Origin of the sequence: Allorhodopirellula solitaria (assembly GCF_007859855.1) — a bacterium.
Taxonomy (GTDB): Bacteria; Planctomycetota; Planctomycetia; order Pirellulales; family Pirellulaceae; genus Rhodopirellula; species Rhodopirellula solitaria.
In genome coordinates, this window is sequence record NZ_SJPK01000006.1 from 149,634 (window position 1) to 207,304 (window position 57,671).

At 58.6% G+C, this 57,671-nt stretch carries 42 protein-coding genes and 2 tRNA genes (1 of these 44 only partly in view); 21 read left to right on the plus strand and 23 right to left on the minus strand.

From position 1 onward, the window contains the following. Window positions 1-681: 681 nt before the first annotated feature. Window positions 682-867 carry a hypothetical protein gene (locus CA85_RS13620; protein ID WP_146391886.1) on the plus strand — a complete coding sequence of 62 codons (186 nt, stop codon included), beginning with the start codon at window positions 682-684 and terminating at the stop codon, window positions 865-867. An 819-nt stretch (window positions 868-1,686) separates the two neighbouring features. On the opposite strand, the gene CA85_RS24935 is transcribed toward CA85_RS13620, so the two are convergent. The 3 genes from CA85_RS24935 to CA85_RS13630 are packed head-to-tail and all read right to left on the minus strand — an operon-like array spanning window position 1,687 to window position 3,605. After that, window positions 1,687-1,857: a hypothetical protein gene (locus tag CA85_RS24935; protein ID WP_186774928.1), complete on the minus strand. Its 171-nt coding sequence runs from the start codon at window positions 1,855-1,857 to the stop codon at window positions 1,687-1,689. Window positions 1,858-1,895: 38 nt separating this feature from the next. After that, window positions 1,896-3,065, minus strand: coding sequence for a DUF1559 domain-containing protein (locus CA85_RS13625; RefSeq protein ID WP_146391887.1), 1,170 nt, complete (start codon window positions 3,063-3,065; stop codon window positions 1,896-1,898). Between the two features lie 60 nt (window positions 3,066-3,125). Further along, window positions 3,126-3,605 (minus strand): hypothetical protein, encoded by a 480-nt coding sequence (locus tag CA85_RS13630; RefSeq protein ID WP_146391888.1) that lies wholly within the window; start codon window positions 3,603-3,605, stop codon window positions 3,126-3,128. Window positions 3,606-4,287: 682 nt separating this feature from the next. Between CA85_RS13630 and CA85_RS13635 the strand changes: the two genes are divergently transcribed. Continuing rightward, the gene (locus CA85_RS13635; RefSeq protein WP_146391889.1) at window positions 4,288-4,770 is read left to right on the plus strand and encodes a four helix bundle protein; all 483 of its coding nucleotides are present in this window, start codon (window positions 4,288-4,290) and stop codon (window positions 4,768-4,770) included. A gap of 62 nt (window positions 4,771-4,832) precedes the next feature. Here the strand turns inward: CA85_RS13635 and CA85_RS13640 are convergent, their stop codons facing one another. After that, window positions 4,833-5,219, minus strand: a complete 387-nt coding sequence (locus tag CA85_RS13640) for a hypothetical protein (RefSeq protein ID WP_186774929.1) — start codon at window positions 5,217-5,219, stop codon at window positions 4,833-4,835. Between the two features lie 695 nt (window positions 5,220-5,914). On the opposite strand from CA85_RS13640, the gene CA85_RS13645 reads away from it, so the two are divergent. Next, window positions 5,915-6,895 (plus strand): Gfo/Idh/MocA family protein, encoded by a 981-nt coding sequence (locus tag CA85_RS13645; protein WP_146391891.1) that lies wholly within the window; start codon window positions 5,915-5,917, stop codon window positions 6,893-6,895. Here CA85_RS13645 and CA85_RS13650 read toward each other — a convergent pair. The 6 genes from CA85_RS13650 to CA85_RS13675 all read right to left on the minus strand — a co-directional run bounded on the left by CA85_RS13650 (window position 6,872) and on the right by CA85_RS13675 (window position 13,080). Beyond that, on the minus strand, window positions 6,872-8,203 hold the full coding sequence (locus CA85_RS13650) for a hypothetical protein (RefSeq protein ID WP_186774930.1): 1,332 nt from the start codon (window positions 8,201-8,203) through the stop codon (window positions 6,872-6,874). The two genes, CA85_RS13645 and CA85_RS13650, sit on opposite strands and share 24 nt — an antisense overlap. Before the next feature lie 336 nt (window positions 8,204-8,539). Then, window positions 8,540-9,529: a hypothetical protein gene (locus CA85_RS13655; RefSeq protein WP_146391892.1), complete on the minus strand. Its 990-nt coding sequence runs from the start codon at window positions 9,527-9,529 to the stop codon at window positions 8,540-8,542. Further along, the gene (locus CA85_RS13660; RefSeq protein ID WP_146391893.1) at window positions 9,526-10,464 is read right to left on the minus strand and encodes a hypothetical protein; all 939 of its coding nucleotides are present in this window, start codon (window positions 10,462-10,464) and stop codon (window positions 9,526-9,528) included. Before CA85_RS13660 ends, CA85_RS13655 begins: the two co-directional genes overlap by 4 nt. Window positions 10,465-10,489: 25 nt before the next feature. Continuing rightward, window positions 10,490-10,792, minus strand: coding sequence for a P-II family nitrogen regulator (locus CA85_RS13665; RefSeq protein WP_146391894.1), 303 nt, complete (start codon window positions 10,790-10,792; stop codon window positions 10,490-10,492). A 3-nt stretch (window positions 10,793-10,795) separates the two neighbouring features. Beyond that, complete coding sequence (locus CA85_RS13670; protein ID WP_146391895.1) at window positions 10,796-11,812, minus strand: aspartate-semialdehyde dehydrogenase; 1,017 nt, start codon at window positions 11,810-11,812, stop codon at window positions 10,796-10,798. Window positions 11,813-11,928: 116 nt separating this feature from the next. After that, window positions 11,929-13,080, minus strand: coding sequence for a helix-turn-helix domain-containing protein (locus CA85_RS13675; RefSeq protein ID WP_146391896.1), 1,152 nt, complete (start codon window positions 13,078-13,080; stop codon window positions 11,929-11,931). Between the two features lie 459 nt (window positions 13,081-13,539). Here CA85_RS13675 and CA85_RS13680 point away from each other — a divergent pair, with 459 nt between their 5' ends. Beyond that, window positions 13,540-17,157: a circumsporozoite protein-membrane associated protein gene (locus CA85_RS13680; protein ID WP_246112778.1), complete on the plus strand. Its 3,618-nt coding sequence runs from the start codon at window positions 13,540-13,542 to the stop codon at window positions 17,155-17,157. A 156-nt stretch (window positions 17,158-17,313) separates the two neighbouring features. Then, a complete protein-coding gene (locus tag CA85_RS13685; RefSeq protein WP_246112779.1) occupies window positions 17,314-18,501 on the plus strand; it encodes a hypothetical protein in 1,188 nt (395 codons plus the stop codon). A 169-nt stretch (window positions 18,502-18,670) separates the two neighbouring features. Here the strand turns inward: CA85_RS13685 and CA85_RS13690 are convergent, their stop codons facing one another. Both CA85_RS13690 and CA85_RS13695 read right to left on the minus strand, forming a co-directional pair. Then, window positions 18,671-19,003, minus strand: coding sequence for a HesB/IscA family protein (locus CA85_RS13690; protein ID WP_146391898.1), 333 nt, complete (start codon window positions 19,001-19,003; stop codon window positions 18,671-18,673). A gap of 258 nt (window positions 19,004-19,261) precedes the next feature. Further along, complete coding sequence (locus CA85_RS13695) at window positions 19,262-22,855, minus strand: serine/threonine-protein kinase (protein ID WP_146391899.1); 3,594 nt, start codon at window positions 22,853-22,855, stop codon at window positions 19,262-19,264. 157 nt (window positions 22,856-23,012) lie between these two features. Here CA85_RS13695 and glgA point away from each other — a divergent pair, with 157 nt between their 5' ends. The 4 genes from glgA to queA all read left to right on the plus strand — a co-directional run bounded on the left by glgA (window position 23,013) and on the right by queA (window position 28,274). Beyond that, on the plus strand, window positions 23,013-24,542 hold the full coding sequence (gene glgA / locus CA85_RS13700; protein WP_146392026.1) for a glycogen synthase GlgA: 1,530 nt from the start codon (window positions 23,013-23,015) through the stop codon (window positions 24,540-24,542). Between the two features lie 134 nt (window positions 24,543-24,676). Beyond that, a complete protein-coding gene (locus CA85_RS13705) occupies window positions 24,677-26,386 on the plus strand; it encodes a galactose-1-phosphate uridylyltransferase (protein WP_146391900.1) in 1,710 nt (569 codons plus the stop codon). A 237-nt stretch (window positions 26,387-26,623) separates the two neighbouring features. Continuing rightward, window positions 26,624-26,812, plus strand: a complete 189-nt coding sequence (locus CA85_RS13710; RefSeq protein ID WP_146391901.1) for a hypothetical protein — start codon at window positions 26,624-26,626, stop codon at window positions 26,810-26,812. A gap of 358 nt (window positions 26,813-27,170) precedes the next feature. Then, a complete protein-coding gene (queA, locus tag CA85_RS13715) occupies window positions 27,171-28,274 on the plus strand; it encodes a tRNA preQ1(34) S-adenosylmethionine ribosyltransferase-isomerase QueA (RefSeq protein WP_146391902.1) in 1,104 nt (367 codons plus the stop codon). Between the two features lie 202 nt (window positions 28,275-28,476). On the opposite strand, the gene CA85_RS13720 is transcribed toward queA, so the two are convergent. The 5 genes from CA85_RS13720 to CA85_RS13740 form a co-directional block, all read right to left on the minus strand. Then, window positions 28,477-28,695: a hypothetical protein gene (locus CA85_RS13720; RefSeq protein WP_146391903.1), complete on the minus strand. Its 219-nt coding sequence runs from the start codon at window positions 28,693-28,695 to the stop codon at window positions 28,477-28,479. Next, window positions 28,673-29,509: a hypothetical protein gene (locus tag CA85_RS13725; RefSeq protein WP_146391904.1), complete on the minus strand. Its 837-nt coding sequence runs from the start codon at window positions 29,507-29,509 to the stop codon at window positions 28,673-28,675. The genes CA85_RS13720 and CA85_RS13725 overlap by 23 nt, the downstream gene beginning before the upstream one ends. 160 nt (window positions 29,510-29,669) lie before the next feature. Beyond that, the gene (locus CA85_RS13730) at window positions 29,670-30,899 is read right to left on the minus strand and encodes a glycosyltransferase (RefSeq protein ID WP_186774931.1); all 1,230 of its coding nucleotides are present in this window, start codon (window positions 30,897-30,899) and stop codon (window positions 29,670-29,672) included. A gap of 20 nt (window positions 30,900-30,919) precedes the next feature. Continuing rightward, window positions 30,920-32,074, minus strand: coding sequence for a (E)-4-hydroxy-3-methylbut-2-enyl-diphosphate synthase (ispG, locus tag CA85_RS13735; protein WP_146391906.1), 1,155 nt, complete (start codon window positions 32,072-32,074; stop codon window positions 30,920-30,922). A gap of 103 nt (window positions 32,075-32,177) precedes the next feature. Continuing rightward, window positions 32,178-33,008: a polyphosphate kinase 2 family protein gene (locus tag CA85_RS13740; protein ID WP_246112780.1), complete on the minus strand. Its 831-nt coding sequence runs from the start codon at window positions 33,006-33,008 to the stop codon at window positions 32,178-32,180. A gap of 264 nt (window positions 33,009-33,272) precedes the next feature. Between CA85_RS13740 and CA85_RS13745 the strand changes: the two genes are divergently transcribed. From CA85_RS13745 to CA85_RS13780, 8 genes are all read left to right on the plus strand, one after another. Continuing rightward, window positions 33,273-33,361 (plus strand) — tRNA-Ser (locus tag CA85_RS13745). Window positions 33,362-33,446: 85 nt separating this feature from the next. Then, window positions 33,447-33,520 (plus strand) — tRNA-Lys (locus tag CA85_RS13750). Window positions 33,521-34,641: 1,121 nt separating this feature from the next. Continuing rightward, the gene (locus tag CA85_RS25710; RefSeq protein ID WP_246112781.1) at window positions 34,642-34,884 is read left to right on the plus strand and encodes a hypothetical protein; all 243 of its coding nucleotides are present in this window, start codon (window positions 34,642-34,644) and stop codon (window positions 34,882-34,884) included. A 562-nt stretch (window positions 34,885-35,446) separates the two neighbouring features. Beyond that, window positions 35,447-36,115, plus strand: a complete 669-nt coding sequence (locus CA85_RS13760) for a DUF4864 domain-containing protein (RefSeq protein ID WP_146391908.1) — start codon at window positions 35,447-35,449, stop codon at window positions 36,113-36,115. Further along, window positions 36,112-36,741, plus strand: a complete 630-nt coding sequence (locus tag CA85_RS13765) for a sigma-70 family RNA polymerase sigma factor (RefSeq protein WP_146391909.1) — start codon at window positions 36,112-36,114, stop codon at window positions 36,739-36,741. Before CA85_RS13760 ends, CA85_RS13765 begins: the two co-directional genes overlap by 4 nt. A 116-nt stretch (window positions 36,742-36,857) precedes the next feature. After that, entirely contained in the window at window positions 36,858-37,565 is a 708-nt protein-coding gene (locus CA85_RS13770) for a hypothetical protein (protein WP_186774933.1), read from the plus strand. 503 nt (window positions 37,566-38,068) lie between these two features. After that, a complete protein-coding gene (locus CA85_RS13775) occupies window positions 38,069-45,418 on the plus strand; it encodes a choice-of-anchor Q domain-containing protein (protein ID WP_186774934.1) in 7,350 nt (2,449 codons plus the stop codon). Window positions 45,419-45,492: 74 nt separating this feature from the next. Then, on the plus strand, window positions 45,493-46,257 hold the full coding sequence (locus tag CA85_RS13780; RefSeq protein WP_186774935.1) for a PEP-CTERM sorting domain-containing protein: 765 nt from the start codon (window positions 45,493-45,495) through the stop codon (window positions 46,255-46,257). A 535-nt stretch (window positions 46,258-46,792) separates the two neighbouring features. Here CA85_RS13780 and CA85_RS13785 read toward each other — a convergent pair. From CA85_RS13785 to CA85_RS25715, 3 genes are all read right to left on the minus strand, one after another. After that, window positions 46,793-47,119: an ISAzo13-like element transposase-related protein gene (locus CA85_RS13785; RefSeq protein ID WP_261344713.1), complete on the minus strand. Its 327-nt coding sequence runs from the start codon at window positions 47,117-47,119 to the stop codon at window positions 46,793-46,795. After that, window positions 47,005-47,589, minus strand: coding sequence for an IS4/Tn5 family transposase DNA-binding protein (locus tag CA85_RS26140; protein ID WP_146391914.1), 585 nt, complete (start codon window positions 47,587-47,589; stop codon window positions 47,005-47,007). The genes CA85_RS13785 and CA85_RS26140 overlap by 115 nt, the downstream gene beginning before the upstream one ends. A gap of 242 nt (window positions 47,590-47,831) precedes the next feature. Further along, complete coding sequence (locus CA85_RS25715; protein WP_246112782.1) at window positions 47,832-48,128, minus strand: hypothetical protein; 297 nt, start codon at window positions 48,126-48,128, stop codon at window positions 47,832-47,834. A 317-nt stretch (window positions 48,129-48,445) separates the two neighbouring features. On the opposite strand from CA85_RS25715, the gene CA85_RS13800 reads away from it, so the two are divergent. Next, the gene (locus tag CA85_RS13800) at window positions 48,446-49,159 is read left to right on the plus strand and encodes a hypothetical protein (RefSeq protein WP_146391915.1); all 714 of its coding nucleotides are present in this window, start codon (window positions 48,446-48,448) and stop codon (window positions 49,157-49,159) included. A gap of 74 nt (window positions 49,160-49,233) precedes the next feature. Here the strand turns inward: CA85_RS13800 and CA85_RS13805 are convergent, their stop codons facing one another. After that, window positions 49,234-49,692 carry a cytidine deaminase gene (locus CA85_RS13805; protein ID WP_246112783.1) on the minus strand — a complete coding sequence of 153 codons (459 nt, stop codon included), beginning with the start codon at window positions 49,690-49,692 and terminating at the stop codon, window positions 49,234-49,236. Between the two features lie 316 nt (window positions 49,693-50,008). Between CA85_RS13805 and CA85_RS13810 the strand changes: the two genes are divergently transcribed. Then, window positions 50,009-51,331 (plus strand): S1C family serine protease, encoded by a 1,323-nt coding sequence (locus CA85_RS13810; protein ID WP_246112784.1) that lies wholly within the window; start codon window positions 50,009-50,011, stop codon window positions 51,329-51,331. A 434-nt stretch (window positions 51,332-51,765) separates the two neighbouring features. Here CA85_RS13810 and CA85_RS13815 read toward each other — a convergent pair whose 3' ends face one another. Beyond that, window positions 51,766-53,547 carry an ABC-F family ATP-binding cassette domain-containing protein gene (locus CA85_RS13815; protein ID WP_146391917.1) on the minus strand — a complete coding sequence of 594 codons (1,782 nt, stop codon included), beginning with the start codon at window positions 53,545-53,547 and terminating at the stop codon, window positions 51,766-51,768. Between the two features lie 258 nt (window positions 53,548-53,805). Here CA85_RS13815 and CA85_RS13820 point away from each other — a divergent pair, with 258 nt between their 5' ends. Together CA85_RS13820 and CA85_RS13825 are read left to right on the plus strand one after the other, a co-directional pair. Next, a complete protein-coding gene (locus tag CA85_RS13820) occupies window positions 53,806-56,673 on the plus strand; it encodes a 2-oxoglutarate dehydrogenase E1 component (protein WP_146391918.1) in 2,868 nt (955 codons plus the stop codon). 154 nt (window positions 56,674-56,827) lie between these two features. Beyond that, entirely contained in the window at window positions 56,828-57,442 is a 615-nt protein-coding gene (locus CA85_RS13825; protein WP_246112785.1) for a superoxide dismutase family protein, read from the plus strand. A gap of 29 nt (window positions 57,443-57,471) precedes the next feature. Here CA85_RS13825 and CA85_RS13830 read toward each other — a convergent pair whose 3' ends face one another. After that, window positions 57,472-57,671, minus strand: partial view of a Trm112 family protein gene (locus CA85_RS13830; RefSeq protein WP_246112786.1) — the 3' portion only. It continues 55 nt past the right edge of the window; only the last 200 of its 255 coding nucleotides appear in the window; its start codon lies off the right edge, out of view; it ends in the stop codon at window positions 57,472-57,474.

Consider the following 57,671-nt stretch of genomic DNA (forward strand, 5'->3'; position numbering starts at 1 on the left):
GGGTGCACATGGTTCTATGCGTGGTCAACCGGTCAAATCCCATCCTCAGACACAACGCACTCAAGCAGCGGACCTTGGAACCACAACGCAGTCATGACCACGTTCGTTGACTGCATTTGTCTCGCTGGCGCTCTTTCCGCCGTTTTTGCCGTGATATGCGCTGTCGTTGCTCGCACCACCACGCACCGTGTGTTTGCGATCGCATCGTTTCTGGTTTCACTCGCTGCCGTCGGGTATCATGTCGTTCTCATCGACTGAAATACTTTTGGTGCTGCCGAAACATGCGATAACCAAGCGATGATGACGGAGCGGCGGTGGTCGTCGTTTGTGCAGTGGAGAGTCGCTTGTCACCGCCCGCAGATCGCTACCGTCCGACTGAAACAAATGGCCCTGACGTTTACAAAGCTCGATCACGAATGGCTTCTTCGCGAGGGGTGTCCGCCTATGGGAAGCACGGAAGCTCGCAGCCCTACCTTTTGTGAGGCACTCCGCAACGCCAGTGGTAGCCTCCATAGGCTTTCTGACCATCAGCTCGCCTCATGGATCGTTGCACGCCTCAGTTTTCTGACCGCTTCATCGTTATTGCGTGAGGGCGACACGTTCGCACACGACACGAACGAATTCGGCTACAAGATCAAGATTCTGACTGCAGATGGAAGCATCGTGTCAATGGGAGCGCTGATGATTCATCAAGACCGCACGTACTACAAGGCGAACGATGTTGCCATCGAAGACTCTCAATCGCTGCTCGTCGAACTCCTGACAGAATTCTCTGACGATTTGGACCGCTGTGAGATCAGAGTCCGAATCCCAGGAACCCGTCGCTTCCGTTCGTACGGATGGGATGGCATGACGCTACTGTCGTGAGCAGACAACCACGCCGCGTACCGGAGGTCGGCTCGTAAGGTTTTATAAATGGGAAGTCAACTGCCCGTTCCCGGTTACGGCAACTGTTAACCGACTCAGGATCTTCTGGAGATGGCACAATTCGCAACGACAGCTGACATTCGATCTGTCGATGATTCGTCGACATTAAGCTACACGCTGCGCTACGCGACGTTTTTCGCTGCCGCAATCGCCATTGACTTGATGCTCCACGCATCGAGGGTTAACTCGGTGGACCCAACTTTATTGGCAGTGATGGTTGCGTACCTCTGCACTAGACCGACTACTAAGGGCCCATCCGACGGAAGCGTGCGCCCGAGGTTTTCAAGGCATGGCTCCCGTATCGAAGGATTTATTTGTGGGATGTGATTATCAATGTTAGACTGGCACTGGCGGGAGAAACGGAGCCGAGCTCTGCAGAGGTGCTGGCTTGGCAAGGGATATCTCGGTCGCCAGCGTTTCCCTGCAAAAGCGGTACGCCAATGGTGTTGTCGGTCCCTGGCGAGCGTTTGTTCGTCAGGGACGCATTTTTGAACGATCATTGGATACGAGAGCCATGCCTCAAAAAAACTTCCGCTGTGCTCTGCGCACGCTTCCGTCGGATGAACCAACTTTTAACCGTGACAGACCACTAGGCCGACGTGGTGAATCCCGCGTTCCTAAGCCGATTTCAGCCAGTTTGACGCGACACCCTGCGACCGACTTGATTTCCGGTTCGCTCGGTGGCACCGGAGAGCTATCCGATTGGCGACGGCGTGGAGCCGTGTTTCATCCGTTGGATCAGCGATCTTGCCAGCTTGGTTAGATCGAGCCCTGGGTAGGGGATTCCTCCATTGCGGCTTTTTTTTCTTGAGCTTCGATATACTCTTGGTCTTCGTTTTGCGGAACGAGCGATGTCGAAGAGTCATCGCCGCATCCAACGAGCGGAGAGCAGAAACAGATCGCCAGCAGCATCCATTTAGCGTGGTGCATGATTTCACCTTCATTTCATTTTAAAAGAGTAGTGTTGATTATTCGAGACTTGTGGTTTCTCGGCTCGCGCGTGTGCCCGCAGCACCCCAGATTCCATATGGGCTTTTCTGACCAGTATTCCCATAGTCTTTTGAGATGCTTTGCGCGGAGGAGTTGCCGGCGTCAATACTTTCGGTAACGAATTTAACCGCGCCATCGGCAAACAGGACGTGGCAACCACCTTGGTGTCGACTCGCCGCACTGTAAACGCCATGCTCCCAGTAGGTTCCGTAGCTGTTGAACCCCATCACAGAGGGCGAGTTTGGGGGCAGGGTCATCGTGACTGCACCGAGCACCGGCAAGGAATCATGCCAGCGTCCGCCCCGCGACTGGCCAAATGTTGTAAATATCGTCGACTCGGGAACGTTATAGAACTGTGGTCGCTCTGCTGCCCTTTTGGTATCGAGGACCGATGGGCTCTTGCCAATTGTGTCGGCGCCACCGGTGCTCGTCCAGTGCGATCCGTCAAGAGAGCCACCGATCACACCAAGATCCCCCAGGTAAGTAGCGATCTCAGCCATCGCAATCGTGTTGGAAGAGCCATCGAGAATGTCACGAAATCCTTGGAACTTCTGGCGTTCAAAGACGCCACGAGTCGCACCTGGGTCGCGGTACGCATTGTCCTGTCGGTAGAAAATACGTTTGATCGAATCGCCCAAGGAATAGGCGTAGTTGGTGACGGCAGCACCACCGGAAGGCTTGCCGGGATCCGACGGGCAGCGGTAGCCCTTGACCTGAGTTCGCCATGGTCGGTAGTCGTTAAGGTCTTGGTGCGTGCTGGGGCCAAACGGGGGCCAAGCCGCTTGCCCTCCGAGGGTGAGCGATGGTGCGCTCGGCGTCTCACCAGCTTGGGCGACCAGCGGATTGCTGATCATGTCCCACAACGCCTGCTGCTCAATAAACGGAAGCAATCCCACCAGCGGTGAGAGGCGGCAGTTACTTCGGCTCGGACCGTATCCGCCACTCGGGAAACTATTGTACGCCGCGTGATAGTTATGCAACCCTAGCCCAATCTGCTTGAAATTATTACTGCAGGACATCCTCCGTGCCGCTTCGCGTGCCGCCTGAACTGCTGGCAGCAGCAACCCCACTAACACGCCAATGATAGCTATCACAACGAGCAGCTCCACCAGCGTGAATGCGGGCCGCTTCGTATCGATCGTTCTCATAACTTCACCTATATACTTCGAGAGAAAAGAAAAGCGGGGCTCTCGTGAACCGATGAGCGTTTATGGTGCGGAGTCCCACTTAATACCCTTTTTAGCAGGGTGGGTTGTCACATTGCAAGCGATTTTTTGAGAGCAAAGGCGAGAGCGACAGGATCGCGGCAATTTCCGACCGCGGAGACATGCTGGCCAGTCGAGCATTATCGCGTCGCCCAGGCGTGCGTCGATTGCGGCTAAACTCGCCGTCGCCCGCTTCCCGAGTACATCCGCCACGCCGGACTGGTTGGACCCAAGATGGACCGCCCTGGTCGGATAGCTCAAGGTCGCTTGCCAAGTGTCAATCTGCGTTAGCCTGCAACTGGCGAGCACTTCTGGACAGTTCCGAATCATGTCGAGTTCCGGGATCGTTGGCTCGGCGGGACCTCCGTCTTGGTTGCGGCGTTTGGGGAGCAGCCGCAGCCAGCGACGGGCCACCTCGTCATCGGACCAGGCAGCCACAACGTCGGGCCGACTGCGAAGCACCAGGTGAGCGTGCGAACTCATGATTGAGAAGGTCAAACAGTCGATACCAAAGACGGACGCGAGAAACTCCATACGGTCGCGGATCCAGCCCCTGCGATGCTCATAGCACCGTCCAGTGGCCGCGTCTTTCCCGAAAAGCCATGCCTGTCTGACACAGCGTTCCACACAATGAACTACCTGAATTTGATTCGGATCGATCACTTCCCCACGAGCTTGCCCGGGCATGGTCTTCTCCCTACTGAGCGTGACGCTGTATTGTGGTTGACGGTATTAGGAATCCTACGAAAAAGGCCAGGCAAGAAAATTGAGCTGTGTCTGTCCCTGTTTGGGATTGCCATTGTTGACCGACGGCTCCGCCCGTCGCGAGCCCGCAGGTACATGCTTCGATGTTAAGAAGCATCCAACCCGGTCTCGAAGCCCTCTCCGCAGAACCAGATCACCGGCCGATAACAACCCGGCGTTCAGGGGGGAACACCAGCGATAACAATCGCCGCCACAAAGATCGAACCAGCCATAACGCCCTCTCCAGCAGTTGGTTGACCGGCGATAACAAGCGACCTGTTATAGTCGGAAAACCATGCTTGATATGGTAGATTCACCCATTCCGACCCGGTCCGACCAGTGATCAATAAGTTCTGGCACGAAGTGACATCGTACTCGTACTCAGGCGTCAGCCGGTACTCCTACTCGACTCGGGGCACCAATGAGCGAACCGATTTTCGACCACGATAGACTCGACGTTTATCGCCTCTCGATCGAGTATGTCGCTTCCTCATTCGCCGTTGCAAAGGATTTGAACGGTTGCCATCGTCATGCTCGTGACCAATGGCTCCGTGCGGCCCAATCGATTCCGTTGAATATCGCCGAGGGAAACGGCAAACGCAGTCTGAAAGATCGTAGTCGCTTTCTCGACATCGCTCGCGGTTCAGCATTGGAATGCGTCGCGATCCAAGACATTCTTGCAGCGACCGACGGACTGAACGACGAACGCCATCGCCAACTCAAACAAATGTTGTATCGGATCGTTTCGATGTTGACGCGATTGGTCGCACGATCCGACGTCGCCCGTGAGACCGCGGCGGACTACAATGCTGGAGTCGAGTACAAGTACGAGTACCGCGAGGCTGAGTACGAGTGCGATCGAAAAGAGCCAGAACAATGCGTTGGACCGAAGACGTCGAGCTAGCTCCTCTCAAATTGAAAAACATTCGCGGCGTCTCGGTGACGCCGGACGTTATCGGACTGAAATCAATCCGCGACGCTGCCATCGAAGTTCAGGACGGGCTCGCCGTTCTTGATGCGTTCATTGTTCGGATTGTTAAACCCGTATCCCTGCCGCCACAACGGGTCCGGATCGTAGCCCTCCTCATCCTCATCGTCGTCGAGCCATATCTTGGCGACGAAAAAGCCAACCAGCAGGACTCCCACGCCAATTGCCTTGCCCGTCGTGGCAATCGCCGACTTGGTCTTGCCAAGAATTCCATCCGATTTTGCTTGCCCCGGAACATCAGAGCGATATGCCACTGGCTGCGTCTGCGAAGAAACGGCATCCTGTTTCTTGATTGACATGCAGCCCTGGTTGCACGCCAAAGCCGTGCAAAGGACCACAGCGATCGCTTTTTCTCGATACTTCATTTTCTTGTTGCTTCCACAGATTTCCTTGCTTATTCGCTCGTACCACCCGTGGCTCCAAGCTGTCAACTTCATTTCGTAGCTTCGGTGCAGTAGGGTGTGCCAGCGGGATCGTGCGGTCCGATGCATCCGTTTTTCGCTCACTGGACGCAGGAGCCTATGCCTCAAATATCCAACATTCTGGATGCCTGCCACTAAATTCCGAGAAGAACCCACCGATCAAATCGAGGGCTTGCATAGATTCTTTATCCGAGGGAGATTGAAACATTGACCGGTTGGCAGCATCTAGCGCAACAGCGGCGAAGAATCGATCGCATGGGGATCGCGGCATTGTTCGCGTCTCTCGCGCTGCTGATCTTCGCGATATATTCATCGCGATTGTTCCTCGCCCCGATCGCCTTGCTCTTTGGGCCGATGGTTGCCACGATTTGCCGACCTCGGTGTCCATTTTGCAAGCGAACGCTAGCATTGCTTTGGAGTCCGCCACGAGGCGACTTTTGCCACCGATGCGGCGAGTGCTTCGCATCTGACATCGATTTTAAATCAACAGATCAAACACGCAGTTCCTGACTGCGAAAACATCCTGCATTCGAACAAGATTACGCCCATACTGGGCGTACCGCACGCTCAGGCTCTGGCCTTGTTAGATGCCCCAAGCGTGAATTGGCTTACGACACAACGAACACCAAGGAAGCACGATGACGATACGCTGGGGACTGATCGGGGTCGGCGACATCGCCAATAAACGGGTCGCCGCCGCGATCCAGAATGATCCCAATTCGGAGTTGGTGGCGGTTTGTCGCCGCAGTGAGGCTCCCCTTCAAGAGTTTGCCGATCAGTTCAAAGTCCCGCTGCGGTTTACCGACGCGGAGAGCTTGATTGCTGCGCCGGAAGTCAACGCTGTCTACATCGCTACGCCCGTGGACTGTCACCTGCCCCAAACGCTCGCGGCGGCCCGGGCCGAGAAACATGTCTTGGTGGAGAAGCCGATGGCGCTCAATCCGGCCCAGTGTGAGCAGATGATCGCCGCTTGCGATCAAGCCAACGTTCAACTCGGAGTCGCCTATTATCGCCGGTTTTATCCTGTCGTGCTGCGGATTCACGAACTGATCGAATCCGGGCAACTGGGACGAATCCTGTCCGTTGCCTGCGTCACTGGGAATCCGAACCGCTTTCCCGCTGACGACTGGCGTGTGATCCGAGCCCGTGGTGGTGGCGGGCCGCTGATGGATATCGGTAGTCATCGCCTCGATGTGTTTCGCCAACTTCTCGGCGAGGTCGAGAGCGTGCAAGCGAGCACGGTAAAGTCGCCGGACTTCGAAGCCGAAGAGATGGCCACCGTGCTGCTCGTCTTCGCCAATGGCGTCCATGGCGTACTGCAGTGTTACTTCGGGACCGTAGACGCTCCGGACCGACTGGAGGTAATTGGTACTGACGGACGCGTCACCGTGGAGGATCTCAATCAGGGTGATCTCGTACTCGCCACCGAGGCGGGACGGTCTCTCGAATCCCATCCACCGGCGGACAACCTGCACGCACCCTTGATCGAAGATTTCTCCGCCGCCTTGCTGCAGAACGGCAATCCTGCGATCAGCGGCCGGGTCGGCAAAACGACCAACGACTGGATCCAGATGGCCTACGATGACTCACGGCGATCAGTCTCCAGAGATGGCCGGTAGCTCAGCAGGTTGCTCGACGGATCGCTCAGCGGGCCCGCGACTGAAGTCGGAATGCGTCTCGGAAAGTATCTCAAGGATGCTGGCTCGATCGCGGGCGCTGAGGTGGTCATCCGCATCCGGCTCGGCCGTCAGGGCCGATTGGAGCTGTCGCACGATCTCCAACCGCAGCTCTAGATCGAGCGACGAGAAGGCGTCAGAGTAAATCAAGTAGCTGCACGGAAACTGGAACAAACGCGTCTTGAGATCGAAATTGCGGAGCGACCTTCCCTGTGAATCGAATGGCCCGCGTGATTGAAAGTCATGAGCAAAGACCACCGAGCCGCGGACTTGATCGGTCAGCTTTGCTTCCTCTCGGAAGAGCAATCGATCGACAACTTCACTGGCGATCATCTGCAGCTGAGCGTTCGACTCCGCATCATCCTGCTCATCGGCATCGAGCTGCTCGGCGTCATATTTTCGCTGGCGGTTGAAAAAATTGGCCCGCACCAGGGTATTGTGCATCTGCGTTTGATGTTCGAGCACCATCAATGCCACGATGTCACTCGATGGTGACAAGTAATTCGACGTGTCAAAATCATCGCGAAGATTCATGCGGTTCCCATTATCGCTGATGTCGAGCTTGCCGCCTCGGACGTAGGTATTGCCCATGTGCTGCATCTCGCCGTGGATACCGGTCACGTACCAACCACCCCAGCGTTGCGGAAACGGACTGGCGTCGCTGGTGATAAACGTCTCTGACTGAGCATCAAAGCTGCCGTCGTAGCTCGGCATCACACTGCGCACCGTATGGCCCGGCAGACCCTGCGTGAGAGACGTCGCATGGCAGGCTAAACAGTCGTAATTCTGACGCTCGAGGTTCGCCCGCCAAGGAACCATATCCACTGTGTAAAAAGCGGCGCCAAGAAGCGGATCCGCCGTAGAAATCTCAACTAGACTGCTGCCGTTGATCCACGCCAAGTAAGTGTCGTCGTTAAAATAGACCGCGCGAGGATTGCGTCGTGAGATGTGGCGAACCTGCATACTCGTCTTCGAAAAAACGAGTGTCTGCGAGGAAGGTGGTATGTCCAGTGCTGCGAGCAGCGATTCCAAATAGCCACGCTCGCGAGTGTACTCCAATTCCACCTCTTTGCTCTTGAGCTTTTCCATCAGCCGCGTGACGCGGTTCTCGCCCACCGTCTCGCTGTACTGGAAGGGCGGCTCTTCGATATCGATATCCACGGTGAACTGCGCCTCAACCGGGCTCGTCATTACTAGCGTGCTGAGTGGTACCCACAGCCCCCAAAACACAATTGCGCGAACAGGGTTCATGACGGTTGCTCCAAAAAGATTGGGAGCCGATCGACTCGGATGACCGGGCGGGGAGTTCATCCATCGATGACAGCAGGCGGGGAGTGTGGCGGCGGCACCGAATCTGCAGCCGGCTGCGTCACAGCCTTAAAGCCCGCGTCATGGATCGATCACGCCTGCCATAATACATGCACCAAAACGTATAGGTTGAGGCTCTTTCTGTCAAGCGACGTCACCGCAGGGGGGGCACGGAGCTGACCTACGGCTATGTTCTGAAATCCCGGGCGGGATACGCGTGGGTTATCAACAGGACGGACGCCGCCGGCTCACTCCACCGAGGCATTGCATCCGACACGTTTAGAGCGATGACAGCACCAGCATCAACACCAGAAACCCGACCACGACGACAGCGATCAAACCGAATAGTTTGGCGTAGGAAAACGGCGAGGTACCGACCAGATAGCGGGTGTCCTGGCCACAGATAACAACGCGGTAAAGTTGCTTTCGATAGCGATAAGCGAGCACGTAGGCGGGCAGCGAATAGCGTTCGGTGACCAGTCGCCTGAGCACAATGCTCGTGTGCACGTTTCGGAAGCGGGTTCCGGGAATCGCTTCCTGCTGCATCCGCTCGGCTGCGGAGGTATCGATCGCATTGGCCACCTGTTGTCGAGCCTGGCTACGGGGCAGATCGAAGCGTTCCAGAATCGGATGCTCACCGCCGCCTTGAGGAGCGTCCATCCCCGTCGTCAGATCCATTCCCGGCGTGATTGCCGAGGCTTCGGCATCGGACAAGCCCCGTGACCCGGAAACCAAGATATTGTCAAATCGAATTTGGTTTTGCCCGGCATGAGGAGCCCACGCTGATCTGCCCGATCCCGCGTTGGAGTCCGCTGTCCAACTCACGAACGCCTCAGCATCGAACACCCACGCGACCCACCACAGCGGTTTGATCTCAGTCAACTGAGACGCCGACGAGAGATCCGAGGGTGTGAACCAGCCTCGAGTGCCCATCCACTGCTGCAGGGCGTCGCGGGCTTGATCGAGCGTAACCGTCATAGGCAGATACCATTGGGTTTGCTCCTCCGGGTCAAGAATCGTTTGCACTTCGAGCACGTCTCCACAAAACGAACACGCCGGTGCTTGCAAATCCGGGTCGTACGTGACCGCAGCACCGCAACCCTGGCAGCGTAGCAGCGTCGTGGCTGTTTCGACGCGGCCGGCCCCGTCCGACTGCGGGGCAGCGGCGCCGCAGATGGCGCAGCGTAGATCGCCCGCTTCGAGCGGTGAATCGCAGCGGGAGCAGCACCGCAGGGGTTCCGGTTGAGTCGATTTCAGATCGCGTGTCATTGCAATGCAGAGATTAAGACAAACAGGAGCAAACACACGATCACGACCGCTATGACCGTCACAGCAATTTTGGTCGTCGAAACAGGAACGTTTCCGCCCACGCGACCGGTTTGTCCGTTAACGAGTATCTGCACCGGGGGCTGGTCTTCGGAATAGCGAAGCGCATAGGACCACACCGGTAGCAGCACGAGATCGATTACCTCATGGGACACATCGGTATGAGATTGCAGATTTGTAAAGCTGTCGCCAGGCATGAATTGATTCAGCTTTTGGTCGACCAGAGTGAGCGTTTCACGCTGCGCCATTTCAAGGCATTCCTGTTGGCTCCGCGAGGGTTCTTCGGCCAGCCACCCTGAGACGAATGCATCGGTGTATGCCCGCAGCGATCGCAGGTCAAACGGTTCGATTGCCTCCAGCGCTGGGTTGTCGACACCATGCGATGCCGTCACGAGGACGTCAACAATGTAGCTGTCGTGGTGGCCCTGCAGGGAACGCCATTCTGTCTTCGTCACCGTCCGCGTCCGCGTCACGGTTCGCCCATTGGAATCGGTGGTCGTGTAGGTCTCGGTCTCGGTGTAGTTCTCACCGATGCGAGCGGAATACTGCGAACGCGCCACAGCGCCATACAGGTAGGCGGGCAGGTAGATTCCGTGAGTCAGTTTCGGCACAGCGCGTTTGAAATCAGAGCGGGCGAAGAAACCGCTGCGTGAGATCCAGCGCCGGACCTGAGCGGAGGCGCGTTGATGATTAACGGTGAAACCGACTAAAAACACTGGCTCGGGGCGGTCGGGGCGCGACGGCCGATGAATGATCGAAGGCGAGGCGCAGTAGGGGCACGTGGTCGACAGGACTTTCGTGTCGACATGCAAAACGGCACCACAGGACTGGCAAGCGATCTCCTGCTCAGCGGGCCGAACCGAGGGTGCGAGAGGCATGCTTCAGGGTGACTCGTGGAGAGAGTTACAGCAAACTGTCGACGGGCATCACCATGATCTTACCATCACCGATCCGTCCCGTTCGTGTCACTTCGACGATCTTCTCTATCACGCCATCGAGGCGGGAATCGTCGACCCAAAGCGTGATCTGAACCTTGGGCAAAAACACCTTCGAATACTCGGTGTCTTGATATTGATCGAGATAGCTTTTCTGACGCCCGTAGCCTTTGACCTCGTGCACGCAGAGGCCTTCCAGGGGAGCTCGTTGCAGAGCCATCAGGACCTTCTCGGCTAAGTGCGGTGCGACCACGGTAACGAGCTGCTTCATCGCCTAGGGACTCGCAATCGATTTGCGGGCGAGCAACTCACCGATCTGAACGGCGTTGGTCGCGGCGCCTTTGCGCAGGTTATCGCTCACGCACCAGAACGCGATGCCATCGTCCGAGCTGATGTCTTGGCGAATCCGTCCTACAAACACGTCATCGCTTCCGTCACAATCCCGCGGCATGGGATAGGATTGGTTGTCGAGGTCATCGACAACCGTGACGCCTTCCGCGGCCGCCCACAACTCGCGGGCTTGTTCGACCGAGAGCGGTTGTTTCGTCTCCACTAGAATCGACTCGCTATGTCCGATTGCCACCGGAACTCGGACGGCTGTCGGGCAGACCGCAATCGACTCATCACCGAGGATCTTGCGGGTTTCATCAACCATTTTCATCTCTTCGCTGGTGTAGCCGCAGTATTTTTGCGAACCAATTTGCGGGATAAGATTGAATCCAATGGGATGCTGGAAAGTGGAGGGCGTGTGAGTCTGACCTTTGAGGGAAGCCTCGACGCTGGCTTGCAATTCGACGTTCCCGGCGAGCCCCGCACCGCTGGTCGCTTGGTAGGTACTGACGATGACGCGGCGGATTCCGACTGCCGCGTGCAGCGGCGCCAGCGCCACGACCATTTGCGTCGTGCTGCAGTTCGGGCTGGCGATGATGCCTTGGTGGTTGTCGACCGCGTCGGGATTGACCTCGGGGATGACCAGAGGAACCTTGGGGTCCATTCGCCAATAGGCGCTCTCGTCGACGACGATCGCACCGGCCTGAACGGCCCAGGGAGCGAACTCAGCAGACACCTCGTCGGGCGTGCTCGCGATCACCAAATCCACGCCTTCGAATGCGGATGGCTCGAGCAATTCTACCGTGATTTCTTCGTCGCCGAACCGAACCTTCGTCCCCGCACTGCGAGCCGATGCGAGTAACCGCAGCCGACGCATCGGGAAATTCCGAGCATGGAGCTGATCCAGAACGATCCGGCCCACTGCACCAGTAGCACCGACGAGGGCAACGCAATCAAACATTCTTCAAAGAGGGTATCGGGGTAGAAATGGGTTCGGGGGAGCACAGAAAACAGAAGCCGTGCAACTCAGGCATCGATCGAAGGCACCTGCACACCGTCGGCTTCTCAAGTCGTGTTCTATCGTCTCGCGAATCGACGTGCGATCGCCTCACGTGGCAGCGGCATGATCTTGGCCGCTCCGCCGGTGTTGTGTAGTAGGTCGGAGCGATCCGGTTTGCCTTCGGCATCTTCATACTGCACCAGGTAGGCTCCCACCTGGATTCCATTTTCCTCATACACTGGTGGCCAGAACTCTTCGCCCCGGATCGCGAGCGTCTTGGCGAGCAATCGCGTCGCCCGGCCTGAGAAGCCGCTGAGCACCATGTCGAGTCGTCCCAGGGCTTCGCGGAAGAGATAAAACACCAAGGCGACGTCTTTGCCATTACCGCCTGCGTATTCCCAGGTCCCATCATCCTTCTCGTAGTAGAAACCCGGGTTGGGTGCATCTTCATTCTTGCTCAACCGCATCCCCGCGGACGCCCCATCGGGTTTGGGGTCGTTGTCGCGGTAACGCAGAAAGAACGGACAGGATCGTGCGGACACATCATCGACGTCATCCTCCGTCACGAAGGGGGTGCAACCGAAGGCTTCGGAGAAGAGCAGTTCCACGGTTGGGTTACTCTTGACACTCCCGATGCAAATGATGCCGCGATCACCCGCACCATTTTGAAAGCCGTCAAACACCTCGCTCGCTCGCTCCCGCGCGTCCTCCAAAGAGACTTGGCCGGGACTCCAAACCAGCGATTGTTGAATCCGATCCGGGCTGGGCACATCGGTCGAACGAGTCGTCGCTTCGCCACTCGCTCGGTCCCCCAAGTGCTTAGCGACACCGCCGAGTGTGGAGATGCCATTGAGCATCTCGCCGACGAGCACCGAATCGCTGGCGACAACCATCGCATTCTCAGGCGACGCTTCGCCTTCTCCCTGGCGAACACCGACGACGATTTCAATATCGCTGCGCCGGGCCAACATCTCCCAGAAATTTTCCGCGTTGATCGCGAACAACGCCCCCGGCAGCTCCTCCGCGGTGGCGTGCCCCTGATCGATCAAGTAGTCGCACAGACGAGAGAGTGCGTCCAGCGGAATGTATTTCGCTTCGTTCTTGAGCAGTGAAGCAACCTGATGTCGGTCGAGTCCAGTGTGCTCGACGATCGCTTTGATCGTCCCCGGTCGCTTGCGACGATCAGGGGTATGGCCGAGGAGTTCAGCAAGCCGAAAAGCGTATCTCATGGGGGCTCTTTTACAGCAGGTGGAGAAGAGAAAAGAATCCGGTACTGCGCGGGGGAGATTCCCCACCGACCGAACACAAATCGATCAACTTTATGTGAAAAGCATACCCATTCACCCAAGTCGCGCACCCACCTATCTTGCACCAACGATCAGGTAAGGGCAAGTAGCCTCACCCTACTCAGCGGTTCGCTCAGTGCGAATCCGGACGCCATCGGTCGCGATTGCCTCCCCGCTTCCCGAAAAACCGGAGTGGATGCGGTAAAATCCAGCCAATTGCCTGGCGAGAAGAATCGCAGCGTTCGCCAATCGCGGTAGAATAGTGAGCGAGGCCCCTGTATCGGAGCCGCTTCGTGACGATACGGCCAATTCGGTTACGTTATGCGAGAGGACTCGTCGCCTCGTGCAATACGATACTGCAGGGGACTCGTCGCCTCGTCCACTACGATACTGAGAGTTATCTTGTCGCAGCCACGCACTCCCCCGCCACAGTCGTCCCAGCCGCTGGCAAACCGCGGTCCAGACCAGGCAAACGCCGCTTCGAGCGACGCGATGGATGGTTTTGTGCGCGGTCGTATCGAGGCGGCTCAACGAGCGCTTTGGCGAGCAGAACTGACGCGGCGAATCCTAGCCCTGGTCATTGCCACCATGGCGGTGGGACTGATGTGGATCGTCATCGATCAATGGATCTATTCGCCGGGACCAATCGGCCGCAGTCTGATCGCCGGTGCGATTGTCCTGGGTGTCGCGGGCTACGCGTTTGGACGTTTGTGGCCGCTGGTGAACCTGCGGATCAGCGAAGACTACGCAGCCCGTGCTCTCGAAAAAGACCACCCCGAACTGGGGCACTCCCTGTCGAGCTATGTCAGCTTGCGGCGGCAACGAGAACAGCATCCCCGAGGCCAGTTGGCCCAGCGAGTCGTGAACTCCGTCGGTGCCAACGTGGCCGCCAAGCTCCGGCATCTGGACGCTCCCCCGAGAGAAGCGACAGGTCTGATGCTGTGGTGGGCGGTCACGATTGCGTTGATCGCGATGCTGGCGATCTATGCGCTCGCATCGCCCAAGAACTCTATTCAATCAGTCGCTCGGTTGGTCCGTCCGACGGCTTCGCTCGACGCCCCGCGACGCGTTCAGATCAGCGACGTTTCGCCGGGAGACACCGAAACACTGGCCGGACGCACCCTTGAAGTGGCCGCCACCGTGGTCCACCTTCGCCAGGACGAACCGGTCTCATTCGTCTGGGAATCCGATGCCGAGGCCCAGGAACCCGTCGCCCTGCTGCCCCGTGATGCCGCGGACACCCCCAATCGATTCCATGCCAGCATTCCGATTTCGCACATCGCTCACGGGAAGCAGCGGTACCGTATCCTTGCCGGCGACGCCACCGCAGGCCCCTTTGAAGTAGCCATTCGCGACACACCTGTCGTGCAAATTCACGAGGTCGTCTATCAGCCGCCTGCGTACACCAACCAACCTGGCCGCACCAGTCGCACGGGAGCCCTGCGCGGGATCGATGGGACGCAGGTCCGCTTGGTCGCCAACGTCAATCGGCCGATCACTCGCGCCGCTATCGAGTTCACCCCGCGCCAAGTCGGTCAGAATATCCAGGCGACGGCGGGGTCACGCGAAATGCAAATCGCACCCGACGGACAACAAATGCAATGCGAGTTCCCGCTGCGACTGCGAAAAGGTGCCGGCATCGCACTTCAAGATTACCGCCTGCGGGTGTGGGACGATGCTGGCCAATCCAACACCGATCCGATCGTCTATCCGATTGAGGTTGTCGAAGATTTGCCGCCCGAAATCACCATCGTCGTGCCGCAGCAGTCGGCTGTGGACGTCCCCATCAACGGACACCAAATCCTGGAAGTCCACGCAGCCGATGTCGACTTTGGGCTGACCGAAATTGAAATCGAAATCCGTCGCGGCATCGATCTGATCGCGCGATCGAGCCAGTGGAAACAGCCACAGGGAAAACTGGGCAATCACGTGATCGAATACCGCTTCCAACCGTCGCGGTTGATCGTCGCCGGACGCGCCGCCGGACGACGGGGCAGCGGATTGAACGTGGGTGACGAATTGGAAGTCGTCGCCATCGCAACCGACAATCGGGCCGACCCGAATGATGACTCCATTGTTCCCGGAATCACCCGAACCCCGCCCAAACGATTGCGGATTACCGCCGCTGTGGAGCAGTCGGGTGAAGAAGGGCAACAGGGAGAAGGACAGCAGGGAGAGGGACAACAGGGAGAGGGACAACAAGGAGAAGGACAACAAGGAGAAGGACAACAAGGAGAAGGACAGCAAGGAGAAGGACAGCAGGGAGAAGGACAGCAGGGAGAAGGACAGCAAGGAGAAGGACAACAAGGAGAAGGACAGCAGGGAGAAGGACAGCAGGGAGAAGGACAGCAGGGAGAAGGGCAACAGGGAGAAGGACAACAGGGAGAAGGACAACAAGGAGAAGGACAGCAAGGAGAGGGACAACAGGGAGAGGGACAGCCTGGCGCGAACGCTGAGAACGAAGCGGGAATGGAACCCACTGACGATAACGCAGGCCAGTCTCAGCAGGGCGACTCCCCATCGGATGCCGGGAGCGAAGAATCGCGTGGGCAGTCGACGGAACCACCGCAGGACGATGCAGAGGCCTTTGAACGAATCCAGGAGTACCTCGAAGAGAATCAACAAGATCGGGGTGACGGAAGCGGGCCAAGTGAGCCAGACAACAGTGCGTCGAGTCCTCCAGAATCGAGCGGCGAATCGAATAATTCATCGGCAAACGGCAATGAATCGCCTGACGACCAAGCGGCGTCCGATTCCGGGCAAAGCAGCGATAGCGGTCGCGGGAACGAACAAGAAGGCGTCACCCCGCCAGACGATAACCAGGAACGCGAGGACGCAGCGACTGACGACCCAGCGAGTGAAGGCGGCGCGGGTGGCGACCGCTCGGAACGCAGTAGCGATCCTGGATCATCCATGGGTGACGCGGGCCAACCCGACGAAGGGCAACCCGACGAAGGGCAACCTGATGGACGACGCGGAGACAGGCAAGACCAGCAATCCGGAAGCGAAGGTGAGGGCGACGGCGACGGCAGCCAAGACAACGCCGGCGATGACCCCAGCGCGACGGGCAGCGAGGGTGACAGCGGCAGCGAGAGGCCGCAGGAAGAGAACGGAACGAGCGATCCGGAATCGACACAGAGCGATGATGAGATGCGCGGCGACGAAGGAATGAACGGAGCCGAGGGCGCGGGCCGTGATCCGAGCGGAGAGGGAGAGCAAGGTGGTCCACAAGGCGCCGACGATTCCCAGAACGCGTCCCAGGGCGATGGTAGCCCTGAAGGAGAATCGGCGAATACCGATCGCGGTGAGGGAACCGAGGATGCGAACCGTGGTGACGACGGCCCGTCGGAAGAGTCTCGCTCAAGCGATCAGAACCAGGCTGGAGAATCGGCAGGCGAACGCAGCGAATCTGGCCAACCCAGCGGCGGGGCCGAGAATAGCGACCCGTCATCCGACACGTCGAATCAAGATGCCTCGGAAAACCAATCCGAGTCCGCTGGATCGGCGGGCCAGTCCGACCGCGAGGGCGATTCATCCAACTCGCCAACCGAGGATACCAACGCGTCTCCTCAGGGTGGTGGTGGTGGCCAATCGGGCGGTGGCCAGGACACCGACGCCGGGTTGGAAAACGAACTTCCCGATCCGGTCGACCTGGAGTACACCAAAGCTGCCACGGACTTGGTCCTCGACTACCTCGATGAAACACGCACCGATCCTGACCCCGAGTTACTACAGCGTTTGAAATGGACCGAAAAAGATCTCGAGCGTTTCCGCAACCGTTGGCAGAATGTCAAACCGATCGACGGAGAACCTCGCCCCGATGCGACCGCCAGTGAGATCGACGAAGCCCTCCGGAGCCTGGGTATGCGGCCGCGCGCGACCACCGAGTCCACACGTCGAGACGCCGCCGACAACGTCCGCAGCCTGCGGGATGCTGGCAACCGCCGTTCCGCCCCCGCCGATGTTCGCGATGCGTTCGAAGCATTCCGGCGCGGGCTCGGACAACCGCGTTCCGATTGACGCGCGATACCTCCTCGTCGCCAAACCCACCGCGATGCTGCCGCGGCCCTGAAGCTTCCTCATTCTGACATTCTCATTTTTACTTCTCTCTTCCCCGCCACCGATCCACCGCCCCCCATCGGCGAGCGATTTGCTCGGTACTGGGCGGTTGCCTTCGTGCTCTTGATCGTCGCTACCTACCCGCTGTGGTTGCCAGCGGCATGGACGCAGACGGCGTTCTACCCCGCCATTCCGCTGGTCGCGCTACCGCACGGATTGCAGACTGCGATATCGATTTTGCTCGCCCCGGTCATCATCGCTGCGACCGCTGTGATCCTGCTACGCCCGGATCGCCAACGATGCCAGCAAGCGGCGTGGGCGAGCATCGCGGTGGTACTGGCGACTGGATTCTTGACCGATCAGCATCGTCTGCAACCCTGGGCGTACCAAACATTCCTCTATGCCTGCCTGTTCGTGTTGTTGCCGATGCGGTGGCAGACGAATGCCTTTCGCGTCCTGACGATCAGCATTTATTTCTTCAGTTCGGTGGGCAAGTTCGACTATCAGTTCCTGCACACCGTGGGGCAGGAATTCCTCGTCACCGCCGCGAGATTCGCCCATCTCGATATCGCCCAATGGGATGCTCGCACGCGACTTATCGCTGCGGCAGGATTCCCTGCGGCAGAACTATCGATCGCGATCCTATTGACGATCCCCCGCACGCGATTCCTCGCAGGTTGCCTGGCAATCTTCATGCACGCCAGCCTGATCGCGTTGCTATCGCCATGGGGGCTTCATCATAGCCTGGGCGTGTTGCTATGGAACGCCGTCTTGGCCGGTCAAGCCTATTGGCTGTTTGTGTATCGCCCGAAACCGGGAATCGCTCCGAGCGGAGCCACCTCCACCGGGCCACTTCGTCTTAGCGCGGCCGCATTGATGATATTGCTGGCTCTCATCCTCCCACTCACCGAGCGGCGAGGTCGTTATGACGACCAGGCTTGGCACTGGGACCACTGGCTCTCGTGGGCTCTCTATTCGCCTCACAACAGCCGCCTTGATGTCGAAGTCTACTCCGGTGCAGTATCCGGTTTACCTGCTGGGATTGCGTCAGCGGTCGACGAAGACCGCGACGGTGACTCTTGGTGCAAACTGGATCTGGGCAAGCTATCACTGCAAACCCGCGGGGTGCCCATCCTCCCGCAGGGCCGATATCAACTGCGGCTCGCCACCGCGATCGCGGAACCCCAAGGGTGGACCCACGAAATTCGCGGGGTACTGCGATCGGCATCAGATCGACAAGATGGCAGTCGCACCGAGGTCTGGCTGCCCAATTTAGAGGCGATGCAAAGGGCGGCTAAGCGGTAAGGGCGCCGCCCCATCAAATATCCGCGCAATCGGCCCGGTTGGGGAAAAGCGTTGCAGCGTTGCCCGCAGGGGCAGATAACAGCTCAGCGAAAAACATCCGATATAGCAGACCAACGTCCCCGGCGACGGGGACGCTTCGGATCGGATCGTCCGCTCGGTCGGCTGCAAGTTAGGCTTGGAAAGAGCTTCCGCAGCCACAGCTCTTGACCGCGTTGGGATTATTGAACGTGAATCCTTGCTTTTCGAGGCTGTCGAACCAATCGACTTCGGTGCCATCGAGATACAGGGCACTTTTCTTGTCGACAACGACGCTAACGCCATGATGGTCGTATTTGCTGTCAGCCTTCTCGTCGAAGCTGTCGTCGAAGTTCAATGTGTAGTTGAATCCGCTGCAACCGCCACCGGCAACACCGATTCGCAGAAGCATCGTGTCGTCAAAATTGTGTTCTTTGCGAAAGCGAAGGACTTCTTCGGCGGCGCGTTCTGTCAGTTTAATGGCCATCGTGAGATGAACTCCAATCAAGGAGGGAAGCGAAAATGGGAGACGGGGTCATATCGACGGTAATAGTGTGGTTGGTAACCACGACCGAGATCAACACCAAACGCAGAAAACCTAGCAAATCGCTTGCCAAACCAGCATCTCTGCCAAATTGGCAGAAAAAGGCGCCAGCAGCGCGGCTCTGCTATAGCTGCCCATCCTATCCCACCGGTCACCCGCTGTCGATCGACACTCCCCCTGCGCTGGCGATCCCTGCCCCGTTCACTCGGCGGTTTGAAACTCCTTCGGCAGATCGTAGGTGCCTGCAGCGGCCTCGCGGGTGGTGATTTTAATCTCCGCCGCATCCCCCTCGCCGACGACGACCCAAATCAAGGCTTGCTTCGGATCGGACGGGCCTGTGGCAGTGCGATCGGGGTTGGCCCCGAGCATCAGATCGGTCAGCACGGTTCGCAGCGGCAGATCGGTTTTGGCAAAATCCCGCACCTGCTGATTCTGGGTAATCCCCATTTTCTGGAGATCGCCGCCGATAATCTCCACTTTCGGCGCTTGATTGCCCTCGGGCAACTCCGCGGCGAACTCGTTGATAATCGTATCGATGGCAAACTGCAGTGACTCCTGCCCGAAACTCACCGACATCGGCCTCTCAAGCATCTCATCGATCGTAAGCTTGGTCGCCATCGGGCCAGCGTTCGCGGTCGCTGGAGTCGCCGTTGTATTGGCAGCGAGCAGCGTTCCCAGCGTGATCTGCGGGAGAGCGAGCGGCGGCAAATAGGCGTTGAAGATCACCTCTCGCTTGATCGCCGCCGAGCGAACCTGTTCGCTCGTGAACATCCACATATTCGGCAGCCGCGCCGCCAGCATTTGCCATGAGGGATCCACCTCGCGGCTGGCCAAGAAGTCTTCCGCAGCCAGCGACGCGTCGTCGATCTGATTGAGTACTTTGGATTTCAATGCATTGGGATTTTTACCCGGGGCGGCTGCCAAACGAAGTTCGACGTAGCTGCCACTCCGTGGAGGCCTTTCGCCCCCCGCAGGAGCAGCGGGAGGAGACGAGGAATCGGGCGACGAAGCAACGACTCGAACTAAGAACCCGCCGCACTCGGGCGTCAACGTGGATCGAATCCAATCCAACAGCGGCGGTGCCGTGCGTTTGACCCAGGCCCGGGAGTCGGCGATCAGAAAATACGGCGTGCTCAATGTGGAAACCGCGTCGGTGGGACGCGCCGACCGCCACAACTCCTCGAGCTGTCGCGGCAACAGCACAGGGGCCCCTTCGACCTCAGCCACCTGCGTCACGCGGGCGATCGAACCGACTGCAAATGCGTCGACTCGCTGCGTTTCGCTGCCGGTCGCCCCGCTCGCAGCGGTTGGATTCCCCGCAGCCTCAGCATCCGCAGCGCCGCCGGTTTGCGAAACGTCGCTGGCGTCCGGCCCGGCATCCTCGCTGCTATCCTCCGCCGAAATATCGGAAACGAAATGCGGATAGTACGCGTCGCTGGCGGGGTCATCCCCCGCATACAGTCGTGCACCGCCGGGTACGACGGCCATGGACGCTTCCCACGCCTGCGTCAACTCGTCGAGCGGACGAGGCGATTTCAAATGCACGGCGATGGCAATCTCAGGGACGCCGTCACTGCCCGGGAACCACGCCAACGCGAGCAGTTTTACATCTTCGATCGGCACTGCGATACGCCCTTGCAGCTGCTGCCAGAGAGCAGCCATATCGGGCTCGAAGGTCTCACGAAGCCCCGTCGCGTTCAGGCTCGGCAAATGAATTGTCGTCAGCGCCGCCGGCCCCGGGGGCAGCAACATCGTGGTGGATCTGCGGTCGGCCTCGGAAAACTCCGACCCCTGCACCGCGGCGGGAGGAGCCCACAGCATTTGACCGTCGGCAACAATCTCGATCGCCTCTTCATCCGCTGAGGAAGCACCCGATCCCTGCCGCGGAGCAGTTGGGGTCGGACGGGAAGTCGGCCGACGTCCCGTCACCGAGGGAATCACGGCGGGAACCGGCCGACGGATGCGTTTGGCGACCGGGCGAGGAGCGTTGGGATCCTGCATCGCCAGAGCAACAACCAGCGCGATGATCGGGATCCACAGGCCGCCGAGAACCAACCATGCCGCCCGCCTCCGACTCGGTCGACGCGGCCGGCGTTCGGGCGCACTTGGTGGATCCTCCTCACTGAGGGTTGCCGTCGCTGCGGCGGCCTCGCTTGCCATGACAGGGTCGCGCGGGGACTCCGCGGCCGACTCGGAAGACGAATTCGGCACCGCATCGTCCCGGTCGCTGGCGGCTACCGCTCTGGCAGGCGTTTCATTCCCCGGGACTTTCTTCGCGGGCGATCCCTCGCCCACCTCCGCCGTGGCGGCCAAAGACCGCTTCCGGGCCGGTCGCGACTCTTCCGACTGCTTCTCGGCCTTTTCATCGCCCGCCGCCTCAGCCGTCACCTCAGGCTTCTTGCTATTGTCGGTCTCCGTCAGACCCACTGACTCGTCAGCCGACTTTGCCGGGGCAGCGTCCCGCCTTCCGGGCAACGACTGACTCGATGATTCTCTCGATTGCGGACCGGAGGCCTCCGCCGACGTTCGCTCCGCCGCCGGAGCCGGCTCATTCGCATCGGGCCCGACGGCTGGCTCAGCCTTCGCTTCTGCGGCGGCTTCGCTAGCAGCCGATGCGACCGGTGCAGGCGTGGAGGTGGCCGGGCCGACGGTAGCAGCGAGCGCCCGGGAAAAAGTCTCGAAACTCGCGAACCGCGAATCGGGATCTTTGGCCAACGCATAAGCGAGCACCCTCAGGAGCGGGTCGCCCGAGGCGCCCTGAGCGACGGCCTCACTCAAAGCCGGGGGCATGAAATTCAATTGCCGCGAGTGAATCTGTTCCTTTTGAGCTGCAGCGAACGCGTGTTCGCCAAAGCGGAGTCGATACCCGAGACAGCCCAGTGCATAGATCGACCGGCTGGCCCAGGAACTCGGGTTCGAACCGGGCTCTGCGATGGTCTCGGGGGCGGAGTAAAGCCATGGGGACTCAGTACCAGCCTTGGCCTCGGTGCCAGCCATTGTCGCGAGGTCCCCCGGCTCACCCGAGGAGAGATACTCCGAGGGATCGATCCATAGGGTCGCAGCTGTCCCCGACGCGGGATCGGACGAAACCCAGATTCGATCGGGCGACGGCATCGGTGGAACCGAGAGCTGCCCAGCTTCCAATTGAGACATCGATTCGGCCAGCGATTGGAGCAGCGGCGCGATCTGCTCCGCTGCCCAGTGCGATGAGGACTCACGGCCGCATCGCACTGCCAAGGACTCTCCCGGCGGCAGCGGGGCGTACAGCCCAACGGCATCCAGAGAGCTATCCAATGGAATCGTTGTGAAGTAGTTGCCCAGCGGCGCCCCCGGCAGAGCCATCAACTCGAAGCGGGGCAACCCGCCGTGTTGCAACGCAGCGAACCAACGAAGGCGATCACCGTCGAGCGGTGTCAAGTCTGCGGGCGCGAACTGCATCAGGACCCCGGCGGCGTCCGGGGAGGCATCGTGAGTGACCGGCAACCACCGCGAGAAGGGCGGTCGGGTTTGCTCAGCCGCCTGCGTCAGCGGTGCAATCCGCATGACCGGGAAACGAAAACCTTTCTTTTCCGTGCCGCCGGCGTCCATCGCCGGCGCTGGCCGCGTCAGACAGGCCGCCTGAAAGGGCTTCAATCGCCCGGTTTTGACCAACCATTTCGCGAGCGTTAAGGGGTCCGATGGTGGCGTTGCCCCATGTTCATCGGCAAAATCTGCCGCCCATTGTCTCGGTGTGGACGAATCCGCCAATCCGCTCTGTACTAAGCGTTTCCAAAAATCGACAAGGGGCAGCGGCATGGAACGAAATCGAAGGACGGCAGGAATAAGGGAGACGGGAAAAATCGTCGCGAAGAATTATCCCATCGTATGATTGCTTTAGTTTATTGTAAGCAGTGCCGCTATGTGGCACCCAAATGAAAACGAGACTTGATTGGCCGACTCGCAGGTATTGAAATTGAACATCGTCTATCTCACGACTGAAGCGGTCCCGTTTGCAAAAACGGGTGGGTTGGCGGACGTCTGTGGAAAACTCCCGTCCGTGGTTGCCCAGAGCGGCCATGACTGCGCGGTCATTATGCCCGCGTTTGACTCCATTGTCCGCTCGGGGATGCCGCTCGAGCAAACCGACATGAGCTTTGCGATCGAGATGCCAGGCGACCGGATCGTCGGCGGCCGCGTGCTCCGCAGCCACCTGCCTGGCGGAGACGTCCCAGTCTACTTTGTCGATCAGCCCCAGTACTTCTCGCGACCGTCTCTCTACGGTGACAAACACGGCGATTACCGAGACAACGCGGAACGATTTATCTTCTTTTGCCGGGCCGCCATGGAGGTGATGAAGCGAATGGATCAGCCCGTCGATCTGGTTCAATGCAACGACTGGCAAACCGCCCTAATCCCCGCGTTGATTCAAAGCGATACGAACGGTGCTCACGGCGACGAACGATTGCCAGCGGATACCCCCACCGTACTCTCGATCCATAATCTCGCGTACCAGGGATCCTTCCCCGCCGAGGACTTCGAAGCGACAGGATTGCCCTGGGAGCAATTCCGCAGTGAGTCCTTCGAGTACTACGGCGGTCTGAACTTCCTCAAAACCGGGATCGTCACCGCGGATCACGTCTGCACGGTCAGCCCCACCTACGCCGACGAGATCAAGACCCCCCTGCATGGCTGCGGGCTCGATCCAATCCTCCGCAGCATGGGGGATCGGGTCAGTGGCATCATCAATGGGATTGATACCGATATCTGGAACCCGGCGACCGACCCTCACCTCGCACGAAATTACGACGTCCGAACATGGGAGCAAGATAAACAAGAGAATAAGCTGGCGCTGCAGTCGGAACTGGGGCTTCCCAGCAACCCGCATGTTCCGCTGATCGGTTTAGTCGGGAGGCTAGCAGACCAAAAAGGATGGGATTTGATCCTACCGGTGATCCGTGAGCATCTGCGAGAGAAACGCCCGACTCAGTGGGCGATCTTGGGCAGTGGCGACCCTGCGATCGAGAGTGAATTGGCGTGGCTAGCCTCGGAAAATCCCGACCAACTCGCTGCCCACATCGGATTCAGCGACGCCTTGGCCCATCGGATCGAGGCCTCCAGCGACCTGTTTGTGATGCCAAGCCGGTATGAACCCTGCGGATTGAACCAGCTCTATAGCCTGCGCTATGGCACCGTCTGCGTCGTCACCAAAACCGGGGGCTTGGCCGACACGATTGTCGACACCAACGCGGAGAGTATCGCCAACGATACCGCCACCGGCTTTCACCTGCGCGCCTATGACGCGGCGGCTTTGGAACAAGCCATTGGGGAAGCCCTGCGAGTCCGGTTCCACGAAAAAGAAATCTGGAAAAATATTGTCGAACGTGGTATGAGATGCGATTGGTCATGGGGGGCTAGTGCCTCCCAGTACGTGGAGCTCTACGCAAAAACAATCTCCCTTAAACATTCCCCAAGTGAATCAAGCGATGCGTTGGCACGCCAATGACGTTGGTTGCTAGCATTTTACCCCCTATCAGGATAGAAAAAATCCGTAGAATAAGCGGTCAGCATCGAGCTTGATCTGCCGGTGTTTCCCCCAAAAGCTCCCGCCAATCCTGCACTGACTACACGGAAGCCAACATGCCAATCTCGCACGTCGATCTCAATGGCGGACGCACGCGTTTGCGACGCGACAGTCGCCAACTCCGTCTGAAAGATCGGCATTCGCGAAATCAGGATGGGGACACGCTGGCCCAAGCCGCGGGCGAGACCTTGCCTGCCTCCGCGCCGGACCGGGCATTGCCGGGGCAGGAGCAAGGTGAGCCGAATCCCGCGTCCGGTTCTCCCGGCGATCCCACTGGCGGCGACGGGGCTGGCGGCGACGGGGCTGTCGGCGACATCGAAAGCCGATTGTGCGATATCAAAGCAGTCTTCACCGGCCCCTGCTCGTCGGCTGACCCGCCGACTGAATATTCCACAGACGATTCGTCGGGGGACCCCGATGAACACCCTGCCATCATCGCCCGCGCACCGATCGATCCAGCGATGTCCGAGGCGGCAGGAGGACAGGCTTTCGACGGCCAAGCAACCGCTGGTGCTCCCAGCGGTGCAGAGGAAGAAAGGGACTCGCAAGCCGGCCAATCCCGCTTGGACCTGATCACCGGGGAATGGACTTGGTTTGCGACGACCCGCTCGCAGCGTCCCAATCAGTTCAGTGGTCCCCCGCTAAAGAAACCGAGCACCGCGATCGACTGCCCGTTCTGTGCCGGGCAAGAAGGCCGAACCCCCGACCCGGTTTGGGTCGCCAAGCTCGATGATGTCAGCGCATCGCACGCGGTTGCTACCTCCGTGGAAGGCGATCAATCGGACCAGTGGTCGGTGCGAGTCGTCCCTAACCTGTACCCGGCAGTGAAACGTGTCGAGGATGCAGGCATGAAGCCTCCCGCACGCGATGGCGACGCTAAGCGTCCCGAGAACGAAGCGATGCCCGTCTCCGCACGAGTGCACCGCTCCAACACGGCGTTCACCTCCTACCAGCCCGCCCAAGCATTGGACTCGGCTAATCGAACGCACCGCCGCAGTTCAACGGCGAGCCGGCTCTTCCCCAGTGACGCGGCGCAAGGTGGACACGAGGTCATCATCGAGTCACCTCGGCACACTGAGTCTCTCGCCGAACTCAATACCGCCGAGGTATCGCTCGTCTTCGCCGCCTACGCCGAACGCATCCGTTATTGGCGCAGCGTGCCGGGCGTCCAGCACGTCAGCATCTTCAAGAATGTCGGCTGCGACGCCGGTGCGTCACTCGCCCATAGCCACTCGCAATTGATCGCCACGAACCGCGTCCCCGGGCTGGTCCAGCAGGTGACCCGTCGTCTGCAAGCCCACCACGCACGGTACGGCTCGTGCTTGCAATGCGACCTACTGCGAGCTGAGATCGAACACAAACAACGGGTTGTCAGTCAAACGGATTCCTTCGTGGCCTATTGCCCTTTCGCGAGCCGGTTTCCGATGCAGGTGCGTGTTACCTCCAAGGAACACCTGCCGTGCTTCAGCAATCTACGCGCTCGACCACTCGCCGAACTGGCCCGCCTGACCCTGCGAATCGTCCGCTGGCTCGAGGCACTCCAGCCAGGGACAGCCTACAACATGCTCATCCACACCTGCCCGGTCGCCTTCAACGGAGCGACAGAATCGTATCACTGGGCAATGGATATCTTTCCCCGCGTCTCGCGACTCGCTGGATTTGAACTCGCTACCGGTGCGATGATCAACGCGATCTATCCCGAAGCGGCCGCGCAAGCCTACCGAGCACAGGCGAGATTGAGCGATCCCCGCTACGTGTTGGCTTAAGCTCAGAGACTCCCACTACTGATGCAGCGAAGCTCGCCAATCTGGTCGAGACACAGTTGCCGAGCGAGACCATCGCGGCACAACATACCGTTCCCGCCAAGGGCGTGCTCGATCATTACCGCGTGATCGGCTATTGAGGGGACGATCGCTTCAAGAAATGGAACACGATTTGCCCCTTAGATCGCTGTTCAATGCCAATTCAGTGGCCAAACATTCTTGATCCCGAGGAGTCAAACCATGACCAATAACGACAACATTCAAACCGTGCATGGCGTCACCAGTCCGATCGTGACCGACCGAGCAGCGCATGACGAGAACACGGAACCTCCTGAACCCAAACACTACCGTGAGACCTCTGAGCAACGGCTGGAATCGCTGACTGAAAAGGCGACAGACCCACGCTCAGACAAGTCGACAAGGGAGTAGCTGTCCCGGATCGAAGACCATCCGGACGTCATCGATCGCCGACTGGTTGACAGTCGGCTCACGCGGACCGAGGCCCGTATCGCGGTGGTGTCCGCTTGCGCTCAAACCACCGGGTATTTCCCATTATATCTGATGGGATGCTTCTGGATATTGAACAGCTCGTTGCTTCGTCCAATACGACAGAAATTGATCGTGCGTTGCTAAGGACCAAGCCAACTGACCCGCCGACAATCGGTGAGCCGCCTTTTCGGATCGGCTGTCAGACGACTGAGCGAACTGCACTGACGAGTCGCGAACTGCACTGACGGGTCGCGAACTGGGGATTTGGAGGGGATCTCTTTTCAGGTAGACTCTGCCAATGCACTCACTTGAACTCTATGACTACACGTTGCCCCGCGAGCGGATCGCTCAGGAGCCGCTTCGCAACCGAGTTGACGCGCGGTTGATGTTGATCAATCGGGCCCGTGGCACGATTGATCATCACCATGTCCGCGACCTGCCCGAACTACTGCGTGCGGAGGATTCGCTCGTCCTGAATAATTCCCGGGTCGTGCCCGCCCGGCTCGTAGGCTACCGCACACGCACCGAGGGACGCTGGCAAGGGCTCTACCTGCGTAGCGATCCCACCACCGGCGTGTGGGAACTGCTAACGAAAACACGCGGCAGCCTGCAGTCGGGCGAAACGATTACTTTGCAGGACCGCGATGCCCGCGATGGAGGACAACTCGAAGTGATCGGTCGCGATGACGAGGGACATCTATTCGTCCGCCCGATGCTCGAATCGGTCCAGCACGACGACGCACTCGCTGGCGATAAGGTCTCACCGACCCAGTGGCTCGAGCGGTTTGGCCGTGTCCCCATCCCACCCTACATTCGAGACGGCAGGATGGTGGATGCCGATCTGGTGAACTACCAAACCGTCTTCGCTAGCGAGCGGGAAGAGGACAAAGCCAGTGTGGCGGCGCCCACCGCGGGGCTGCACTTCACCGACACACTGCTCAACCAGATCGCCAAGGGCCAGACAGCCATCGACGAAGTCACCCTGCACGTGGGCATCGGCACCTTCCGCCCGATCGAGGTCGACGACATCGACCTCCACGCCATGCATCAGGAATGGGGCCGCATTGACGAAGCGACCTGCCGCAGCATCCAAGAACGCCGGGCCGCTGGCGGTCGCTGCGTGGCCGTGGGGACGACAAGCGTGCGAGTGCTCGAAAGCAGTGCAGCGGCCAACTCGGGAACCTTGCAGGAATGGACCGGAGCGACCGATCTATTCATCAAGCCACCGTATAAATTTGCAGCGGTCGATGCATTGATGACCAATTTTCACCTGCCCAAGAGCTCGTTACTCGTCCTCGTCAGCGCTTTCGCCGGGCGTGACCTGATCATGCGAGCCTATCAAGAAGCGATCCAAGCGGAGTACCGCTTCTTCAGCTACGGCGACGCCATGCTGATCGTCTGACAGGTGTGAAAAGGGAAGGGCCATGGTGAAGCCCTCCCTGCCTCACCATAGCCCTATCAATGATGGAACGATGGCACCGATCGTTCCGCCCTCCCAATCCATGGTACCCGTAGTATCGGACCGGGAGCGACGAAACCTTCAGCAGAATTGACAGAACCGGCAAGAAAATTTTTGGCCGAGAGTCACTCGCCTCTCGTCTTGACTACGCCAGCTGATGACTCGTCACGGGGACGACCATGCTCGTCACGGGCGTGGCGGTGTTGGTCTTGTAGTAATCTGGGTACCAGCGGTTGAGTTCCACGTACATCGCGATCACCGCGATTAGCATGAATAACATCGCCAGGAGCAGCATCACCGTGTAGACACTCGGTGGTCGCTTGGCTGGTCGTCCGCCGGGATTATTCGATGGTAGTGTCGACACGGTCGCCCTCCAGGATGGCAGCTTCACTATAGTCGTTAAGAATTTCAGCCACAGCGCGGTCTGGCTCGGTCTTGCGAACTCGCAAGCGGCTGACGTAACGTCCGCCCCGTGTGACTTCGAGCAGATGGCCTTCTCGCAGACCATCGTCGTATCCGATCGATACCTCGACGAGTTTCCGAGGCCGATTGATGACCAGCACGTTGCCGTTGCGGTCCGGTGGTGATCCATCGAGCGGATCGTTCATGTTCAATCCGGCCGCATCGACGACTTCTTTGTAGCGTGTGACCTGACCGAGCAGTTGATCATTGCGATCCTGCTGCAATTGAACGATGCCTCGCAGGCTGTTCATGTCGTCGGTCAGCTTCAGCGTTTCAGCGAACAGATTGTCTCGGTCCTGTTGCTCCTTGCGAATCTGCGAACGCAGCATCGCCGCTTCCGCAGTCAATTCTTCGAGTTCCTCGGCGCGGCTGCGATCCAGCTGAGCCAACTCAGTGGTCTTGGCTTGGAGGTCCTGCGCGAATTTTTCGCTGTCGCTCAAGACACCTGTCAGCTCACTGAGCTTGGTTTCCAAGGCAGCCAGGGCCGTACGGCGGGCGACGCGTTCGCGATCCAGGTCAGCTTGGGTCCGTGCCCGAGCCTCACGAAGTTGATCGTTGGTGCGTTCGTAGGTTTCGATTTGAGCCTTCAAGCCATTATCGGACATGACGACATCACGCCAATTGCGGTGCGATGCATTGACCGCGAGGGCCAATACCATGAACACCACGCTGAGCAATAGGATCAAAACCGAGAAGGATTTCCCTAGTAAATTCATGGGAAAGTGATTCCAGGAGGGATGGAAGAAAAGAGTACGGAGCTAGGCGAACAGCGAAATTATAGTTGGCAAAAAAAACGTGTGTCAACAAAATTCGCACTTTTGGCGCCCTGAGCCCACAGTGCTTGCTACGCACCAGCGAGTATATCGGTTGTTGGGGTTATCCCAGCAAAAGACCGGAAATTTCTTCCACGGCAGGGCCCAGGGCGTGCCTGGACTGGATCAGCCGAGTGGCCGCATCGACACGTTTGGCTCGCTCAGCGGGGCAGCGAACCATCTCGATCAGCGCCCCTGCCAGCGATTCGGGATCTCCTGGTTCCGCCCAAAAACACGTCGGGTTGCTGGCGTCGGCCTGCATCTCAGCGGTCCCGCCACTGCGGGTCGCGACCACGGGCGTCTGCAACGCGAAGGCTTCCAAGACAACATTGGGCAACCCTTCGAATCGCGAGGGCAGCACCAAGGCATCGGCCTGGTGAATCGATGCGATCGCTGGCGAAATCACGCCCGCGAACTCCACCGCATGACCACCGCAGCGGCCCGCGCCGTCGCTGATCGACAGCCATTGCTGCTCCAACCGCTGGCGGTCGGGGCCGTCACCAATCATCTGCAGCGAGATTCGAGGCAGTGACTCCGGCCAACGCTGGGGCAACCGGGAAATTGCATCGAGCAGGTCAGCCTGCCCCTTTTCACCTGTCATTCGCCCCACGCACACCAATCGCAAGAGACGGGTATCCAGACTGGGCAAGTCGACACCGGGTGAATCACCATCGATCGAATTGCCGCCGCCCTCCCCCCGTTGGTGCGATCGCGAGCTAGACTCGTCCGCCACGCTGCGTACCCGCTGGACGTCGACGGGATTGCGAATCACGGTGACCCGCTCCCGGCGCAGCCCGTAGTATTCTGCCGCGGAGTCGGCCGCCGCTTGGCTGACGGCGATGACATGCTCGCTAGCTCGATAAGCGGTCGCCAAACGCCGGCGTTTCAGTTCCACGAAACGCTTCTCGACCATTGGCAAGGCAGCATGCGGAGGGCTGACGATGGTCGAGACGCGGCGAACATCCAGGCGATCGATGGCGGGATGGCCCGCGATCAGGGTATTGTGGAAAGCCCGGTCATAGACCACGTCAATCTGCTCGCGGCGCACGATCTGCGCAAACTCCTTGGCTTGCCGCCGCAGCAAAGTGCCTGGGACTCGGTCGAGAGCCCCGCGAAGCCGACTCGCCGGCGCCGCCGAAAGACTATGCAGAATCACGTCGCCGGGCAATTCGCCCAGCAGTTCCCCAGTCCGGTGGGTCAGGTACAGATGCACGTCGAATCGGTCGCGGCTCAGATGCCGTGCCAACAAGGCGACCTGGCGTTCGCTGCCCCCACCCCGCATCGAGGTGGCCATCAACAGGACGCGGCACCTGCTCAAACGCTTGCCGCCGTTCCAGTTTTCTCGGCGATCAGGGCGTCCAATTCCGATTTTAACTTGGGCAGGATCTCATCGTATCCAAACGCCCCCAAGGGCTCCTCCCCCTTCTTCAAGTTGACTTTGGCAGGGCCACACCACAAACCGAGATCGGCGTCGTCGGTCTCGCCGGGGCCATTGACCCGGCATCCCATCACCGCAATCGTGATCGCGTATTCTTGCGCGTAGCGGGTCATCTCTTTGACATTGGCCGCCAAATCAACGAACGCTTCGTTCTCCACGCGGGAACAACTCGGGCAACTGATGATGTTGAGCTTCGTGTCGTCAAAGACCACCACGCTGCGCACCCGACCGGCCTGAATGTCGCTGATGATCTCTCGGCCAGCGTCAATTTCCTCCGGTTTGCGAGGGTTGGGCAGGGTCAGGGAGACGCGGACCGTGTCACCGATACCTTTGCCGATGAGCTGTTCAAAGGCGATGCGAGTCTTGATAATGCCCTCGGGGGGCATCCCCGCTTCGGTCACACCGAGATGCAGCGGCACGTCGGGACGAAGCTCGGCGAATCGCCGGTTGACCTCCACCACGTGCGCCGGATCGCTGTCCTTGAGCGACACGACAAAATTGTGAAAACCGAGCGAATCGACGAGCTCGCAGTGCTCTGTTGCCGATTCGAGCATCGGGGTAATCGAATCGTCGGCGGCGTATTTTTCCTTCTTGGCAGGATCGACGCTGCCACAGTTGACGCCGATTCGGACCGCGCAGCCATGCTCTCCAGCAAGATCGACTAGGAAGCGAACCTTGTCCTGCCACGTCATGTCGCGGCCGTGGTGATAGAGGTGGCCGGGGTTGTAGCGGATCTTATCCACGTGAGGGGCAACCAATTCAGCCAGACGAAAGTTCTCTTGCAAGTCGACAGCTAGATTGGCAGTCGTTTGCTTGCGAATTTCCGCTAGCGCCGCTGCGTCCTGCTTGCTATCGACCGCGATTCGAACCACCCCCGCACCTCGTTGACGGAGCGCCTCGGCCTGGGCCACGGTCGCCTCCACGTCCTGGGTTTTGGTCGCGGTCATGCTCTGCACGGCAATCGGATGGCCGGCGCCCACGGTGATCGAGCCGATAGTAACAGGGCGGGTTGGATTTCGCTGAATGGACATACGGGAGAGAAGAACAGGGAGTTGATAGTTTACAAATTTTAGAATTCTGAAATTTTCAGAACGAGGGAATCGCACGCGACCGAGTCTGCGGCGAGCAGACGGGCTAGTCTTTCTGCTCGGCGGATTCCCGCTCGTAGAGTTTACGAATTTCTTCGACATCGACATCGACCGCGGGCAACTGAGGATCCATCTCCTCGAAAGTCTTGCGGATGATCGCCGCGACACTGGCGTCGCGATACCATTTTTTATCAGCCGGGATGAGATACCAGGGGGTGTGTTTGGAATTGCATTTCTCGAACACGTCCTCATAGGCCTCCCGGTAGTCGCCCCATCTCTCCCGCGTGGCGTAATCGCCCGCATTGAGTTTCCAGTGTTTGGCGGGATTGTCTAGCCTCTTCTTGAATCGCTCGAGCTGCTCGCCGGGGCTGATATGCAGGTAGATCTTGACGATTTTGGTGCCCCGTTGGACCAACAGATCTTCAAAATCGTTGATCTGTTTGTAACGATCCTTCCACACCGACTTGGCGACGAGGTCGTTGACCCGGGCGATCAAGACATCCTCGTAGTGGGAGCGATTGAAAATCGAGACCTTGCCGGCAGCGGGCGTGGCGGCGTGGATTCGCCACAAAAAGTCATGTGCGAGCTCTTCGCTCGTGGGAACCTTGAACGGGAACGTGCGGCAACCCTGCGGGTTCATCCGCCCGAGCACTTTCCGGATCAGCCCATCTTTCCCGCCCGCATCGAGCGCCTGCAGGACGACCAGTAGCGACTGCTTCCCTTCCACGAAGGTGCGGTACTGCAGTGCCTGGATGTCGGCGACCGCACGCGCGGTGAACGCACGAGCGTGTTCTTTGCCCTCGAACGGCCCCTCCGTCTCGGTCGGTATGTTTTTCAGCGAGATTTTTTTGTGAGGGTGGGCTCGATGTTCGTCCATGAAATCGAATTTCAAATCGAGATCCCAGGTAGGTGGTTGCATCAAATGGGGCCCGGAAGAGTGGATGAAACGACTTCGAGGTGCCCGAACAGACAGGGAACCAGGAAAAAACCGATGAAGCAGCGGGAGAATTCACTCCCCACGATATTGCAGTGTAGCGTGCGAACCTAAAAAGGTGCAAAGCATCTCTAAACAAGGGCTCAACATGGGTTGCCAAGCTCGCCCGGATCGAGCACAATTCCGCTCTGACAAACGAGACCACCTGGAGCGGTGGCTGAGTGGTCGAAAGCGCCGGTTTGCTAAATCGGTGACCGGTTCACGCCGGTCCGCAGGTTCGAATCCTGTCCGCTCCGCTGCAAATTGATTTTGCATGATCGCCGAATGCAATGCGGCACCGTCATTGAAACGGTGCCGTTTTTGTTTCTCGACGATCGAATTGGAAGTGTAGCTCAGTTGGTTAGAGCATTCGACTTTTAATCGAATGGCCCTGGGTTCGAGTCCCAGCACTTCCACTCTCTTCTTATCGCGTGCCGATGCAGGCAGAACACGATCCCCTCGTCGGCTTGCCCGACAGGAATCGATGTATTCGTTGATTGGCGCGAAGGCTAGTTCACGTCGCTCTCATGCCGATTGTCGATTCAATCGACGCCCCTGGCACCGCCAACATAGGTTTTGAACACTGATCTTCGCTGATCTGACACTAATCTCATTCTTGTTCGTGTGGGGTGAAGGGATGCTGCTTGAACACGGCTGGGAGGATTAGTGTGCGATTAGTGGAGATTAGTGTTGAACGTTCAGGTCATGAGCCGAGTGCCGTCAGGCACCGGGTAGCGTCTCCCACCCGGCCGCTCTCGAGAACGTCCGGCTTCAGCTGATAAGGCTATTCTGAGCCATGACCATCAAGCCGGTCTCAGCGGTGAAGCGTGATGATCCGCTGGCGTGGAAGTCGCGGACGCCTCGATGCTTCTCGGCTGTCGGCGTAGCGATGCTCGACCTGAATCGAACGGCAACGCAGACTTGCTCTGTCCAGCTTCGTCGCCTGATCGTCAAGCAGTGTTTTTAATCTCCAGTCGGCGGGTCGTTCGACGTTGCGAGCCCACTGCCTTGAAAATCCCGCATCCTGGATGACTGCCACTGAAATTCGAGAAGCACCTAAAAATGCCGGCCTCACGTTTGAATCGCAGAGGCGCAGAGAACGCAGAGTCCTGCAACGGCAAACAGGGACAGGCATTGGTTAGTTGTCTTTCCTGGCCTTTTTCGTAGGATTCCTAATACCGTCATCCACAATACAGCGTCACGCTCAGTAGGGAGAAGACCATGCCCAGGCAAGCTCGTGGGGAAGTGATCGATCCGAATCAAATTCAGGTAGTTCATTGTGTAGAACGCTGTGTCAGGCAGGCATGGCTTTGCGGGAAAGACGCGGCCACTGGACGGTGCTATGAGCATCGCAGGGGCTGGATCCGCGACCGTATGGAGTTTCTCGCGTCCGTCTTTGGTATCGACTGTTTGACCTTTTCTATCATGAGTTCGCACGCTCACCTGGTGCTTCGCAGTCGGCCCGAATCTGGACGGCTCGGGGCGGCGAGGTAGCCTGAAGGGATTCCTAAGTGTCTCGTTGGAAAGGTACCTGGAATTGCTTGATTGGACGGGGCGTCAAATTCGCAGCGACAAGGTCGGGTCAATCCCAGAGCATCTGCAGCCCATCCTGACTCGCATCGGCTTGGACACCCATGGTTGGTGCGACATTGTGCTCAAGTTCGGTCGAGTATTCCGCCGCGCCGCCGGCAGTCCAGAGCATCTGGCCGAAGAGGCAGTTCGTCGCGACCAAAACTGGCTTTGCGCCCCCGGCAATCCGCTGGGCTTGTCGTCGGTCTGACGCAAACCGATGACAACTAGCCCGAATTCGATGCCCCCTGGGTTGGCTGCTGCGCGGACGTGGAGCAATTATTTGGAAAACAGTCGGATTGCCAGTGACCAAAGCTGAATTGGGAAGACTGGCGAGATTTGCTGCTACCGAATCCGCGATCTGGTGCACAAACAAAGTGGATGGCCCCCTTCGCTTAGCAAACCCTTGAGTGCGGACGTGATCGCGGAGCCTTTCTCGTCGAGCGTCGGTGGACAAAGCTATCCTTCAGCAAATGATAGATATCGATCAATAAGAGATAGTATTCCTTCAGTCTTGGCATTTTCAAGCACGGAAGGTCAATGTTTTTAGGTTTTAGGGAAAATACGTAGCTTGGAGTGAACACTTGGATCTGATGTGGGCCAGGCCGTAGAGCGACACAGCGAAAATGAGGGTGCAGGGAGGGGGCCTGTTTTCCTCGAGCGGATAGAAAGTTCGGGGAAAAATGAACGGTTCCAAGTGGTCTCGTTGTGTGGACATAACTATCATTAGCTACTGCCTGACCCGCCGGTGTGCGACCTCCCCATGGAATTCAATGAATAGACGCCTGCAGACGCGACGTTTCATGGGAGCTGCGGTGGGACTGATGATCGGTGTGGCGTTGGCGGTATTTTGCTTCTTTGTTTGGCGCCCCTTCACCGGCGCGACGACCAAGGTCGTGGAGCAACAGGCCGAGGGCCGGCAATTCTTGGATGAGGATGGTTTTGACCCCGATGTTGCCGATCCTAGCTACGCCCCCCAGGATGTCGCTGAACTGCAGTTGGCGTCCCTGCAAAAGGCAATCGCCGATCCCGCCCAGTTAAAGGTCTGTTACAGCCTGGCGTCGCCTGAAAATCGTGCGTTGACGGGGCCGTTGAGCCGATTCGTTAACCTCTTTCGACTACCGGCCTATCGCCCGCTGCTCGGACACCAATTGTCGATGATTGGGCGCGTCCGTGTCCGTGGCGATCAAGCCGACATGATGGTGAGTGTCGTTGCCGAAGACGGTCAAGCGTATGCGTTTCAATTCCTGCTTTCGCGACAACGCTCAGACGTTGAGGGGCCGGATACAGTCTACGATGTAGGCGTCGTGAGCGGGGGAGAGACTCCCGAAGATACCGCAGACGTCCGTCCGATCGATGACTCAGAAAAGTGTTGGTTGACGCACAGCGTCTACCCTGTTCCCGTGGCGACGATTGTGCCCACCCGGACGACTGAACCTTGAATTCTTCACGGATGCCCGCAGACGCTTCATTGGTAGTTGCTCAGCAGGATTATTCCGACGAGCAATTGATAGAGAGAATCGAATGCGGAGATCAGGCGAGTTTGCGGTGTTTTCATGATCGATACCGCGATTTGGTGTTCACGGTCGCTTACCGGGTGTGCGGGCAAGAGTGTGATGCCGAGACGGTCTTGGTTACGGTTTTTTGGGAAATCTGGAAAAACCCTTCCAGGTGGAATCCACGGCGTGGTCCGGTACGTACGTATCTCTTGGTGCTCGCACGCAGCCGTGCTCAAGATTTGATGCGTTCGGAGTGGGGTCGTGCCAAGGTGCAGCGAGAAGCGGGCGAAGAACTTTCATTTATTCGTAGTCGACGGAATACCCAGCAGGACCCGTCGGATCAATTCGCCGCGAAAAATCGGGCAGCGCGACTCCGCGAAGCGACCCAGATTTTGCCCGCGGACATGCGTGAAGTATTGGACATGGCGTTTTTTGATGGATTGACGCATGAGGAGATCGCCGATCGCTTGGACATCCCATTAGGTACTGTCAAAACACGTATTCGCCGGGGTTTGGTACAATTGCGAGAGCATTTAGCGACGACGAAAGATGATTGGTTAATTCAGTGAATTGCGACTTCTGCCAAGATCGACTTGAGCTTTACATCCTGGGGGAATTGGATCCGTCAGTCGCTCGGGCAATCAGCGATCATCTCGAGACTGGCTGCGACAAATGCGAAGCGGAAATGCGTGCTCTCAACGAGTCGCTGGAGTGTTTGATCGAGTCGACGGACATGATCTCACCGCATGGTGAGACATGGGAACAGCTTGCTGTTGCGATTGAGTCGGACCAGTCACCTATGATGGGTTTAGCGCCACAGAATGATCGACGACAAGCGACCGGTACTAAGCTCCAGCCCATCAAGCTTGGTTTTTTAGCTACTGCGTGCGGCTTCGTCATCGCTATGTTGACACTTCAGGCGACACTCGGTCGATTCCTTGAACCGTCCGTAGTTCACAATGAACAAACCTCTTCCGGTTTGAGCGGATCCATCCCGAAACGATCCGACTGGGCAGTTGAGTCTGCGTTTGAAGATCAAGACGAGAACTTTCCACAACTGGTTTCATTCCATGAGCCAAATCAATCTCGGCACGTTGCCGGTGGGATGGTCGTGGATATCGACGGAGCGCAGATCCATGTTCATGTGCAAATGAAAGAATCTCGCGGATATACGTTATGGTTCGTCACAAAAGATGATCGATGGGTCGTAGGCGGCCCGCTCAAGCGATTGGTCGGGGATCATTATGGCAACGTCTTGGATATTCCCGCCACTGAGCAACCGATCGTTTACGCGGCGATCACGATCGGGCAAGTCGACGACGCAAACTCAACCGGACGTGACATCGCCTTGGTCAGCGAGTCGGTAGGCGACCTGTCTCACCGAGCGTTGTAGCGAACTGCATTTCGCCCACGCTCTTGCTCATTTTCCTATCGAGCCTATTTGGAAATTGCGCTGCCCCTCTCCGGCGAGGCCGTTGAGAACCAGGTCACATGACCCGCCTCCAAAGGATTACACCCCTTTTCGGATAGGCTCATAGCAAACCCGCTGCCTTTGCGTTGAGGTCGATAATATCGACTTCGCCTTGGCCTTCTCATGCGGTTCCGCAACTTTCTTTTCAATTCCTCTGAAGTTTTGGAATCTGCCGACCGGGCGCTGCTCGTACCTCTCGTGCATTTAACCCAGACCGCTCGCTGAGCCACGGCGATGCGGCGGCACCAGAGATCTTGATTCGAGCAAACATGATATTTTCCGGGCGACGCAGAAATTATTCTACAGGTCAGATTAAAGCACCTCTTTCCCGTGCAGAACGCAAAGGGAACAAGCGGACGCTGTTCTCGCGAGTATCCCGGTCGCGTCATCGGCGGCTACGCTGCGAATCGCTCGAAGCACGTCGTTTGCTGACCACCTATCTGGTTGATACAGTCGCTGACACGATCGCTGAGGATGGATTCGTGAGCCTCCGCGAGGCGATCCAGGCCGCCAATACGAACGCGATCGTCGGTGATGCGCCCGCTGGCCAAGCGGGGGCAACGGCTACAGACACAATTCGATTTTCGAGCACACTTGGTGACGCGACATTCGTCTTGGGGGGTACGGAGCTCGTTGTTTCCGATTCGCTCCGGATATCACGTGGGGACGCTTCGGCGGTCACGCTCGATGGCGACGGACTCAGCCGAGTTTTAAGCGTTACTGCCGGTGCAAACACGTTCAGTGTGAGTGATTTGACGATCACGGGTGGAACTGCCGACGTCGGCGGTGGATTGTCATTGGCCGGTGCAGGCCGGGTGACCTTGGACGGTGTCAACGTTGTTGGCAATGAAGCGACGGGCGCTGCGGCCGACGAGGGCGGCGGCGGTATTTTCAACGTGGACACGACGCTAACGATTCTGAACGGGTCGATCGTCGGGAACGTTGCCAACGGCACAAGTGGTTCGGGCGGCGGACTATTCAGCGCATCGGGCGACGTTGTGATTCGCGACACCCGGATCGAGAGCAACGTCGCCAATCGCGCGGGCGGAGGGATCGAGCTGGGGGTCGGTTCCTTACTGTTGAGTGATGTGACTTTGGGCGGTCTGTTGCCGAGCCAGGGCAATGTGGCCGGTCCGGCCGGGTCGTCGGCCCCAGGCAACGGCGGCGGGCTTCACGTCACCGGTGACGCGGGCGCGACTGCTACCTCGGTCACAGTGTCCGGCGGTGGCGTGCTGAACAACCTTGCCGCCCGCGAAGGCGGAGGACTATGGAACCAAAGCGGCGTCACAATGACGATCTCCAGCGACGCGTTGGTGGGCGGCAACGAAGCCGCTGGTGCAGCGTCAAACCAAGGCGGTGGCGGGATATTTAATAACGGCGGTTCACTCGTGCTCACGGACGTACGAGTGCTTAATAACGCTGCCACCGGGGACGCTGGCGGTGGTGGTGGCGTGGCAACCAAAGGCGGCACCGTTTCAATCGATGATTCTTTGATCTCCGGCAATTTCGCCGCTGGCGCATCCGGCTCGGGTGGCGGAATTTTGACGCTCGATACCGCTCAGGTGAACGTCATTGATACGGAGATCAACGGCAACGTGGCGAGCCGCGCCGGCGGCGGGATTGAAGTGGCGACCTCGCCAGCGGTACGCAATGCGTTGACTTTGATCGGTGTCACGTTGAGCGAAAATAATGCCGGAGTGGTCGGTGACGACGCGACCGCCGCAGCACCTGGAAACGGCGGCGGCTTGCACGTCACGGGCTCGGCCAATGTCTTGATCGCAGAGAGCTTCATCAACGAGAACATCGCCGCCAATGAAGGCGGAGGACTATGGAACGGGTCGGGAGTACTAACGATCGACAACAGTCAAATTTTGGCAAATGTCGCCTCGGGTGATGCGGCCGACAACGGCGGCGGAGGTCTTTACAATGAAGGTGGTATCGTCATTGTCAGTGGCTCGGCATTGATGAACAACTTCGCCAACGGAGCTGCGGGCAGCGGTGGTGGAGTCTTGAGTGTCGCCGGGCGAGCGAGTTTTTTCGACAGCGTTATTTCGGCCAATATTGCAAATCGAGCGGGCGGCGGAATTGAGTCCGCCGCGGGGGCTACGATCGAACTCGATGGGACCGAGCTGAATGACAACGTCGCTGGCCCTGCAGGCACCGCCGCGCCTGGCAACGGCGGCGGCTTGCACGTCACGGGACTGGGCAACACCACGATCGTGGGCGGCAGCGTTCGCGGGAACATCGCTGCACGAGAAGGCGGCGGTTTGTGGAACGACAAGGGCACTTTGACCGTTGAGGGCACCCCGATTACCCGCAATGTCGCCCGCGGTCCGGCGGCCGACGATGGTGGCGGGGGCGTGTTCAATAACGGCGGTACGTTAATGGTCTCCAACGCGGAGATTAGCGCCAATGCCGCCGACGGCCTCAGCGGAAGTGGTGGAGGTCTCTTCAATCTCGGCGGCAGTGCCACCGTCAACAACACAATCGTGACTGGCAATATCGCCAATCGGGCGGGCGGCGGGATCGAGTCGACAGCTGGCTCAGAGACTGTCCTCAATAACGTGACGCTCGATGGAAACAATGCCGGCGTGGGGTCCCCGGGAGGTCCGGCCAGCCAGCCACTGCTGGCCTACCTGTTTGATGAACGCGGCACGTCGGCGCCCGCGTCGGGGTCCGCCGCGACTCCCGGCGGTGAGCCGTCGTTGCTGCTAACGGCGAACGGCGGGCTGCCGGCGGACCTGCGCGCTGCCGACGGCAGCGGCGTTTCGGGGCGGCCCGGCGACTTTGCCTTTGATAACACGAATAGCACCGGGATTACCAACGCCAGCCACGCTCAAAACGCAGTCGACTTCGACGCCATTGATGCGTTGAGCGCCTTCACATTATCAGGTTGGTTCATGTTGCCTGAATCGGCGACCGAGAGCATTGGTCGGCAAGACGCGCTGATTGAAAACGGAACGATCTCGATCAATGACGCACCCGGCGGCTTTCGATTGCGAGGCGGTGCAGTCGCCAACGCCGGTACCTTGGAACTGAGGGTTAACCGCGATCGCAGTATCGAATCCTCGAGAGTCTATACCGAGATCGGTGAGTACGTCTATTTTGCCGTGTCCTACGACGGTACCCGTTCGACCGACAACGTAAAGTTCTACAAAGGTACGACGACGGGCGGCGTGACGCTGGTAGACACGTTAACGCTCGATGCGGGCGTCGTCGAGCAAGAGAACGTTCCATTGTCCATCGGTGTGACTCGCACGAGTGGATTGACGATCAACCCGTTCAACGGACTGCTCGATGAAATCCGCATCGATGGTTCGGTAGTGTCGATTAGTGAGTTGGAAGCTCGGCGGTTCGGCGCGACGGGATTGGATGTTGCGATTGCGGCCAATCCAGGAAACGGCGGTGGACTGCACATAACGGGTAACGGGATCGTTCGTATCAATGATGGTTCGGTCAGCGGCAACATGGCCGCCGGGGAAGGGGGCGGATTGTGGAACAGCGCGACGGGAAACCTGTTTGTCGACGGTGCCACAATCAGCGGTAACTCAGCGACCGATGGGGGCGGCGTCTACAGCGATGGTGGCAATACGGTACTCACCGACGCAATGGTTTCACGGAACACTGCGACTCAAAGCGGAGGCGGTGTTTACACCGAAGCGGGCGATTTGTCATTCCAAAACTTGACGATTGACGACAGCGTCATTGAAGGCAACTCTGCCGGCGCGACTTTGGCGGGAACCGGTGGGGGAGGGATCTTTGCAGCTGGATTCTCAGTCGTGACGAACACGGATATCGCCGACAACACAGCGATCGAAGGAACCGCTGACGGTGGCGGCGTGCTCGCCCCAGCCTTCGCCGATTTCTCGACCACCGGCGGCATGATCAGTGGTAACCGCGCAGCTCGCGCGGGCGGCGGTGTCGAAAATCTAGGATTTTTCAGTAGCGACGGTACCGATTTCGAGAATAACTTTGCCGCAGTCAACGGTGGCGCGCTGCACCAATCCGGGTTCAGTTTTTCCGTCGTCAGCAACGCAACCGTGAACGGCAATTCAGCTGCTAACGAAGGCGGCGGCTTCTGGAACAGCAATGGCGGTTTCATGTCGGTGCTCGATTCGTCCTTCGACAACAATGAGGCAAGGTTCGGCGGTGCCCTCTTTGCCGACGGAGATCTTCCCGACACCAGCGTCGACCGCAGCGTCTTCACCAACAACACCGCGGCGGTCAACGGCGGGGCGATCGCGAGCGAGGGCGGCACGTTGTTCTTGGCCGACAACTCCTTTGTCGGCAACGCCGCCGGAGGCGACGCGCCGGGACTGGGAGGCGGTGCGATTCACACCGCTGCGGACAACGAATTCAACAACAATGACATGATCGGTAACTCCGCGGCGAGTCCGATGGGTAACGGCGGCGGCCTGTTGGTTGCGTCCGGCGGCACCGGGTCGTATCAGGGCGGATTGGTTGAAGGCAACGTAGCAGGCCGCGCTGGCGGCGCATTCGAAATCATTGGTGACCTGACGTTGGATCTTGGTTTCGACTCTGCCACCGAAGTGCCATTGGTCATGAACGCAAATATGGCTGGGATTAACGGCGGTGCCGTCCATATCTCCGGGACCGGCAACGCAACCATCCGACGCGCCACCGTCACCAACAACACCGCCGCCGGTGAAGGTGGCGGACTCTGGAACAGTGCAGCGGGAACCTTGACCGTCGACAACGTCAACATCTCGGGCAACGTGGCCTCGGGCGACGCTGCGGATCAAGGCGGTGGTGGGATCTTCACCGACGGTGGGACGGTCACTGTGACTGAAACGACAATCAGTGGAAACTTGGCCGATGGTCTGTCAGGTAGTGGCGGTGGAATTCTCAGTAACGGCGCAACCCTGATCGTTGTCGACACTTCCATCAACGCGAACATTGCCGTCCGTGCTGGCGGCGGCATCGAGACCGTCGGCAGTGCGCTCACCACCTTGACCAACGTCAACCTAGACGACAACGGTGCGGGACTGGATCGAAGTTTGGCCGGTGCCAACATCCCCGAGCCTCTGTTGTATTATAACTTCAATGAAACTGGACCGACGGCGCTCGCGACGGGAGCGGCCGCCGATGGTGGTGGCAACCCTGTCCTGAATTTTAATGCCAACAATAGCACGACGCCCGCGGATTTGCACAGCGCAACGGGAACCGGCGTCTCTGGCGAGGACGGCGACCGCGCGTTCGACAACACCGGCGCGGGAAATCAATTCTCCAATGTTAGTCACGGGCAACACGCTCTCGATTTTGATGCCGTCGATACCCTCGATGCATTCACTCTCTCTGGCTGGTACATGTTGCCGTCAAGCTCGGCAAGCATCGGCCTGCAAGCCAGCTTGTTTGAAAATGGGACATCGGACGCTGGTTTCCGATTGCGCGGGGGTAGTCGCACCAACGCAGGAACGCTGCAACTGACTGTCGACGGACAAACTCGGGAGTCGTCCCAGGCCTACATCGAGGTGGGTGAGTACGTTTACTTCGCCGCCAGCTACGACGGAACGGCAACGGCCGACAATGTTAAGTTCTATAAAGGGACAGTCGATGATGGATTGACCCTCGTTGATACGTTCAGCATCAATGCGGGAGCGGTCAATCCAGAAACACTTCCGTTGTTCATTGGTGCGAATCGGCAATTCCTGTTTCAGAATCCGTTTCGAGGTTTTTTGGATAACCTGCGGATCGACGGATCGGCATTGCCAATCGAATCACTGGAGTTTCTTCGCGCCGACGGTGTAGGCCAAGCGGCGGGGTTCCGCGCCAATCCCGGCAATGGCGGTGGACTGCACGTCAGCGGTCCGGGCGAAGTGACCATTGAAGGCGGAACGGTCAGCAACAACTTTGCGGCCAACGAGGGTGGCGGGCTGTGGAATTCGTCGACAGGGATCCTCACGGTTTCGGGTGTCGCGGTTCAAGGGAATACTGCCTCAGGTGACGCCGCCGACAGCGGTGGGGGCGGCATCTACAACGACGGTGGAACACTCAACGTCGACGCTACCAATCTTGACGACAATCTCGCCGACGGGACCGCAGGCAGTGGCGGTGGCCTACTCAGCGTGGCCGGAGCCGTCACCATTGCAAACAGCAGCTTCGAATCGAATGGGGCAAATCGAGCAGGCGGCGGAATCGAAATCATCGACGGCAACGTCACGCTTACCAACAGCGACTTGATTAACAACGATGTGAATACCATTGCCACCGGTGGACCTGCCACGCCCGGCAACGGTGGCGGTCTGCACGTCAGCGGCATCGCCGACGTGACGATCGACGGCGGCCTCGTTTCGGGCAACGTCGCGGCGGCGGAAGGCGGCGGTCTTTGGAACCAAGCGGGCAGCACATTGACGGTGCGAAACGGCACTTTGATCCAGCTCAACACCGCTCTTGGGGCGGCGGCCGATCAAGGCGGTGGCGGCATCTTCAATAACGGCGGCAATGTCGAAATCAGCAACGCGATCATTCTCTCCAACTTTGCTGACGGCGTCTCCGGCAGCGGCGGTGGAATCCTGAACGTCGATGGCGGCATCATCGCGATCACGGACACGCAAATCACGTCTAATGTGGCCAGTCGCGCGGGTGGCGGAATCGAGGATAATTCGGTCGCTGCGGGAACCGTCGGGATTGGCAACAGCATCACGTTGACCCGCGTCGTGCTAGACCGAAACAACGCGGGCGTGATAACGCCGGGCCGTGGTGGAGCATTGTTCTCCTCACCCGGCAATGGCGGCGGGCTGCACGTTTCCGGCGCTGGCAATATTGCGATCAGCCAAACGACCGTGAGCCGAAACATCGCTGCCAATGAAGGCGGCGGTCTTTGGAATGCAGCGGGCACGATGATCATTGATGCCTCCACAGTTTCGGGGAATACATCGGGCGACGGCGGCGGAGTTTTTAACGATTCGACCAGCGGCGATATCGAATTGATGAACTCAACGATCAGTGGAAACCGTGCCAATGGATCCGCCTCCACCTCCGGTGCGGGTGGTGGTTTACGGACCGAAGGTGGCAACGTGACATTGACCAGTGTCACGGTCGGCATGAACACGGCGACGCTGGGCGGTGGCTTGAGTGTCGCTGGCGGCGTCACCACGGTCGGCTCATCCATCGTGGCCAGCAATACGGCAACTACGGATCCCAACATTAACGGTATTATTATTGACGTCGGCAACAACGTGATCGGCGGAGCCGCAGGTTTGGCTCCGCTGGCGAACAATGGTGGGCCGACGATGACTCATGCCTTGCTCGCCGGCAGTCTCGCGATCAATAACGGAAACGACGCTGGACTCGCCGTGGATCAGCGTGGCGTCGTTCGTCCGCAAGGTGCCCGAGCTGACAGCGGAGCGTTTGAGTCCAATCGAACGGGTGCCTCCTCCGCTCGTCGCGCCGATGTCGACCGCAATGGGTTCGTGACGGCCGTGGACGCCCTGCGGGTGATCAACTCTCTCGGCCGCGGATTGGTGCTTGCCGAAAGCGAGCCATCATCCGACGTCGAAACGGATGCCGATGATCCGCGAAATCTTGATGTCAACGAGGACGGACAGATCACTGCGTTGGACGCCTTGATCATCATCAATACTCTCAACCAAGACGGCTCCTCACCCGAGAGCGATAGCACGGCCGAGGCCTCACCGATGACGCCCCAAGCTACCGCGATCGACAGCGTTTTGGATCAACAACGACGCCTCGTTGATGACATGTTGCTAGAGCAACTCGCCGTCGACGCACTGAACGCGCGTGTGACGCGTTGATGCACCACAGGCACCCTCGCCAATCAATTCGTTTGAATACAAGCAATATCAAAGCCAAAAACCGGAGTCACCTGATGCGATTTATCTCGAGTAGTCTATTGTTATTATTAGCGGTCGTTTCGCTCTCTACGCCAGTGCATGCTGGGGTGATTAGCGAGTTTCGACCTGCCCCAGCCGGACGGGATCCTCTCACCCAGCAAATCGAATTGAGAGGGATGGCCGGGACGGCATACAGGGGCTACGTCCTGGGCATCGGAGGCGAGTTTGGTCGAGCCGGAACCGTGGATACCTCTTCGCTGATCAATGGAACCTTCGATTCGAATGGCTTGCTGGTCGCCACGATCGGCGATTTACTCGACCCCACGCACACCATTGTCTTGGTCACCGACTATGACCAGTCGGCACCACCGGCCGACATCGACACCAATGACGACGGCATCATCGACGATATCAGTCGGTTGATCGGGGTCCAAGACGCGATCGGAATTCCCGATTCGACAACGGATCTGTTTCGACTTTACGGTTCGCAACTCGGCGGTCAGGATTTCGCATTCACCGGTAACGAGCCTCAGCTTGTCTTCCGTGACGCTTCAATGGGAGACTGGTATGCCATCAACAATCCGAACAGCAACCAGATCTTCGATATCAATGCGGTGAACGTTGCCGATACGCTGACGTTCAACGGCGACCCTTTCAATCCAAGCTTTGGCTCGATCAACCCTTCTGTTTCGGCTGTTCCCGAGCCTGGATCCTTCGTGCTACTGGGCGGATTGTCGGTTGCCGGGATTGTCACAGGGCTGCGTCGCAGGAAACGAAGCCCCCAAAGAGCCTCGCGATAACCTTGCCGTGTTTTGGACCCCTGCCATATCATCTCAGCTTTGCAGGTAGTGGCGTTGAACATCAGACGTAACCTTGGGTTGCAGTTTGCTCGCTGCGCTCTCACGACCTGAACCCGAGGTTATCTTGTTGTTTGTCATTAACGCAAAGCGAACCTACCCCGATGGGAGATGAGCTGCGAATTCGAATGACTCGTCAATCTCATCGTTTTGACAGTCTACGGTTAGACCTCGCGATGACTGCTCCCGGTGTAAAAGCCGCTGGAATGTTTCTCAGCCTTGCATACGTTGCGGGACAATTCGCACAACTATCAGATCTCAGTGACGTTGGCGCTGGCCTCCCCATCGCCTGCGACCGGGGTGGTTTTAATGACCACAGGAGGCACAGCCTCCAGTGTGAGCGGATCGCCCATGCTCGCGGTGAGGGGTGCAAGAAAGAAGGCTAAGCAGGTACTGGGAATTCATTCCGCGTTATGAGTAGCCTGTTTTATTGGTAACCCGACGCGTTAAGGACACGTTCGGAAACAACTTCGGGATTTCAGTTCGGCAGTACATAGTTGAATTGACCGAGCTGGGCATCACGTTGGGTAGGTTCATTTTTGCGAAATTCTGAATTGGCTTTGATTCCTGATTGATACACCTTGCGAGCCAATTCACAGACAACTTTGAGACCGCGACGTGTCGTCACTTCTGAGAACAGCATTTGCATCCATGAGAGTGATTCCACTAAGCGACCACTGAGCGCCGCAGTCAGATGGCAGAAAAGTCGGTGGTCGATCGGGTTGTACTTGCTGCAATACGGTGGCAGGTGAGCGACACGGATCGGAATTCCCAGCCCGATCGCGAGCCGATGCATTCGTAACAAGATTGTTTGCGGAGACGCTCTTTGTCGGGTCTGTCCACGTTGGTGAGAATGGATTGGCGTGTCCAGAGGACATGATCGACCATTCCTAACGGAAGACCTTGCTCACTCAGGGCATAGAGCGGGTGAAGAAAGAATCCGAATTTATCGTCGGACTCTAGCGGCCCGGTCCCTTTGACCTGCCGACTCGGCTTGGTCAGATCAATAACGGATGTGTCCTGGGCGAGAACGACCACGGCATGCGAAGCTGTCCGCACAATCGCAGCTTGTTGATGAGCATCCAAAATGGCGTCTGTTGTGATTGCGGGATTTTTGGCAACACGATAGAGCGCTTCCAAATCGGAATCCCCCATACATGCGCCGGGTTGGGACTCAGCGATTCTCGAAAACTGCTCGACAATCGTTTTAACGCGTTTTTCTCGTCTCAGGTCGCCTAATTCAAGCCAAGCGAACTCCGATTCAATCCATTCCATCGCCGCAGCCCTCCCTGAGCACACTAAGATCCTTTATGTGCCTGTGTATCTACCCGAAAAGATGTGTAGGATAAAGAGGACTGACGCCCGGGGCGATGCAGTGGATGAGTTGACGAAGTAAATGCAGTCTGCCGGGACCTGTGCTCTCCCCACTGATTTATCGACGATATCGGCCCACACCCTGAATCCACTTTCTGCTGCGGCTGATCCGGTTTTGTGCCTTTTCTTTTTCCGGTCGGAGCCTAAGTCGCCACTTGCACGTGGGCGGAAGAGCGTTCGGCTCCCGTCGCAGGCAGTCGGCTGACGGGATTTTCCGCTGCGGCGCGGCGACGAGCGACGAGATCATGTCGCAGCAACACGGACTGAGCGAGATCGCCAATGGACTGAATCGGGCGACTGCGTTGTTGCGACTGAGTTTGCATCCGGGTCCGCCCTTGGCGGATCAGGCTCGCGAGTTTTGACAAGGTGTCCAACTCGGTTGGGTCGGTGTCGGTAGCCGCTGCGGGAGACAGGTCGGAAAAGAGGGTCAACTGAGTCATCAGAAACGTCCTTTGCAATCGGGAAGCGGGCCATGCCCTGGAACACCCGACATTCTTCGCTGACGCCATGACACGTTTGGTCACCCCGGCCAAAGAACCACTTTCTCGGCCGCTGCCCGCCGACTACCGATCATGCCGGTCACGCAGGTCCCAACACCCGCAGAGACCGCCATTTCCGGTGATTTCCCCCCGCCTGCCGTCGGCTCCCTGCTCGGTCAGCTAGATTGAACTTGTTCCAACCCGCTGCGCAGTGATCAAGCAACCGATACATGCCTGCGTCACCAGAAACCTCGCTCCCCCAAACGAGACGATTGAACTTGAATCCGCCCGATGACGCTGCCACGATACGACGTCGAGCGGATTCGAATGCGCCCTGCGATCCGATGGTCCTCGAAAGCCTGCGATCACCGTTGGTCTGCATCTGGCGGCGGATCCCTCGAGGGCTGCGCCAGCAGGCGCCGCATCGCTGCATTGCCGATCAACTGCGACACCTGCGTACCTGGCTAATCATCGTGGCGGGATTGCCAATCGCCGCTCTGGTACTGCGGATCGCACTGAGGTGGAGCGACCGCGGTGACCTCTGGGACGCGCCGACGCTCTCGCTGCTCAGTGGCTGGCTGCTGGGGATCGCCGCTGGCGTGGCGCTGAGTGCTGGGACGGTTCCCATTTACCGGGCGACTCACCGCCGCCGCCTGCGTTGCAGTTTGAAATACCACCAACGTGGCGTGGCTCTCCGCAGCTTCATTGCGAAGTGGGACTGCCCATCGAGTTCCATTTATCGCTCGTGCCGGCTGAGCAAGCGTTTGGGAAACGTCTACAACCGGCAACTTCTGACCATGGTCAGCTGTTTTGCAGTGGCTGGCTGTTTCGCCGCCTTGATTCACCATCGAACATTCATTGGGGAACTACTCACCCTCGTATCGCTGATTGCGATCGGTACGCAGTGGCCGACGAGCCACCGGCTCGTTCGCTGGTCCGGCCACGTGATCGATCCCCTGTGCGGCCAATCGGAGGAGTACATCGAATGCTGATTCCACTTGGGTGGATTGGGCGTACCGTTCTGCGAGCGGACCGAACGCCTCACACAAAGATCAACCCCATCTCTTTACGGCAACAGATCCGTGCCCGAGAAGGCATCAGGTAGCAGTTCAGAAAGCAATCGCATTTTCTGCTCGCCGTCAATAACATCGACCGTGTACACCGCCATGTCCATGCCAAACTCGGCCAGGACTTGGCGACAGGCGCCACAGGGCATGGCGCCACCAACGCTGGCCACGGCGATCGCCCGGAAGTTGCGATGGCCCTCGGCCACCGAAGTGGTCACAGCCACACGTTCGGCGCACTGAGTCAACGAATAGCTCGCATTCTCGACGTTACAGCCTTCCACGATCCGGCCGCCGTGCAGCAGCACGGCAGCCCCCACGTAGAAATGGCTGTGAGGCGCGTAGGCATGATTGCGCGCGGAAATCGCCGCTTGGACCAATCGCAAGACTTCATCGTCGGCGGGCGGTTCGTATTCCGAGGTGGACATGAATGAAGAGGGGCGTGCGGAGATGCTGGACATAGATTCAGTCGAGAAGAGAGGTGTCAATTCCGCCTTCAGGGCATCATTAGCGTAGCAAACTTCAACCGCCAGGAAAACCTACTCAAGCCAGGAAGATCGACACACCCAACTGGGGTTCACTCTCGGGAGGTTGCCTCCGGCAGTGCCGACTCGCCCGCTTGAGCATCGAACCTATCCGATCAGGGTGGCAACTGTTTAGAATTCAATGGCTGGCCTGTCCAGCGCCCGAGATCGATGCCCCCGAGATCGACGCCACTGGTCGATCGTGGTGTTGCTCAGATCGCGTTCCTTTTTGACGCTTCGAGAAAACGAGTACATGTTCCCAATCTGTCAAACGACCGCTCACGGTGTGCCCACGGCACTCGCTACCGCCCTCCTACTCATGCTCGCCTGCCCACTGCCCACCGGGGCGCAGGAGATCGTCACGCTGCCGAGCGCCGGCGAGGACGCCATTGAACAGGACATGCTTGAAAAAGAGATTGCGGAACAGGACGTGGCCGAACAAGAGAGTGTCTTTAAAAGCGATGCTCGGGCGCTCTCGATCGCCTTTCGACACGCCGCTCGTGAAGCCACTCCAGCCGTCGTGACGGTCTATTCCTACGGCCAGAATTCGCAAACGTCCACCGCCCAAGAGGAAACGCCAGGCGAAGCCCCGAACGATCCGACCGGTGACGAAACCTTCGGCCCCCAGCCACCTTCTCAAACCGATGATGAAGGCTATCCCTTGACGGGCTTGGGGTCCGGAGTCCTTGTGAATTTGCTGCCCACCGGCGACGCAGAAGACGCCGAGGATGCCGATTCCTCCCCTGAAAAGACCTACTGGGTGATGACCAACAATCACGTGATCACCAATGCCAAACGCGTCGTGGTGCAATTGCCCGACGAAAGTGAATTGGTTGCCGAGAGCGTGTACGGGGACCCCGCCAGTGACATCGCTGTGCTGCGTTTGCTCAGCGAACGCGATTTGGCAACCGCGACGCTGGGTGATTCCGACCCCATCGAAATCGGCGACTGGGTACTCGCCATCGGCAGTCCTTTCAAGCTCGAAGCGACAGTCTGCGCGGGGATCATCAGTGCCAAGCACCGTAGCATCGGCAAAATCCGTCGCGGCCGGCTGTTTCAGACCGATGCGGCGATCAATCCCGGCAATTCAGGTGGCCCCTTGGTGGACCTCGACGGCAAAGTCGTCGCCATCAGCACCGCAATCGCCACCCGCAACGGTGGCTATCAAGGCATCGGCTTCGCCATCCCGATTAATCAAGCTCACTGGATCGCCCGCGAACTGGCTCAGTACCAGCAGGTGCGCCGGGCCGCGATGGGCGTGCGTCTGGCCGAACTGAACCCCAAGCTCGCTGATAAACTTGACCTCCCCACCTACCTCGGTGTGCTCGTCCATCAAGTCATCACTGATTCGGCTGCGGACGCCGCTGGTCTCCAAAGCAGGGATGTGATCATGGAGTTTGCCGGACAGCGAGTGCGACGCATGAGCGCGCTACAACAAGCGGTCGAGCAACAACCGATCGGCTCAACCCAGGACATTAAAATCTGGCGAGCAGGCAAAGAACTGACGAAGCGGATCGTGCTGGCACCGCTGGAAGATCCCACCGCCGTCGACACCGGAGAGGACACCGAAGAATAATCAATCCGACGAGTATCAATCCGAGGTGAAAACCGAGTAGGTGAGGTCTCTGGCGGAAGAACCCTGGCGGAAAGTGGACATTTTCGGCTCAACCGACGGAAGCGTTCGCCCGAGGTTTTCAAGGCATGGCTCCCGTATCGAAGGATTTATCTGTGGGATGTGATTGACAATATTGGACTGGCACTGCCGGGAGAAACGGAGCCGAGCTCTGCAGAGGTGCTGGCTTGGCAAGGGATATCTCGGTCGCCAGCGTTTCCCTGCAAAAGCGGTACGCCAATGGTGTTGTCGGTCCCTGGTGAGCGTTTGTTCGTCAGGGACGCATTTTTGAACGATCATTGGATACTGGAGCCATGCCTCAAAAAACCTTCCGCTGTGCTCTGCGCACGCTTCCGTCGGATGAACCACATTTTCCTCATCTGCTCACTGCGGCACTATTAGAAATCGCTCAATTCCATCCACTTTTCCTCCGCCTCGCTGAGCTCGACTTCGATGCCTTTGATCTGCTCGTGCAACCGCACCGCTTCATTGGGCTTGGTCTCGGTGAGTAGCTGTTCATTGAGCTCTTTTTTCTCGTCGTCGAGTTTGGCGATCTTGCGTTCTAGGCTCTTGAGTTCCTTGCCTGTTTTTCGCTGATCTTTGTGCTGTTTCCGATCGTTTTTCCCACTCGACTTGGCACCGCCTGACGAACCCGCGGACGTGCCCGCGGCGGCGTTGCGTTGTCGCTCGCCTTCGGAAACCTCTTTCTCGACCGCATCGCAGTAGGTGTCGTAGCTGCCGAAGTAATTTCGGACCCGACCATCGCGGACTTCGATCACGTTGGTAGCGACCTGGGCCATGAAGTGTCGATCGTGGCTGGTGAAGATGACGGTGCCTTTGTATTGCTGCAGAGCGTCAGCAAGAGCTTCAACGGTTTCGACATCGAGGTGGTTCCCCGGTTCATCGAGCACGAGCACGTTGGCGGTCCCCAACAGCAGGCTGGCCATGCAGACGCGAGCTCGTTCGCCACCGCTGAGCACCTTGATCTTTTTGTGAATAGCCTCATCTCGAAACAGCAGAGCTCCGGCCATGGCGAGCACATCCTGCCGGGTCGTGTCGGGATCGGACGAATATTCGAGGTGCTCAAGGATCGTCTGGCGTTCATCGAGGGTCGTGTACACGTGCTGCGCATAGGTGCCGATCTCGATCCCATGGCCCCACTTCATTCTGCCATCGAGAGGTTCGAGCGAGCGCACGAGCGTCCGCAGCATGGTCGTTTTGCCTTGCCCGTTGTCGCCGACGATGGCCGCGCGTTGGCCATGCTCAATTTCTAGCGAGATGTCCTCAGCGACGCGGTTGTCGGGATAGCCGATCGCCAATTGTTCGCAGCGGACGGCAGTACCCTGGCGAGGCTGCACGCGCGGCGCCCGGATATTGACGGTGGGTTCGTCGACCTCCAGTTCCACGGTCTGCAATTTCTCGAGCTGTTTGGCTTTGCTCCGCGCTTGGCTAGCGGTGGAAGCATTGGCGCGATTTTTATCGATGAACTGTTTGAGTTGTTTCTGTTTCGCGATCACGGTGGCATTGACACGGCGATCGTGCTCGCGTCGCTCGTCACGAAACTCGAGAAAATCGTTAATTTTACCGGGGTACATCGTCAGTTGCCCCTTGGCCAATTCCAGCGTTTGGCTGCAGGTTGCTTTCAGGAATGCCCGGTCGTGGCTAACGATCAAGGCCGCTTTGCCGAAATCGCGCAGGAAGTGCTCGAGCAAGATCTGGGTGCGGAGGTCAAGAAAGTTCGTCGGTTCGTCGAGCATCAGCAGGTTGGGATCGTGCAGCAGCAGGGCAGCCAACTTCACTCGCGTCTGCCACCCGCCCGAGAGGGCCTTCACCGGGCCTTCGAGGTAGTCGCCCTTAAGCTCAAATTGCCCTGCGACCTGCCCGCACCGCCAATCGGGTGCGCCACTGTCTCGCATCAAAAAATCCAGCGCCGATTCGCCTTCCTGGAACGGATCATGCTGTCGCAGATAGCCGATTCGTAGGTTAGGGTGATGGATCACTTCGCCTTTCTCGACCTCCTCCTCGCCTAGCAAAATGCGCAGCAGCGTGGACTTGCCCGCCCCGTTGCGGCCAACGAAGCCAATTTTGACATCCTCCACCAGACTCGCATTCGCTCCGTCGAGCAGAACTTGGTCACCGAAGCGTTTGAAGGCGTCGCGGAGTTGAATCAGAACGGCCATGAATCCAGAGTTTTGGGTTAGGGAAAAGCGAACGCGGGCGAGTGGGACCCACCAACGTAGCGAGAAACACGAAAAAGTTCACCATGTCTTGTCTACCCACAAGGCCGTTGCTTGCGTAGAGTATTCATCCGCCCGTACGAGACAAAATAAAGCGGCCCCCATTCGCTTTGTGAATCGCGCTCCCTGCTCCGCCAACTCACCTCCTAGGAAGCCAACACTGCGACCAGCTCTCGATTGGCTGGATCGTTGCCTTTGCTCATGAACAGTTATTCGTTGGACTACATCGACGATCTCTACGTGCAATACGTGCGTGATCCGTCGAGCGTTTCAGAAACTTGGCGTCACTATTTCGAGCAATTTCTCGTCGGAGCAGGAGCCCCCGTGCAGGGGGCAGGCCCCGCGCCGACTGCGGGCACGTCTCGAACGAGGACGTCCGGTCCCGGTGCTGAACCAGACGGTTCGCCTGCGGGCGCGGCCGCTGCCCCTGGCCTGACGGCAACCGCCAGTGCGGGGGTGCCGACAGGATCGACGGGCAATCAGAACGTCGACCAAGCCCTGTGGTTGGCGCGCATTCAAGACCGCATCGACCAACTCGTGCGGGAGTACCGAGTGCGAGGGCACCTCGTCGCCAAACTCGACCCGCTCGGACTCTATGAAAACGGCTGCCCGGAGCTATCGCCGCAGACGCATGGTCTGAGCGACCAGGATCTCGCCCGACCTTTCGACAGCAGTGTCCTCGATAACGTCTCGGGCAGCACCCTGGATGTCATCCTGAAGAAGCTGCAGCAGACCTACTGTCGCTCCATCGGTGCCCAGTTCATGCATATCGACAATCGCAATATCCGCGATTGGTTGCAGCGGCGGATGGAAACCACTGAGAACCGTCTCGACTTGTCCTACGAACGCCAACGCCGCATCTACGCGAGATTGGCTGACGCGAGCATTTTTGAAGAGTTCGTACGCCGCAAATTCGTCGGCGCCAAAACATTCTCGCTCGAGGGTGCCGAGAGCCTGATCCCGCTGATTGACTTGGCTTTGGAGAAAGCCGGCCAACACAAGGTGAAGGAAGTCGTGATGGGCATGGCTCACCGCGGCCGGCTTAACGTGATGGCCAACATCCTCAAGAAACGAGCGATGAACATCTTCTGGTCCTTCGATGATCCGACACCGGAACTGAGCCGCGGCGGTGGCGACGTGCGGTATCACCTCGGATACAGCAGCGACTGGAAGACCGCCTCAGGCGATCAACTTCACATTTCCCTGTGCTTCAACCCGAGCCATTTGGAATTCGTCAACACCGTCGCCCAGGGGCGTTGTCGCTGCAAGCAAGACAACCGAGGCGACACGGACCGCAAAGAGGTCATGACCATCCTGGTACACGGAGACGCCGCGTTCGCAGGCGAGGGAATCGTCCAGGAGACGCTCAACCTCAGCGAACTGCCGGGATACCGCACCGGCGGGACGCTACACGTCGTGATCAACAATCAAGTTGGCTTCACGACCGACCCGCGCGATGGCCGCAGCACGACCTATGCGACGGACATCGCCCGCATGCTGCAAATTCCGATTTTCCACGTCAATGGCGAGGACCCCGAGGCTGTCGCTCAGGTCGTCGCCCTGGCAATGGATTTCCGCAAAGAATTTCATCGCGACGTGGTCATCGATTTGTATGCATACCGGCGTTGGGGGCACAACGAAGGCGACGAGCCGCGATTCACTCAGCCGCTGATGTACGCCGAGATCGATCGCCGTCCCAATGTCCGGCAACAATACCTCAACCGGCTGCTCAAACTCGGCAAAATTACCGAAGAGGAAGCTGACAAAATCAGCAAGGAGCGGACGGAAAAGCTCGAAAGCGAGTTCGAGGCCAGCAAAAATGAATCATTCGTCGCCGATACGCAAACTCTCGCTGCCAATTGGAGTGAGTACTTCGGTGGCCCAGAACCCGACGATCCCGTCGACACTACGATCGATGTGCAAAAACTGAGCGAGCTGGTTGATTCGCTGACACGCTTGCCCGATGGCTTCTCATCGCACAAGAAGCTCAAACGCCCGTTCTCGCAGCGCCGCGAGATGGCTGCGGGAGAGCGACCACTGGATTGGGCCGCCGCCGAGGGTGCCGCCTTCGCATCCCTGCTCGATCAAGGACATCCGATCCGAATGACGGGCCAGGACTGTCAACGCGGAACGTTTAGCCACCGCCATGCGGTGCTGCACGATGTTCGCAGCGGTGAACTCTACGTGCCACTGGAACACGTCAGCAAGGACCAAGCGCATCTCGAACTCTACAACAGTCCCTTGAGCGAAGCAGGCGTACTCGGTTTTGAGTACGGCTACTCACTCGATTGCCCCAACGGTCTGTGTATCTGGGAAGCCCAGTTCGGTGATTTCTGGAACGTGGCCCAAGTGATTGTCGACCAGTTCATTGCCAGTGCCGAAGACAAATGGGATCGGCTGTCAGGGTTGGTCATGTTGCTACCACATGGCTTCGAGGGCCAGGGCCCGGAGCACTGCAGCGCCCGCATCGAGCGTTGGCTAGCCATGTCAGCCGAAGACAACATCCAGGTCTGCCAGCCGACCACGCCGGCCCAGTTCTTCCATCTGCTCCGCCGACAGGTGATTCGCAAATGGCGAAAACCACTCATCGTGCTGACGCCCAAGAGCTTGCTCCGGCACCCCGAAGTCACCAGTCCGCTGAAGGTCGTTGCCTCAGGAAGCTTCCAAAAGGTGCTGCCCGATCGCAAGGTGCCGCTGAAGAACGCCCGTCGGCTTCTGCTGTGTACCGGCAAAATCTACTACGACCTCTTGCAGGAACGCACGGACAAAGAGATCGAAAACGTACCGATTATGCGCGTCGAACAACTCTATCCGCTATCGGTATCCGAGATGCTCGATTCGCTCGACGGGTTGCCCGAGGGCACCGAGGTGATGTGGATCCAGGACGAACCGGAAAACATGGGCGCCTGGCCGTACATGAAATTCAAGTTCGGCGATGACCTCTCGGCCCGGTTCAAGTTGTCCAAAGCCACACGGGCCGAATCGGCCAGCCCCAGCACGGGCAGCATGGCTGCGCACAAACTCGAGCAAGCCGACTTGATGAAAGCGGCTTTCGACGGATTGAAGTAGTACCTCAGTCATCCTGGAAACCGGCACTGCATTTGCAGCCACTCCTGCTGTTCTCGACGGAGGTTCCGCTCTCGATTTAGGCCGGAGCCGATTCGAAATGCCCTTTCCTTCCAGGAGACAACCCATGTTCTATCGGCTGAAAACTGCTTCCCTTTTGACTATCTCCACTGTGGTGCTCGCAGTGGCCGGCTGCGGAGACCCCGCAACCCCCGTCGCAACGGCCCCGGAAACGACGACCCCGAATACCGCCGAGGCGCCCTCGGTGCGAGACGTCCCTCCTGTCGACGAGGGCGTTCGCGACGCCGCCACTGATGACAATCAGGCTGCCGTCTGCAAGCTCGAACCGATCGGAGACAGTAAAGTCAAAGGCACCATTCATTTCGAACAAGAGGGCGACAAAGTGACCCTCACCGGTGAAGTGTCCGGGCTGAAGCCTGGCAAACACGGGTTTCATGTTCACGAGAAAGGCGACCTGTCCGATAAGGAAACAGGCAAGTCTGCGGGCGGTCACTTCAACCCGACCGGCCAGAAACATGGCAAACCCAGCGATGCCGAACGCCACGTCGGTGACCTCGGAAACGTCACCGCCAACGATGATGGCGTTGCCACCCTGGATATCACGGATACAGTGATCTCGCTCAATGGCGAACACTCCATCATCGGTAAATCCTTGATGATCCACGAGGGGGAGGATGTCTTCACCCAACCGACCGGTGATGCCGGCGGCCGAGTCGCATTTGGCTTGATCGAAGCGGAAGATCAGAACTAGCCCACCGGCTATTCAACCTCACGTCGCTGCTACGGGTCGACGCGAATGGCGTCATCGGCGATCAAAGTCGCGATGTTATCGCGGATCGGGTAGATCCGAGTCTTAGTGGAATTGAGTACACCCGCATCGATGGGATCGTCGACGCGGGTGTCGAGCTGATCGCGGGCGGTTCCGTCTGCGATCGCTGCGTTGACCTGGTCGATTAACTGCCGATCGGCTAGGACGAGGG

Excerpts from the sequence above, each read along its gene's own strand:
- CA85_RS26140 (WP_146391914.1), bottom strand. The coding sequence starts at position 47,589 with ATGGAATGGATTGAATCGGAGTTCGCTTGGCTTGAATTAGGCGACCTG.
- CA85_RS13820 (WP_146391918.1), top strand. The coding sequence starts at position 53,806 with ATGAACAGTTATTCGTTGGACTACATCGACGATCTCTACGTGCAATAC.
- queA (WP_146391902.1), top strand. The coding sequence starts at position 27,171 with ATGCACTCACTTGAACTCTATGACTACACGTTGCCCCGCGAGCGGATC.
- CA85_RS13630 (WP_146391888.1), bottom strand. The coding sequence starts at position 3,605 with ATGAGTTCGCACGCTCACCTGGTGCTTCGCAGTCGGCCCGACGTTGTG.
- CA85_RS13770 (WP_186774933.1), top strand. The coding sequence starts at position 36,858 with ATGCGTGCTCTCAACGAGTCGCTGGAGTGTTTGATCGAGTCGACGGAC.
- CA85_RS13690 (WP_146391898.1), bottom strand. The coding sequence starts at position 19,003 with ATGGCCATTAAACTGACAGAACGCGCCGCCGAAGAAGTCCTTCGCTTT.
- CA85_RS13635 (WP_146391889.1), top strand. The coding sequence starts at position 4,288 with ATGAGCGAACCGATTTTCGACCACGATAGACTCGACGTTTATCGCCTC.
- CA85_RS13730 (WP_186774931.1), bottom strand. The coding sequence starts at position 30,899 with ATGGCCACCTCGATGCGGGGTGGGGGCAGCGAACGCCAGGTCGCCTTG.
- CA85_RS13805 (WP_246112783.1), bottom strand. The coding sequence starts at position 49,692 with ATGTCCAGCATCTCCGCACGCCCCTCTTCATTCATGTCCACCTCGGAA.
- CA85_RS13640 (WP_186774929.1), bottom strand. The coding sequence starts at position 5,219 with ATGAAGTATCGAGAAAAAGCGATCGCTGTGGTCCTTTGCACGGCTTTG.
- CA85_RS13625 (WP_146391887.1), bottom strand. The coding sequence starts at position 3,065 with ATGAGAACGATCGATACGAAGCGGCCCGCATTCACGCTGGTGGAGCTG.
- CA85_RS13670 (WP_146391895.1), bottom strand. The coding sequence starts at position 11,812 with ATGTTTGATTGCGTTGCCCTCGTCGGTGCTACTGGTGCAGTGGGCCGG.
- CA85_RS13810 (WP_246112784.1), top strand. The coding sequence starts at position 50,009 with ATGTTCCCAATCTGTCAAACGACCGCTCACGGTGTGCCCACGGCACTC.
- CA85_RS13645 (WP_146391891.1), top strand. The coding sequence starts at position 5,915 with ATGACGATACGCTGGGGACTGATCGGGGTCGGCGACATCGCCAATAAA.
- CA85_RS13710 (WP_146391901.1), top strand. The coding sequence starts at position 26,624 with ATGACCAATAACGACAACATTCAAACCGTGCATGGCGTCACCAGTCCG.
- CA85_RS13760 (WP_146391908.1), top strand. The coding sequence starts at position 35,447 with ATGAATAGACGCCTGCAGACGCGACGTTTCATGGGAGCTGCGGTGGGA.
- CA85_RS13675 (WP_146391896.1), bottom strand. The coding sequence starts at position 13,080 with ATGAGATACGCTTTTCGGCTTGCTGAACTCCTCGGCCATACCCCTGAT.
- CA85_RS13780 (WP_186774935.1), top strand. The coding sequence starts at position 45,493 with ATGCGATTTATCTCGAGTAGTCTATTGTTATTATTAGCGGTCGTTTCG.
- ispG (WP_146391906.1), bottom strand. The coding sequence starts at position 32,074 with ATGTCCATTCAGCGAAATCCAACCCGCCCTGTTACTATCGGCTCGATC.
- CA85_RS13650 (WP_186774930.1), bottom strand. The coding sequence starts at position 8,203 with ATGAACCCTGTTCGCGCAATTGTGTTTTGGGGGCTGTGGGTACCACTC.
- CA85_RS13705 (WP_146391900.1), top strand. The coding sequence starts at position 24,677 with ATGCCAATCTCGCACGTCGATCTCAATGGCGGACGCACGCGTTTGCGA.
- CA85_RS25715 (WP_246112782.1), bottom strand. The coding sequence starts at position 48,128 with ATGACTCAGTTGACCCTCTTTTCCGACCTGTCTCCCGCAGCGGCTACC.
- CA85_RS24935 (WP_186774928.1), bottom strand. The coding sequence starts at position 1,857 with ATGCACCACGCTAAATGGATGCTGCTGGCGATCTGTTTCTGCTCTCCG.
- CA85_RS13660 (WP_146391893.1), bottom strand. The coding sequence starts at position 10,464 with ATGCCTCTCGCACCCTCGGTTCGGCCCGCTGAGCAGGAGATCGCTTGC.
- CA85_RS13740 (WP_246112780.1), bottom strand. The coding sequence starts at position 33,008 with ATGGACGAACATCGAGCCCACCCTCACAAAAAAATCTCGCTGAAAAAC.
- CA85_RS13695 (WP_146391899.1), bottom strand. The coding sequence starts at position 22,855 with ATGCCGCTGCCCCTTGTCGATTTTTGGAAACGCTTAGTACAGAGCGGA.
- CA85_RS13665 (WP_146391894.1), bottom strand. The coding sequence starts at position 10,792 with ATGAAGCAGCTCGTTACCGTGGTCGCACCGCACTTAGCCGAGAAGGTC.
- CA85_RS13620 (WP_146391886.1), top strand. The coding sequence starts at position 682 with ATGATTCATCAAGACCGCACGTACTACAAGGCGAACGATGTTGCCATC.
- CA85_RS13655 (WP_146391892.1), bottom strand. The coding sequence starts at position 9,529 with ATGACACGCGATCTGAAATCGACTCAACCGGAACCCCTGCGGTGCTGC.
- CA85_RS13725 (WP_146391904.1), bottom strand. The coding sequence starts at position 29,509 with ATGAATTTACTAGGGAAATCCTTCTCGGTTTTGATCCTATTGCTCAGC.
- CA85_RS13815 (WP_146391917.1), bottom strand. The coding sequence starts at position 53,547 with ATGGCCGTTCTGATTCAACTCCGCGACGCCTTCAAACGCTTCGGTGAC.